We start from the raw sequence: 57,671 nt of genomic DNA on the forward strand, positions 1-57,671 counted from the left end.
CACACGTGTTAGCAGAGACTACGATAAGGAGTACTCCGACCGGCTGTTCGGCCTGCGCAAGCGCGCGGCCACGGGCAACCACGAGTTCGACCGCCTCTGTGCCGACCTCGGGATCGAGCATCGCCTCGCACCACCGATGCGGCCGCAAACCAACGGCATGGTGGAGCGCTTCAACGGGCGGATCGAGGACGTCCTGCAGAGTCATCGCTTCCGATCAGGCGAGGACCTTGAGCAGACGATCCTGCGCTATGTCCGCCTCTACAACGGCCAGCTCCCGCAATCCGTCCTGAAGGGCAGAACGCCTATCGACGCCCTCAAGGACTGGCATCGCCAAAAGCCAAGGCTCTTCAAAAAGCGGCCATACAATCAAGCGGGATCTGACAGCTATGTCTGGACCCGCGAAGGCTGGTTGTATCTGGCCGTAATCCTCGATCTGCATTCACGGCGTGTGATCGGCTGGGCCGTGAGCAACCGGATGAAACGCGACTTGGCGATCCGGGCGTTGAACATGGCCATAGCTTTTCGGGCGCCGCCCAAAGGCTGCATCCATCATACGGATCGCGGGTCGCAATATTGTTCACACGACTATCAGAAGCTTTTGCGCCAGCATGGCTTCAAGGTGTCGATGAGCGGCAAGGGCAATTGCTATGACAACGCCGCTGTCGAAACCTTCTTCAAGACGATCAAGGCCGAGCTGATCTGGCGAAGGTCATGGGAAACGCGGCGGCAAGCTGAAGTGGCGATCTTTGAATACATCAATGGCTTCTACAATCCGCGTCGCCGCCACTCAGCACTGGGCTGGAAAAGCCCCGTCGCATTCGAAAGAAAAGTGGCTTAAACGAGCACTTGGGGCGGCACGAAATCGCGACAGGTCCAATAGCGCGTCTCGCATTCGTCCGTTGAAACTCTCGACGAACCCATTCTGCATGGGCTTGCCTGGCGCGATGAATGCCGCTCGATGCCCCGTGTGGCGGCAAAGGTTAAGATCGCGTTGCCGGTCAGTTCGGGGCCATTGCCGGACACGATCATGCCCGGGGTGCCGCGTCGCGCGATCGGACGGCCCAGGTCCCGGGCAACACGCTGTCGGGAGATCGACGTGTCCGGCATCGCCGCGAGACATTCCCGGGTCGCTTCGTCGACGACGTTCAGGATGCGAAACCGGCGGCCGCAGCCCAGCCGATCGTGGACGAAATCGAGCGACCAGCGGGCGTTGGGTCGCGCCTCGACCGGGATCGGGGCACGTGTGCCGATGGCCTTGCGCCTGGCACGGCGTTTGCGCACGGCCAGCCCTTCCTCTCGGTAGGGCCGGTAGATGCGGTCGATCCCGGACACCTCTTTCTCCCGGCGCAGCAGCACGAACAGGCGCCTATACCCGAACCGGCGACGTTCATTCGCCAGATCGCGCAGCCGCCGACGCAGCTCCGCCTCCGGTGGCCGGCACGACCGATACCGGACCGTCTTGCGGTCCCCCCGACGATCCGGCGGGCCCGCCGCTCCGACAGACCCGACCGGGTCCGCACATGCGCGACGGCTTCACGCTCGACGGTGGGCCTTACCATTTTTTTGCCAGCGACTCCTTCATCGCCGCCGCATCGAGCATCTGCTCCGCCAGCAGCTTCTTCAGCTTGGTCTTCCCGTCCGCAAGCGCTTTCAGCCGTCTGGCATCCCACCGAACTTGGCCTTCCAGGCGTAGAAGGAGCCTTCCGACATCCCGTGCTTGCGGCACAGGCCGGCGCAGTTCGCGCCCGCCTCATGTTCGGTCGGAATCCCGATCTGTTCTTCTGAGTATCTCGATCGTTTCCTCATGAAGGAAAAATCCCGTGGCAGGTCAGCGGACGTGGGCGCCGGACTGTTCTGGGGTCGACACCGACAGGCTGGCAGGCCCGGCGTTGCGAGATCTTGTGATCCGGCAGCGCCCCCAACTGCCTCTCGCCGCCTGGCCGTTCGCCATCGTCGCCCGGACCGATGGCGCAATGGCGCATCGTCAGCTCTTTCCCGGAGGGTCGTTCGGAGCAACGTTGTCCAGCGTGGCATCGGCCAGCAGGCGCCTGAGCTCGGCGTCCTCATCCGCCGGCGCCTCTCTCCGGTCAGCCCGTGGCTATCACTGGATCCTCATGTGTGTGCCGACCATCCAGAACGTCGCGCACAACGTCCTCCCACCGGGACAGGACAGCGTTCTGGCAAAAGAGTTCGGCCCGGTTCACCCCTTCTTGTGCCAGACGAAGGCGCAGCACCTCATCGCCCCAAAGGCGTTCCAGGGTGGCGGCCATCGCGCGCGCATCGTCCACCGGGACCATCAGCCCCGATCGGCCTTGTTCTATAAGGTCTTCGGGGCCCCAGTCGCAGCGTGTCGTGGCGATCGCGAATCCATGCGCCAGCGCTTCCGACAAGACGTTGGGAAAGCCTTCATACCGCGAAGACAGCGCGAAGATTCCACCCTCCCCGACCCAATCATGGGGATTGACGGATCGACCGGGCATCGCCACCGCCCCTGAGAGTTCCAAAGTGTCGCGCAGGGCCTCTAGCTCACCCCGCTTCTCACCTTCTCCATAGATTGTCAGCGATAGGTCAGGGACATTCTGGCGGGCGAGCGCGACGGCACGGATGAGCGTGTCAAAGCCCTTCTGGTCGCATAAGCGTCCCACGGCGATCAGGCGTTGCGGCACAGAAATCGGCGGATGCCGGACGATCGGGGGGCAAGGGTTCGGGATGACTCGCGCGCGGCGACGTGCGTATTCGGGAAGCGCGTTCATAGAACCGCTGGTGAGCATCACCACGGCATTCGCCATCGCAAGGGTCGGAGCCATTGCAAGGCGCCAGAGCCAGTGCATGGGCTGCGTCTTGAAATTGTTCCGCTCGGACGCGATCCGGGGAATCGACATTCCGAAACACGCCGCCGTGGTCTGGATATTGATCTTGGTCAGGAAGGATACAATCAGGTCCGGCCGGACGTCCTGGAACGTCTTCCGAAGCCATGACACTCGACGCATGGTCCGTTTGGCCGCGTCGGGGCCCTCTTCCGCCTCCATGCTCCTGACGACCGTTCGCTCCGGCATCGTGTAATAGCCGTTCGCGGGAGACCCGTGGATCGCGAGCACGACGACCTCATGCCCGCGACTGCCGAAATGCCCCGCCAACATGGCGACGATCTTTTCAGTTCCGCCAGAACCCAAGCCGGACTGGACCAAAACGATCCGGCTCATGCCGTGGCTTTCTCCAACACTTCGCAAACGAGTTCAGCGTTCTGCCTGATCTCAGCGGCATCGAGTGTGGGATCGACCCGGAAGGCAAGGCTGGTCCTTCCCAGTTCCTCTGCGACGGGAAGTGGGACCGCGGGACCCAAGCCGCGACTGCGAAAGACATCTTCCCGGTAGATCTCCGGGCAGCTTCCGCTGAAGATGTCGCCGCCCTCGGAAACAACCGCCGACAGGATCCGATCCCTTGTCCAGCCGGGACGCAGCCGATCCGGCCGCACGAAAGCGTAGAACCGATACCAGGCGTGGGTCTCTCCATCGCCCGGAAGGGGCACACGCACCGCCGGACAATCGGAAAGCGCATCGGCAAGAATCGCTGCGTTGCGGGCGCGCACGTCGTACCAATGCGGCATCCGCTCTATCTGGACGCGGCCGATCGCGGCGGCCATGGCCGACATACGCAGGTTGGTGCCCGCATTGCTGTGCAGCCAGCGGAATCCCGGCGGATGATCGTCGCTGCGGACCCGATGGTAGTCCTTGCCGTGGTCCTTGCGCGACCACGCCTCCTGCCAGAGCCCGGCGTCTTCCGTGGTGAGCATTCCGCCCTCACCGCCGGTCGTCATGATCTTGTCCTGGCAGAAAGAAAACGACCCGAAATCGCCGAATGTGCCAACGTGCCGACCGTCGATCCGGGCGCCATGCGCCTGGGCGCAGTCCTCGATAACCCACAGCCCATGGCGTTCCGACATCGCCATAATCGCGGGCATGTCGCAGGGCCAACCGGCCAGGTGAACCGGAAGGATGCCGACGGTGCGGTCGGTTATGAGTGGCGCGATTGTCTGGGGCGAGATGTTCTGCGTGTCGCGGTCCACATCGGCGAAGACGGGAACTCCGCCGGCCAGGATCACCGCGCTTGCCGAGATGACGAAGCTTYGCGGCGTCACGATCACCTCGTCGCCCGGTCGCAGGCCCAGGACATCCAGCGCCAGCGTCAAACTCACGCTCCCGTTGGCCAATGCGATCGCATGGGCGCTGCCCGTATAGGAGGCGAAGGAGGTCTCGAACGCACCCACATCGGGACCGGTCCAGGCGTTGACACGGCCGCTTTCCAGCACACGCCTGACGGCTTCGATCTGGTCATTGTCGTAGTGAGGCCAGATCGGAGCGGACGGATCGCGGCGCCTACTCGGCGTGTCGCCGAAGGTTCTGGATTCGATCACCGTGCCCATGCGCGCTCTTCCTTCATCTCGCGGCGGGCAGGCAGAAGACGGCTCAGCATGCTGCCATCTGATTGCTCCGCCTGCGCATCGGCATCGGTGTCCAGCATTTTATCCGCGCTTTCCGTCGGATCGAACGGGACGTAGCCGGGAACGATCTCGGCCAATTGCGAGACGACCAAGTGTCGTTGTCCGCGCCGGGCCGCACGCTCCAGCGTGGCAATCGCACAGCGCAGAGTGTCCAGGGCGACGCCCTCGGGGATTGCCGCATTTACACCGGGAATACCGGATGGGTGCCGTTCTTCAGCGACATCGAAGAGTTCTTCGAAGAGCTTTTCGCCCGGGCGGATGCCGGTGGTCTTGATCTCGATATCGATATCCGGTTTCAGGCCGGCAAGCGTGATCATGCGGTGAGCGATGTCCATGATCCGCATGGGCGCCCCCATGTCGAGAACCATGATCCTGCCCTGACCGATCCCCTTCTCGATCCCCGTAGCGGACGCGAGAAGTGTCAACTCGACCGCCTCGCGGATGGTCATGAAGAACCGGGTCATGCGCGGATCGGTGACCGTAAGCGGACCGCCCTTGGCGATCTGGCTTTGAAAGAGCGGAATCAGCGATCCCGAAGAGCCAAGCACGTTGCCGAAGCGCACGGTCATGAAGCGCGTGCCGCCGCGACGGTCGAGCGCCTGTGCGTAGAACTCCGCGACGCGCTTGGTCGCGCCCATGACAGAGCACGTGTTCACCGCCTTGTCGGTGGAGATCTGGATCATTGCGACGGCACCGGTCTCACTGGCGATGTCGGCGACATTGCGGGTGCCGATGACGTTAGTCAGAACGCCCTCGCACGGATTGGCCTCTACAATGGGGACGTGCTTCAGCGCCGCCGCGTTGAATACGACTTCTGGCTGATGGCGGTAGAAGATTTCGCGCAGGCGGTCGGCGTCGCGGATGCAGCAGATGTAGGAGCGCAGATCGACATGGGCGAAACTCTGCTTCAGATCCATCTCGATCTGATAGTGGTTGTATTCGGAGTTCTCGATCAGGACGAGTTGCGATGGATCGAGAGCGGCGATTTGGCGAGCGAGTTCGGAACCGATGGAGCCCCCGGCACCGGTGATGAGCACGCGCCGGCCCGCCACCATGCGCTTGATCATGTCGTAGTCGACCCGGGCCTCGGGACGCTCCAAGAGGTCGGAGATGTTGAGATCGGTGAGGCCCAGCCGCTCTCCCTCTTCCAGGGACTGGAACGCGGTCAGGGGCGGCAGCTGGGAAACCGCCATGCCTTCGAAACGCGCCCAGGCGAGGAACGACGACAGATCCTTGGTGCCCAGGCGGGTCAGCGGTTCCGTCAGAACGATCCGGTCGATATGGATGTTGCGCGCCACCAGTTCGGCACGGACCGTTTCGGTGTCCTTGAACGATCCCAGAACCGGAATGGAATGGATGGACGACCCGCGGCTGCCCGAATCCTCAAGGATACCGACGGGATTGTACTTCGGCCGGCTCTCTCTCCGGAGGGACCTGAGGAACAGGTCGCAGGACGGACCCTGGCCGATGAGCAGGATCGACTCCCGATTGTCGTTCTCGATGGCCCTGCGTGGAAACGCGCGCGAGCCTCGTAGGTCTTCGCGCCGATAATAGACGCGCGGCGCGCCGAGAAGGGGCATCAGCGTCAAGAAGAAAACGGCGAATACGGCGAGGCGCGGCCCGCCGTCGGGCACGACCAGCGAGACGGCCGCGAGCGCGACGCTCAGGATGGCCGCCGCGAAGGTCAGCCCGATGAGATCGCCCAACGAGGCATGGCGCAGGTGTGCAGAGTACGTCCCGGCGAGCGGAAAGAGTACCGCGCACAGAACGCCGGCGCCCAGCATCCACGGCAGCAAAAGCGACCACGCGACACCTCCGGGTTCGACGAGCACCAGGGCGATGGCGACGGCAGCGGATGCGGCCAGACCGTCGTACACGGCGAGGATCGACGTCTTCGCTCCGCGCTTGGGCGGCACGCGCCTCGTCGGTTCTGATCTGGACGATCCTGAGATCGACGCGAGATTCGAAAGATCGCTCATATTTTTCCCCAGAAGTAGAAGTACTTCCCCAAGCAAGCAAGCCATGAAGAGCCTAAATTGCTCTCTACTGTCCTCAATGCTGCCACGATTTACGCCCGATGGAAGTGCTCAGTCGGATAGGTCTCGAATGAATCCGGTCGAGCTTGTCGGTGCGTATTCCTGCCATTCGGGGAGGGCAACTGTCCGTAGGACGTACGCGCCCCTACCCCACAACATCAAGCGGCCGATGTCCCCAATCGACATCGCCCGTCACGACGTATGGTTCCGTCAACCCTGCAAAAGAGGCTGATCGAAACCGTTCCTGACGGCCCATACCGCAGCCTGAGTCCGGTTAGAGACTCCCAGCTTGCGCATGATGGCCTTCACGTGGACCTTCGTGGTCGCCTCCGCGATGCCGATGGAGCGGGAGATCTCCTTGTTTGCGTATCCCTTCGCCAGACAGCGGATCACAACCAGCTCCTTTGCCGACAACGGCACGAGCTTGGAGTCTGTCGGGACGCCACCCAGATGTTCCGCAAGGACGGACGGCAGGGCGAACTCTCCCAGCGCGACCATCTGGATCGCGGCGCGCATCACCGACGACGACACCGTTTCAAGCTGATATCCGCGCACGCCCTTGTTGATCAGGGAGACGAGCTTGACCTGATCAAACTTCGATGCGACCACAATCACCTTAAGGCGGTCGTTGTCCAGGCTGAGATCCTCCGCCGCTTCGCTGAAGAGATCGCTTTCATGAATGAGAACGACCATTGACCGGTAAATGTTCGCGGCCTTGCGCGCCTCGGCCAAGGAGTCGAATTCAGTCACATCCTGGTTCTGGATGAGTTGCTTCATCCCGTTCTTGAAGAACACGCTGGTTCCGCAGATTCCGATTTTGTACATAGTCTTTCCCCATTTTAGCCCCGCAATAGAGTTGGACTGCCCTGCAAATTTCAGGACAGACTTAAATCCGTCGTTTCGACGTTGTATTATTTAGCTTCGATTGGCTCGAAATGTCTGTGCGAGCCGGATTATATCACCAATGGTACGTGTCAATGCTGCATTAAGGCGCTAACCTGTGCTCCATGTCCAGAGAATTTTTCGGGAATGGTAAGCGAACGTAGTTAAGATACATCCACTGCGGGAAATCTGAGTCGTCGCGACATAGTTTGGTTGTCCTTCGGTTTAATGATGCGTCCACCGACATAGAGGCGGAGGCGCAAATTTCACCTAATGGATTATCGGTAGCCAGTAAAAACAACTCTAACGGGTGATTCCGATGCGCGCTAATTCGGCTTCGCTCACGCGAAAGTGTTCGGTCATACGGATGCGCAAATCGTCACTGAGAGTGGGATAGTCTGGACGCTTCGCGATCACGGAGCGCGCCGCCTCAAAGGTTCTGCTGCCCCGCAGCGGAGCGACGAGAGGTTTCAGCGGCCCGAGAAACTTGCGCAGGCCCGGCGGGACGACGGCAGAGCGTTTGTCTTTCACCCGTCCCTGCGATTTCGCGGCCACGGCGCGTGGCTCCAGGCCAAGGTGATCCCTGACACCATCCACGACGCCCTGCGGGTCTTTCGCGACGTCTTCATACTGCGCCACGTGGATCGCATCCCGATTGTAGTGTTCGAGCAGCCGGTTGAGATGCGGGGCATAGCGCGACGTGGACAAGAAGCGGCCGCTACCAGCCACGCGTGGGTCGAGGTATCGTTCGATGTCGGAACCGACCTCGCCGCGTCTGAGCAACATACAATAGTCGGAATACGCTCGCTGGACCGGGTCGCGCAGCATGACGACCAGCCTGGCGTGCGGCAGCGCGGCATGAAGCCGGGCCGCGGCTTCCGGGGTGTCCAAGTAGCTGTTTGACTTTTCGCCGACCAGCCGCGTCGTGGGTGTCGGGGCGAACTGGGAAAGGTACCAGGCGTCTCCACGTTCGTACTCGCGCGAGAAGTAGTGGAGCTCCGGGTCCGGCATATGGATGGCGGGATCCGCCTGAAGCTGGACCTGCAACCATGTGGTGGCCGATTTTGCCGCGCCGACGATGACGAAATCTATGTCTGGAAGTTGCACCTGTCTCATCCTTCGATCGCCTCCAGAAGCACCGTGTCGCCGGGGCGGATTCTGGTTTCAAGACCCACGCGCCTTGCGGCCCCGCCCTCCGCGGGGATGATGCTGGCGACGAATTCGGCGGAATCGGCCCGCGGCATGCCGCCGGTGGCGGCAAGATCGGCCTTCAAACCGATGAGGCCAAGCTCCAGGTCTCTCTTGCGGTCGCGCAGGGACGACAGCTCTTCGAGGATCCGGATGTCCCTGCTCTGGCGCAGCTGATCCCGGTCGCGCTGCGCCTCGCTCAGGTCCTTTTCAACGGTCAGAAGCTGAGTGCTCATGTCGACCTTGCGCAACTGCAAACTCGACAGGCGCGATTGCGCGTCGTCCATGTCGGTCGCGCGGATCAGACCGCGTTCCAGCATGGTTTCCCGCCGCTCGACCTCGGCTTCGGCGCGGCCCAGGTCCTCGTCGAGCACCGCCAGCTGCTGCAGCAGACCATCCTTGACCCCCCGCAAGACCCCGATCAAGGCGTCGATCGATTCGGATTGCGATGCGATGGCGTCCCTTTGGGTGGCGAGAAGGCGCCGTTCGCCGGCGACCAGCACCGCCGTCTCCGGGGTGTCGGCCAGAGACGGCGGAACGACCAGCGGCTCCGCGCCATCCAGCTCCGCTTCCAGGCGCGCTATGCTCAAGGCGGTGCGCTGGATCCCCTCTTCCAGCTGCGCCAGGCGACCTAGCGCGGTGGTTATCTGTTCGACCGGCAGGCGCAGCTCTCCGCCGGCGAGGGTCACGGCCTGGCGGACGGTCAGGCCTTCGGTGAACGCATAGGCCCCCGGGGCCATCACGTCGCCGCTGACGAAGACGGGCGCGCGGCTCAGGATCCGGACGGTGACGCTGGGCTGGGTCGGAAGGCCGGTGATCTGCGCCAGTTCGCGCACGATGTCTTCGGAAATGTCCGATAGCGGGCGTGCGGCCGCTTCGACGATGCCGGCCATCGGGACCAGGATCGTGCCATCGGACTGGACGACCGCCTCACCGCTCACGCCGGTCCACTCCTCGAACCGCGTTTCGACCAGGTTCCAGGCTCCGACCCGGATTTCCAGCACGTCGCCGGCGCCGATCCCGGAAGCCGTCTCCGGGTCGCCGGGCTGCGCCTGGGGCTGTTGCGTCATGTCGGCCGGCGGCTCGACTTCCTGCGCCTGGGCAGGCAGGAACAGCGTCGCCGCAACGCAGCAGGCGACCGCCGTTCGGCGGACGCCGGCAGGGCGACCTTTCCGGGTCGATAAACTCATGCACCTAGTCCTTTCGAGCCTTCGAATGACCCCATTGAGGTTTGGCCGCGACGCGGTCTTCCGCGCTACAGTCTGCGCTGAAGATTGCAGAACGAGCGGACATTGCGAATGACCCAAAAGGAGAGGATTTCGAGACGAAGGACTATGCTGCAGCCCTTCGAAGGGATTCTGGGCAATGTCGGGATCGTTCTTTCGTCGAATGCGGTGATCGCGGGGCTGGGTTTTCTGACGCTCGCCTTCGTGTCGCAGGCGCTGGGTCCCGCCGGGCTCGGGACGCTGGTCCTGGCGGAGGCCTATGCCCGCGCCTTCGACACGCTGCTTCGTCTTGAACCCACGCAGGCGCTGATCCGCGAAGGCACCCGTCATCGCGCGGCGGCGGATCGCAGCCCGTTCCTGCGGCTGATCAAGTTCGGGCTGGCGCTCGACGTCATCGGCTCGGTCGGGGCCGCGGTGCTCGCCATGGTGAGCCTGGCCTACATCGGCGGCTGGTTCGGCTTCGGCGACGACGAGATCGGCTATGCGTTGATATTCTGCGCGGCCATGCTGGTCCCCGCGCCCACGACGATGATCGGCCTTTTCCGGCTGTTCTCACGTTTCAAGGCCTACTCAAGGACGCTGGTGCTCTCGGCGGCGCTGCGGGCGCTGGCCTCCGGGATCCTGTTCCTGGCCGGCGCGGGCCTTGAAGCCTTCGTCATCATGACCGCAGTGATGGTGGCGGTTGAGCGCCTGCTGCCCAGCGTCTTGGCCTGGGCGATCCTGCGCGGCCACATCGGCCCCGGCTTGGCGCGGACCCCGCTGCGCGGCATCAACGCCGAGAACCCGGGCCTGTGGCGCTTCATCGTCATGGTGAACATGAACGCCCAGGCGCGAAGCTCCATCCGGCGCTACGATGTCATCGCGCTGGGCACGCTCATCGGCCCTGCGGAACTGGGTCTCTATATCATTGCGCGGCGCATCTCGATGGTGCTCTTCCGAATCGGCGCCCCGCTGCAGCTCGTGGCCTATCCCCGTATCTGCGAACTGGTGAACGACGGTAAGATACAGCGTATGGTCAGGATGGTGCTTGCCGTCTGCGGCATGTTCCTGGCGGCCTCGGCGCTTGCGGTGATCGCCTATCTGGCGGTCGGCCCCTATCTGCTGGTTACGGTATTCGGTGCCGAATATTCCGGCGCCACATCCCTGGTGCTCTACCAGCTCATCGGCGCCTGCCTTCTGCTCAGCAGCACGATCCTGAACGGGGCTCTCCAGGCACTGCGCAAGGAAGGACAACTGCTCGCGGTCTCGATCGTGGCGTCGCTCAGTTTCTTTCTGCCCTTGCCCTTCATCGTGCCCGCGACCGGCGTTGTCGGGGCGAGCCTTCTGCACATGCTTGTGGGACTGGTCTGGTGCGCCGGGGCGGGGCTGATCTTTTACCGTTCCCTGACCATCCCCTCCTTCCGGCCCGGGGACGTCTGAGCGGTCGCCCGTACCGGGGCGCCGTTGCCGGGGTTTGCGGAGCAACCCGCACATCCGCCGGTGTCCAAAGGCAAGGCCGTCGGACAGGCCGAGACGCAGGAACTTGCGACAGGGCCTTCGAGACTCTCGCGGTGCAGCCACTTATCGCCAAATCCGGCGTGCAAGGTTGCGCCGGACGACGCGCAGGATCCCGGTCGTCCATTGTCCGGCGCGATCCCGGCGAAGGCAGGCAATTGCCAGTTGGCCGCGAACATGACCCATTCGGCTAGGGAACGGCCCCCAGTGGCTAGTTGCGGCGCAACCCTTCGCTGATATGTCTCAACATGGTTCTTTAGGGGGAATTTGCGTGCCGCGTTGGCTCGAACTCGTTCTGGTCGGCATCATGCTGGTGGTTGCGCTCCCCGTCGGCGCCCTGCTGGCGGGTCTTGTCGCGCGCGACCTCGGCCGCCCGGTGGTCTTCCGCCAGCGGCGGGCCGGGCAGGATATGACGGTCATCACCCTGGCCAAGTTCCGCACGATGCGCGATGCCGACGGCGCGGATGGAAATCCCTTGCCGGATGCTCAGCGCGTCACCGGTCTTGGTCGGGCCCTGCGCCGCACGCGCCTCGACGAGATACCGCAGCTTTTCGCCATTGTCAGGCGCGACCTTGCCCTGGTCGGACCGCGGCCTCTGCTGCCCGAAACGGTCGCCGGTTTCGGCGCCGATGGCGCGCGCCGCTCCGCCGTGCGGCCCGGTCTGACCGGCTGGGCGCAGGTCAGCGGCAACACCCGGCTTGGTGAGGCGGAGAAACTCAGCCTCGATCTGTGGTACGTGGCGCATCGGTCGCTCTGGCTCGACATCCGCATCCTCTGGATGACGGCGCTGACCATCGTTAGCGGTGAAACCCGGTCCGAACAGCGCATCGCCCATGCCCGGGAGTGGCACGCCGGACGTCGTCGTCAAGAGACGGCACCGTGAGCGCCGCCGCCGTCGGGTCCGCATCGTGAAGGGCTGCCCCGCGGCCCGAGAGCACCACACCGCCGCGCAAAACCATGTCATGGCATCCGATCGGGACAGGTATCGCAGCCGCATGAGCGTCCGATCTATCCATCTGGACAGAAGGACGTCTGCGCGCCGCGTGATAGCCACGAAGGCAACGGTCTTGCGACGGCCGTCCGACAAAACGTGGCTGAAATCCGATCGAACCGATGACCTCATATGACCGGGACATGTCCCCCACGCGGGACAGCATGAACCGTCCCGCTCCGGGCGGCGGGGGCTTCGTGCTGTCTCTGGACCTGGAGTTGATGTGGGGCCATGCGGGCGACCCGCGCGCCCATGAGAAGATGGCGGTCGTACTGGCGGGTCGGATGGCCGTGCCGCCGCTGCTCGACCTGTTGGCCAAGCATGAGGCACACGCGACCTGGGCAGCCGTGGGACTGCTGTTCCACGAGACCCGGGAGAGTCTGTTCGATGCGCTTCCGGTCTTTCGACCCAGCTACGGCGACCCCAGCCTGGCCAGCTACACCAACCTCTGCGATGTGGGTCCGGACGAGGCGAGCGATCCGTTTCACTTCGGCATGGCCCTTCTGGAACTGATCCGCCAGACGCCGGGACAGGAAATCGCAAGCCATACGTTCTCGCAGTATTACTGCCTTGAGGCGCCGTTCGATCACATCGCCTTCGACGCGGACCTCGCGGCGGCGGTGAAATCGGCAGCGGCGCTGGGGCTTGCCATGCGGACGCTGGTTTTTCCCCGCAACCAGATCTGCCGGGAGGCCGTGGAGATCTGCGTGCGCCACGGTTTCGATATCGTGCGCGGTCAGGGCGGCGGCTGGTACGACCGCCCCGCGTCGCGCGGCGGCGATATGGCGGTCAAGCGCGCGGCCCGGCTGGCGCGCAGCTTCTTCGCCTTCGACGGGACCGGACCGGAACGGATCGGCCGCTACGGACCCGCCACCAACGTGCCCGCCAGCCGGATGCTGCTGCCGGTGGGCCAGGCCGTGGGGCCGATGATCATGCGCCAGGCGCGCACCATCGTCGCGGACATGCGCCGCGCCGCCGAGAAGGGTGAGATCTACCACCTGTGGTTCCACCCCAACGCCTTCGGAACGGAGACGGAGGCCAACCTGGCGATCCTCGACATTCTGCTGGCGGAAGCCGGTCGTCTGGGCGCGGAGTACGGCTGGCCATCACTCAACATGGCGGAGGCGGCGGATCTTCACACCCCGGCCCTTCCGCCTGTCACCGATATCGAGGAATTCGCCTGATGGAGCAGACATTGACCTCCGCCATTCGCCCCGCCGCTCCGGCGGCCTCCGTTCGATCCCGTCCGCGCGTCGTGGTCATCGGCTCGCTCACGTCGTCTCTGGTGAATTTCCGCTACGATTTGCTGCGTGCGCTTTCGGAGAAGGCGGAGGTGCTGGCGCTGGCGCCCGAACACGACCCCGCGACGCAAGCCGCGCTGGAAGAGATCGGAGTACGGTTCCGCCGGATCCCCATGGCCCGGACCGGACTCAACCCGGTGCAGGACATCGTCACCCTGGCGGCGATCTGGAAGGAGTTGCGCCGGTTCCGCCCGGATGCCGTCCTGCCCTACACGATGAAGCCGATCATCTACGGCTGCCTGGCGGCGCGCCTGGCGGGGGTCAAGGACCGCGTCGCGCTCTGCACCGGCCTGGGCTATGTCTTCATCGACAGCGACCAGGGCCCGCGCCGGCGCGCGATCCGCGCCATCAGTGCCGCCCTCTACCGGGTCGCTTTGAAGGGGGCCAAGGAGGTCGTCGTCTACAATGACGGCGACGGCCGGGAATTCCGCGACCACCGGCTGATGGATCCTGAGACGCCCCTGGGCATGGTGCCGGGATCGGGGATCAACCTGGACCGGTTTCCGGTTTCCGATCCGCCCCCCGGCCCGCCGGTCTTTCTGATGGTGGCGCGGCTGATGCGCGACAAGGGCGTGCGCGACTACGTAGAGGCCGCGCGCCTTCTGCGTCGCACCCATCCCGACATCCGGTGCCAGCTGCTGGGGCCGCGCGACGCCAATCCCAGTTCCGTCTCCGAAGAAGAGCTTGCCGCCTGGCAGGAAGAGGGCGTGATCGAATATCTCGGCGAAACCCGGGATGTGCGGCCCTTTCTGCGCGCGGCGTCGGTCTTCGTGCTGCCGTCCTATCGTGAAGGCATTTCCCGGTCGGTGCTGGAGGCCATGTCCACCGGCCGCGCCATCGTCACCACCGATGCACCTGGTTGTGCAGAACCGGTGACCGAAGGCGTGACCGGCCATGTCGTTCCGATCCGCGACCCGGAGGCGTTGTCGCGGGCGATGGCACGGTTCGTCGAGACCCCGTCTCTGGTGCAGAGCATGGGCCGCGCGTCCCGCCGGGAGGCCGAAAAACGGTTCGACGTCAAGGTGGTCAACGCGCTATTGCTGTCGAAGCTTGGCCTGACCTGACCGTCAGCGTACGCCGATCTCTGCCAGGGCGGCGGCCAGCGCGGGCGGCAGACCGTCCCCTGCCGCGCCCCGGGCCAGATCGCGTGGGGCGTCCCCGGCGGCCAGGTAGCGCCAGCCTTGAAACGGACGCTTGGGCGTCGCCTCCGTGCGGATCACCTCTGCGTCGAGGAAGATGGCGCAGCGGCGGATCGCGTCCTCTCCGATGACCTCTTCGAAGGCGGTGATCCTCTGCCGCGCCAGAATGACCCCCTGGATCACCCAGTAGATCGAGCCGCCCTCCAGCAATTCGCCGGCGCGCTTCGGCCACATGCGCGTCAGGTGGTAATAGCGTCCGTCCTTTCGCTGCTTCGACCGGTGGCGCTGCCAGTCGATCAGCTGTTCGACCGATTCGCTGCCGACGGAGAGCTTGAGAAGATGGACGTTCGCGGTCATTCTCTTTCCTGCATCTATCCACAAGCAGTGGCGGCTTGCGGTCTGCCTAACACGATATAGACCGCATGTCGTTGACCTTCCATGCGCGGGCCAGTACACGATCCGGCCCTGAGGAGCGTTGCCATGAGCCGTTTCGCCACACCGATCGCCGAGCAGATCTGGGACATGAAATACCGCCTGAAAGAGGCGGACGGCACCCCTGTGGACGAGACGGTCGAAGATACGTGGCGGCGCATCGCGCGGGCAACCGCCTCTGTCGAAAGCGATCCGGCGCATTGGGAACAGCGGTTCTACGCGGCGCTTGAGGATTTCAAGTTCCTTCCCGCAGGACGGATCACCGCGGGTGCGGGGACCGGCCGCTCGGTCACGCTATTCAACTGTTTCGTCATGGGCACGATCCCGGATTCGCTGTCGGGCATCTTCGAGCACCTGCGCGAGGCGGCGCTGACCATGCAGCAGGGCGGCGGCATCGGCTATGATTTCTCGACCATCCGGCCGAAGGGGGCCGGTGTCTCCGGCGTCGCGGCGGATGCGTCGGGGCCGCTCAGTTTCATGGACGTCTGGGACGCGATGTGCCGCACGATCATGTCGGCGGGCGCCCGGCGCGGCGCGATGATGGGAACCATGCGCTGCGACCACCCCGATATCGAGGACTTCGTCGCCGCGAAATCGGACGCGGCGCGGTTGCGCAACTTCAACATGAGCGTCCTCGTCACCGATCCGTTCATGGCCGCCGTGATGGCCGACAGCCATTGGGACCTTGTCTTCGACGGCCGTGTCTATCGCACGGTGGAGGCCAGAGACCTCTGGAACCGCATCATGCGCGCCACCTACGACTACGCCGAGCCGGGCGTGATCTTCATCGACCGCATCAACCGGGTGAACAACCTGTCCTATTGCGAACAGATCTCTGCCACCAACCCCTGCGGCGAGCAGCCTCTGCCCCCCTACGGCGCCTGCCTTCTGGGGTCGGTCAACCTGCCGCGTCTGGTGCGGAATGCCTTCGCGCCCGTTGCCGACCTGGACCTGGAAGCCCTGGAGGACCTCGTCGCCGTTGCCGTGCGCCTCATGGACAACGTCGTGGATACCTCGCGATTCCCCCTGGAGGCCCAGGCGCATGAGGCGCGGGCCAAGCGCCGGATCGGTCTGGGCGTCACCGGACTGGCTGACGCTTTGGCCATGGTCGGGCTGCGCTATGGTTCCGACGCGGCGGCCGAACGCACCCAGGACTGGCTGAAGCGCATCGCCCGGGCGGCCTATCTCGCCTCGGCGGACCTGGCGGCCGAAAAGGGGCCGTTCCCGCTCTTCGACCGGGACGCCTTTCTGGCCTCCGACACCATGGAAGGCATGGATGAGGACGTGCGCGCGGCGGTTTTCGACAAGGGGATCCGCAACGCGCTCCTGACCTCCATCGCGCCGACGGGGACGATCAGCCTGTACGCGGGCAACGTGTCCTCGGGGATAGAGCCCGTGTTCGCCCACAGCTACACCCGCAAGGTTCTGCAAAAGGACGGATCCCGGACCGAAGAGGAGATCGTCGATTTCGCCGTCCAGGCCTGGCGCGACAGGCATGGCGACGTCGATCTTCCGGATCATTTCGTCACCGCCCAGACGCTTGCGCCGCTGGACCACGTCAAGATGCAGGCCGCCGCGCAGGTCTGGGTGGACAGTTCCATCTCCAAGACGATCAACTGCCCTGAGGACATCACGTTCGAGGCGTTCAAGGACGTCTATCTGGAAGCCTACGAAAGCGGGTGCAAGGGCTGCACGACCTACCGGCCGAACGCCGTCACGGGATCGGTGCTGTCGGTGTCGGAAACGGTCGACAGGCCCACAGCCGACCTGCGCGACGCCGAAGCCCAGGGTGAGGTGGTCTATATGTCCGAGCCGCTGGACCGCCCGCATTCCCTGGAGGGGCGCACGTACAAGCTGAAGTGGCCGGCGTCCGAGCACGCGATCTATATCACGATCAACGATCTGCTGCTGGCCGGACACCGGCGGCCGTTCGAGATCTTTGTGAACTCCAAGAACATGGAGCATTTCGCCTGGACCGTTGCGCTGACGCGGATGATCTCTGCGGTGTTCCGCCGTGGGGGGGATGTCAGTTTCGTTGTCGAAGAACTCAAGGCGGTCTTCGACCCCCGCGGCGGCGCCTGGATGGAGGGCCGCTACATCCCGTCGATCCTGGCCGCCATCGGCGGTGTGATCGAACGCCACCTCATCGACACCGGCTTCATCGCCGGCGAAGGTCTCGGGCTGAAGTCCGACCCCAGCGCCGAGGTCGCGGTCATCGGCCAGACCGCCAAGGCCTGTCCGAATTGCGGCAGCTACGAGTTGCGCATGGTCGAAGGGTGCATGACCTGTCTCGCCTGCGGCCACTCGAAATGCGGTTGAGAACCGGGAAGGCGCGTTGATGTAAGGACCACCAATTATTGACCATTTTGGGAGTCACTTGTCCATTCTGACAACCAAAATCTGGCCATTGGGCGCCTTCGGCGGGAAATCGGCCGCCTGAGGCGTATCAGCGGAACAGATGCCCTTGGATTGCCACGAAGGCCTTCCTGATGTCCGCGACGGACCCGAGCACCGCCTTCGCATCGTTCGTGCCGCCATAGCGGATGCGCAGGAAGTCCCGGATCTTGCCCAGAGACAGTTCTTCGACGCCGTGGTCTGCGTAGGCCTGTAGGACGTAGTCAAGGAATTGTCGCATCTCAACTTCGTAGCCGCCGAGACCCGCCAATCGAGCGGCGTCGGCTCGCTGGGTTGGCTTTGTTGCGCAAAGACCGTAAATCCCGGACTTCCCCTTTCCCCGGACGCACTTATCCCGCAGGCTCTGTGATGGGTATGCCGAGCGCGGTGTAGCCGTTCAGCACGGCGGCGCGGACCTGAAGTTCGGCGACCTGGCGATCGAAGTCGCGCGCCAGGAGGCTCTGCCCCAGTAGCTTCACGCAATGCATCTTCGTCTCGGCGCGGCTCCGGCGGTGGTATCCGCTCCATTTTCGCCAGATGGCGCGGCCGAGGTATCTCGATGCGCGCAGAGCCTCGTTCCGGGCAATGGCGGCTGGGGTTGATGGCTTCCACGGCTTGGCATTCTTGCGCGGCGGTATGACGGCATGGGCGCCGCGGTCGGCGACGGCGTCATGGCACTTGCGCGTATCGTAGGCTCCGTCAGCGRTGATCGATCCGATCTCCACGCCGGCGGGGATCTGGTTGAGCAACTCGGGCAGCATGGGCGCGTCCCCGACGTTGCTTCCGGTGATCTCGATGGCTCGGATCTCCAGCGTGCGTTCATCGACGCCGATGTGGATCTTGCGCCATAGACGGCGTTTCGCGCCGCCATGCTTGCGGGCGTTCCACTCGCCTTCACCCTCTGCCTTGATGCCGGTGCTGTCGATCAACAGGTTCAGCGGCCCATCTGAGCCGCGGTAGGGAATAGTCACGGACAAGGTCTTCTGGCGCCGGCTCAGTGTGCTGAAGTCGGGCACCGCCCAGTCGAGGCCGACCAGGCGCAGGAGGCTTTCAATGAACCCGGTCGTCTGTCGGAGCGCCATGCCGAAAAGGACTTTCATCGTCAGGCATGTCTGGATCGCGGCGTCGCTATATAACGGCTGCCGGCCTCGCTTGCCGGTCGGCGGCGGCACCCAGACCATGTCCGGATCGAACCAGATCGTCAGGGAACCACGCTGCTTCAGCGCTTCGTTGTAGGCCGGCCAGTTCTTTGTCTTGTAGCTCGGCGGGATCGGTCTGCTCATGCAGGACAGCTACCACGCTGGATTCACGAGATGAATCCCTCACCCAGTCTTTGCGCAACAAGGTCGAGCAGCGGGTAAAATCGGTTGGCGACTGGCAAATATGGTCCGCATCTTCCTGAGCCAGTTTTCCGTCGAACGTCTCTTACGATCGGATTGATCGGGACGATGCGATTGACGCTAAACCAAAGCCGCGCCCGAAAGATGGCCCCGACGCCAACCGGCCCTGGACGGTCGAGGAACGCGCTGAGGCCCTGGATCGGGCCGCGCCTCACGTGCGAACGCGGATCGGGTCAGGGCGCTCAGGGGCGCGGGGCGGCGGCGCGGCGCAGGCGGTCGTTGATGGCGCGGCCCAACCCCTTATCGGGGATCGGGGCGACGGCGATGCGCGGCGCGTCGGCGGCGTCCAGCGTCTGGAGCCGGGCGAAGAGCGCGGCGGCGGCTTCCGCAAGGTCCCCGGTGGCCGAGAGGGTCGGGCCGGCGGGACCGGGACCGAAGCCCAGATAGACCTCATCCGGCTCGGGCGCGGTGGCGTTCAGGCGCAGCCGGCCGCGCGGCGCGTAGTGCGAGGCCTGCTGACCGGGAGCGTTCGGCGCGCTGCCGGCCGGCGGCGGCAGGAGCGCCGTGGCCAGGTGCGCCTCCAGCGTCTCGGCGGGCAGTCCGCCGGGCCGCAACAGATGCGTGCCCCTGGGCGTCGGCATGAGGATGGTGGACTCGACCCCGACCGTTGCCGGACCGCCGTCGAGCACGGCGTCGATCCGGCCCCCGAGGGAGCGCAGCACGTGATCCGCCGTGGTCGGGCTGACCTGGCCCGATGGGTTCGCCGAGGGGGCCGCGACGGGGCGGCCGGTGCGGAACAGCAGGTCGCGCGCCAGCGGGGCGGCGGGCACGCGCACGGCAAGGGTGGGCAGGCCGGTGGCGGCCAGGTCTGCCACCCTGCTGCCGGCGCGGCGGGGCAGCACCAGGGTCAGCGGACCGGGCCAGAAGGCGCGGGCGAGCGACAGGGCGGCGGCGTCCATGGTCACATGGGCGAGGGCCGTGTCGAGGTCCGGAACGTGGACGATGAGCGGGTTGAACCGCGGCCGGTCCTTGGCCGCGAAGATCCGGGCGATCGCCCGGGCATCGGTGGCGTCGGCGCCGAGCCCGTAGACCGTTTCCGTGGGGAATGCGACAAGGCCGCCCGCCCGCAGGATGTCGGCGGCGCGGTCGAGGTCGTCGGGAGTGAGACGCGCGGTCATGCGCCGGGGATAGGCGACGCGCCGGGCGGGGTCCAGATGCGGCGCTCGGCGGCGGCGGGCGGGAGGAAGGCGGCCGGACGAGAGTGGTCCGTTCCGGCTGGACGAAGGGACCGGCGCCCGTCCGAGCCTCCAAAGGGGCGCGCGGAGCGCCGTCCGGCCTTGCGATGGGTGGCGCGGGTCCGGCGTGCCGCGCGGTCTAACGCCGCGTTTCGCTTGCCGCGCACGCCGGGGCGCGCCATCCTTCCAGTCAAGCCCGGCGCGTGCCATCCGCGGCGCCGCGCATCCGTCCAGGAGGATCCCCATGCCCTATCGCGCGCCGCTTAAGGAGTTCCGGTTCCTGTTCGATCACGTGGTCGGGCTGGAACGGGTCACGTCCACCGACCGCTTTGCCGACGCCACGCCGGATCTGGTCGAGCAGATCCTGACCGAAGCCGGCAGGATGTGCGAGGAAATCCTGGCCCCCCTGCAGCGCGCCGGCGACGCCGAGCCGGCGCGGCTGGAGAACGGGGTGGTGCGGACCTCCGAAGGGTTCGACAAGGGCTATGAGGCGATCGCGTCGGGCGGCTGGGTGGGCATGTCGGCCGATCCCGCGCACGGCGGCATGGGCCTGCCCATGGCGGTGACGACGGCGGTCAACGAGATGATGTCCTCTGCCTGCCTGTCGTTGCAACTCTGCCCGATGCTGAGCCAGGGCCAGATCGAGGCCCTGGAGGCCCACGCCTCCGAAGCGCTGAAGGATCTCTACCTGCCGAAGCTGACCAGCGGCGAATGGTCCGGTACCATGAACCTGACCGAACCGCAGGCGGGATCGGACGTGGGCGCGCTCAAGACCCGGGCGGTTCCGGACGGCGACGGCACCTATGAGATCACCGGCCAGAAGATCTATATCACCTGGGGCGACGGGGATTTCCTGCCCAACGTGGTGCATCTGGTGCTGGCCCGTCTGCCCGACGCGGCGCCAGGAACCCGCGGGATCAGCCTGTTCCTGGTGCCGAAATACCTGCCGACGGAGGACGGCGCCCCCGGTGAGCCGAACAGCCTGCGCGTGGTCAGCCTAGAGCACAAGATGGGGATCCACGGCTCTCCCACCGCGGTGATGGAGTACGACGGTGCCCGGGGCTGGCTGGTGGGTGAAGAGAACAAGGGCATGGCGGCGATGTTCACGATGATGAACAACGCGCGGCTGGGCGTCGGCGTGCAAGGCATCGGCGTGGCCGAGGCCGCCTATCAGCATGCGCTGGCCTATGCGCTCGACCGGGTGCAGGGCAAGGCGGGCGGCACGGGGACCATCGTGGAGCACGCGGACGTGCGCCGGATGCTGGCCGGGATGAAGGCAGAGGTCCACGCCGCGCGCGCCATCGCGCTGATGACCGCCGTGGCCACCGACATGGCCGATGCCACCGGCGACGCGGCGTGGGCCGCGCGGGCCGCGCTTCTGACGCCGATCGTCAAGGCCTTCGGGTCCGATACTGGTGTCGCGGTGGCGCAAGAGGGTGTGCAGGTCCATGGCGGCATGGGCTATGTGGAGGAGACTGGCGCCGCGCAATTCGCCCGCGACGCGCGGATCTGCACCATTTACGAGGGCACCAACGGCATCCAGTCCATGGATCTGGTGGCGCGCAAGATGACGGATGGCGGTGAGGCCGCGTTCCGCCTGATCGACGAGATCCAGCAAGGGGCCGAGGCCGCGCGGCCCCGCGAAGAGGCGTTGGCCCAGGCGGTGTGGGACGCCGCCGAAGCGCTGCGCGAGGGGACCGAATGGCTGGTGTCGCGCGATGAGATGCAGGACCGGTTCGCCGGTGCGGTGCCGTATCTGCGCGCCTTCGCGCGGGTGCTGGGCGGGTCGGCGCATCTGACCTCGGCGCTGGCCGGGGGCGCCGGGCGGCGGGCGCTGGCGGCGGTCTATATCGAACGGCTGCTGCCCGAACATGCCGCGTTGCTTGCGCAGCTCAGGGCGGGGGCGGGCGGGCTCTTCGCGCTGTCGCTGGACGATCTGGCCGCGGCGTAGGCCTTGCCGCTCCGCCGCCCCGCCGATAGGCAGGGCGGCGATGGGGGGCCGCATGGACCGGGGCAAGATCAGCTACGCATGGGACGCAGCGCCGGAGGTGGGCGTTCCGCGGCAGGTGGCCGAAGGCGTCGAGTGGCTGCGCCTGCCGCTGCCCATGAAGCTCGACCACGTGAACTGCTGGATCCTGGATGAGGGCGACGACACCGTCACCCTGGTCGATACCGGATTCGACAGCGCCCGGACGCGGAGCCTCTGGGCCGGGGCGCTGGGCGGGCGGCGTGTGGCGCGGGTGGTGGTTACCCATCACCACCCCGACCATATCGGCCTGGCCGGCTGGTTCCAGGCCGAGCAGGGCGCCGAACTCATGACCTCGCGCACCTCGTGGCTCATGGGGCGGATGCTGCAGCTGGACGAACAGGCGCGCCCGTCGCCGGAGACGGTGGCGTTCTGGCGCGCGGCGGGGATGGATCCGCAGATCCTGGCCGCCCGGCTGGAAGAGCGTCCCTTCAACTTCGCCGACGTGGTGGCGCCGCTGCCGCTGGGCTACACGCGGCTCGTCGACGAGCACATGGTCGAACTGGGCGGGCGCTGGTGGCATATTCACACCGGCGACGGCCACGCGCCGGAGCACGTGACCCTGTGGGAGGAGGGCGGCGACCTGATCCTGGGGGGCGACCAGCTTCTGGCCTCGATCTCGCCCAACTTGGGGGTCTATGCGACAGAGCCCGACGCCGACCCGGTGGCCGAATGGATGGCGTCCTGCGAGAAACTGCTGGGCTATGCCACACCCGACAAGCTGGTGCTGCCGGGCCATCACCTGCCCTATCGCGGTCTGCCCACGCGGATGGTGCAGTTGATCGAGAATCACCAGGGCGCGCTGCTGCGCCTTGAGGACCACCTGCAGGAGCCCGCTCCCGCAAGTGCCTGCTTCCAGACGCTCTTCGGCCGCAGGATCGGGGCCGCGGAATACGGTCTGGCGCTGGTCGAGGCGGTGGCACACTGCCTGCACCTGACGCATCTGGGCCGCGTCCGGCGCGAGGTGAAGGACGGTGTGTGGCTGTTTTCCCGGATCGAGGGCGCGGGTCTTCCGCTGTCCGCGGGAGACGGTGACACCCGCCCGTAAATCGGCTATCAGGCCGGCGATCGACGCAACCGGAGCATTCCCGAATGGCCAAACACTCCCACGGTTCCATGGATATCGAGACCCAGGAAAAGACCTTCAACGGATTCATCACCTGGGTCACGCGCACGGTGATCGCGATCATCGTCGCGCTGATCCTCCTCGCCCTCATCAACGGCTGACCTGACCCATGGGGATAAGGCGGCTCGCCGCGGTCATCATGCTTTTTGCGGCGCTGGCGCTGGCGGGCTGCGCGAAACCCAACCCGCCCAATGCGGATGCGACAGAGGTCGCCCGCGCGGCCTATGCGGATCCGGGTCAGCCGATGATCACGCTCTTCACGGTGCGGGACGCGCGCTCTGACGGGGGGGCGCACACCGGGCTGATGATCAGCGGCGCGCAGCGCGTGCTCTGGGATCCGGCGGGGTCGTTCGTGATGCCGGGGATGCCGGAGGTGAACGACGTGCTGTTCGGGATCACCCCGCGGATCGAGAAGGTCTATATCGACTACCACGTGCGGCCCGAATATTACATGATCCGTCAGGATCTTCCCGTGGACCGGGCAACGGCCGACGCGCTGATCGCCCTGGTCCGCGAGGACGGACGCGCGCCGGCCGCGACCTGCGCGCGGACCACGAGCCGGATCCTGCGCACGGCGGGATTCGACGTGGGTCGGACCTGGTTCCCGGTGGCGCTGATGAATGATTTCGGCGCGATTCCGGGCGTGACGACCCAACGGATCGATGTCAGCAATGTCGACACGGATCACAACGTGATCTTCGGCACGGGCGGCGTGCCGCTGCCGCCGGGCGCCTGAGGGCGGCCCGCACGCGATCCCGACGCGCGGGCGGCGGGTCCGGAGGCTGTATCGGGGTGCGGAGCGTGCACCGGCGCGTGGGGTGCGGGATCTGCGCGTGTGGGTGTATCGCGTCGCGCATCGCCTGCGCGGACCCGCGCCGCGATTGCCGCAGCGACGGGTGGCCCGGCGCGCAGGCGGGCCGGGGGCGGGGGGACCCCCGCGGGCGGGGGGACCCCCGCCGGGCCGGTCAGCCCATCAGTCCGAAGGGTTTGCGCCCGACAGCGTCGTAGGCGGTGAAGCCGGCCTTTTCCACATCCTCGGCGGTATAGACGTTGCGCAGATCGGCCATGCGGGGGCTGCGCATCACCGACGCGATCTGCGCCAGGTCGAGGGCGCGGAACTCGTTCCATTCGGTCAGGATGACCACCAGATCGGCGCCCGTGGCGGCCTCGTACGGGTCCGGCACCCAAGACACGCCGGGCAGAAGGGCGGCACCCTCCCGCTGGCCCTGGGGGTCGGAGACGCGCACTTCGGCGCCGCCGCCGACCAGGGCGGGGACGATGGTCAGGGCCGGCGCCTCGCGCATGTCGTCGGTATTGGGCTTGAACGTGACGCCCAGCACGGCGACGGTCTTGCCGTTGAAGCTGTCTCCGCAGAGGTCCCTGAGCTTGCCGATCATGCGGCGCTTGGCCTCTTCGTTGACCTCGATCACCGTCTCGGTGATGCGCATGGGGCTGGCGTATTCCTGGCCGATCCGGGCCAGGGCGCGGGTGTCCTTGGGAAAGCACGATCCGCCATAGCCCGGGCCGGCATGCAGGAACTTGTTGCCGATCCGCCCGTCCAGACCGATGCCACGGCTGACCTGCTTGATGTCGGCATCGACCTTCTCGCACAGCGCGGCGATCTCGTTGATGAAGGTGATCTTCGTCGCCAGAAAGGCATTGGCGGCGTATTTGATCATCTCCGCCGATTCGAGATCGGTGATGACGATGGGGAACTCCCGCAGGAAGAGCGGGCGGTAGATGTCCGACATGACGTCCGAGGCGCGGTCCGATTCGACGCCGACCACCACCCGGTCCGGGCGCATGAAATCGTCGATGGCGGCGCCTTCGCGCAGGAATTCGGGGTTCGAGGCGACCTCGAACTCCAGGTCGGGATTGGCGGCGCGCACGACCTGCGCGACCTTGCGGTTGGTGCCGACCGGGACAGTGGATTTGGTGACGATGACGACGCCCGGTTCTGCCGCGCGGGCGACTTCCTCAGCCGCGGCCATGACATAGGTCAGGTCGGCATGGCCGTCGCCGCGGCGGGTCGGCGTGCCCACCGCGATGAACACCGCCTGGGTGCCCTTGAGGGCCGCGGTCAGATCGGTGGTGAAGCTGAGGCGCCCCGATTCGACGTTGCGCGCCATGAGCGCGTCGAGGCCAGGTTCATAGATCGGGACCTCTCCGTTCTCGAGCCGGGCGATCTTGCTGGCGTCCTTGTCCACGCAAACGACGTCGTGGCCGAAATCCGAGAAGCAGACGCCCGAGACGAGGCCTACGTAACCGGTGCCAATCATGGCGATCTTCATCGGGATATCCTTTTGCCGAAATCGGGTCGGGCGGATAAACGCCGGAGCGGGTCTGCAAGTCAATCAACCGTCTGGGTAGAATTGACCACCCTGAGCAGGTTCCACCACCCGGAGGGGGCGTTGCGCGCGCGGCGGGAGCGGCGCGCGCAGGCAAAGGGGAACGGCAAGGTCGTGTCCCGGATGGTCGCGGCGCATTCATTTCCGGAGGCCCGCCCCATGTCCGACACCTCGCCGATCCTGTCCCTGCCGCTGATGGCACCCGCCCAGGCGCAAAAGCACGTCACCCACAACGAGGCGCTGGTGCGGCTGGACGTGCTGGCCCAGATCGCGGTGGCGAGCCGGGGGGCGACGGTCCCCCCGTCGGCGCCGGCGGAGGGCGAGGTGCACATCCCCGGCCCGGGCGCCACGGGCGACTGGTCGGGGCAGGACGGCAAGCTGGCCGCCTTTCTGGGCGGCGGCTGGGTCGCGGTAGAGCCGCGCGACGGCTGGATCGCGGTCGAGGCGGCGACCGGGGCGATCCTGGTGCGGCGCGGCGGCGCCTGGGTGGCATCGGCCTCTGGCGGCGTGCCGGACACGGTATCCGCCCTGGGGATCGGCGCCGCGGCGGATCCTGCCAACCCGCTGACCGCGTCCGGTCCGGCGACCCTGCTGACCCACGCGGGCGGCGACCACCGGGTCAAGGTGAACAAGTCCGGGGCCACAGACACGGCGTCGCTGCTGTTCCAGTCCGGCTTTTCGGGGCGGGCGGAGATGGGCCTGGCGGGAGAGGACGCGTTCTCCGTCAAGGTGTCGGCGGATGGCGCGGCCTGGGTGACGGCGCTGCGTCTGGACCCGGCGACGGGGCATCTGGACGGCGCGGCGGTGCAGGCCGCACCCCGCGACGTGACCCCCGGCCGGCTGATGCGGGCTGACTACGGCTACGGTCCGGGCAATCTTTTGGGCACGGTGACGATGGAGGCGGGTGCGCCCGCAGGCGCGGTGATCGAGAGCGGCAGCGCCGGGACCGGGCGGTACGTCCGCTTCGCGGACGGCACGCAGATCTGCACCGGCACCTATGCGGCGACCGGCGTGGCGCTGACGACCGCCTCTGCGGGCGGGTACCGTGGCAAGATGCCGGCGGTGGCCTTCGCGCGTCCGTTCGCCGCCGCGCCGGTGGTGTCGGCCCTGCCGGAGACGGGCAACAACTCCATCCTGCGCGGGGCGACGCCCACCGCCGCCGACTTCACCGCCGAGTTCTGGTCGGCGATCAGCGCCACGGTCAGCGTTACGGGACGCTTCACCGCCGTCGGGCGCTGGGTGTGATCAGCCCAGCAGCCACAGCATGAGGTAGAGCGCGCCGCCCCCGCCGAGAATCGCCGGCAGCACCTGCCGCGTGACGATGCCCAGGGCCAGCGCCACCAGTGCGGCGATGGCCCGGGCCGGATCGAACGCCCCGCCGGTGGCGGCGGGCGACAGCACGGCGGGCGCAACGAGGCCGGGGAACACCCCCACGGCCGTGTACCGCAAAAGCCGCCGGGCCCCGGCGGGCAGGGGCCGGTCGGCCAGAAGCCCCAGGAAACAGAACCTGAGCGCGAAGGTCCCGAGACCGAGCACCACGATCACCAGCCAGATCACGGGATCGGGAACGCTCATCTCTGGCGGTCCTGCCAAAGTTCGGTGGCCGCCCCCGCGCCCATGGCCAGGACCGCGGCCACCATCAGGCCCAGCCCGGTCGGCATCCAGGCGAAGGCCAGCGTCATCACCGCCGAGACCAGCGCCGCGACCACATGGGGCAGTGTCCGCAACGCCGGACCCAGCAGCGCCAGAAAGGTGATCGGAACCGCGAAATCCAGCGCCAGCCCCTCCGGGATCGCGGTGCCCAGCACCGCGCCGAACCAGGTGGACAGGTACCACAGCGGCACGACCGGGGACGCGACGCCGAAGTAGAACGCGACCCTGGCCGCGACGGGTTCGCCGGGCCGCGATTCGTAGCGCAGGATCGAGGCGGCGTAGCACTGGTCCACCAGCATGTAGGCGACGAGCGCGCGCTTCCACACCGGCGCGGCCCCCAGATACGGCGCAAGGCTGGCCGAATACATCGCCATCCTGAGGTTCACGGTAAGCGACGCGGCCAGCACCAGCAGGACCGGCGCGTTGTCGGTCATCAGCTGGACGGCGGTGAACTGCGACGCCCCCGCGATCACCAGCACTGTCATCGCCATGACCTGGGCAAGGTCCATCCCGGCTTCCGTCCCGACGACGCCGAAGAGCATTCCAAAGGGCACGATCACCGCGACGAAGGGCAAGCCCTGCAAGAAGCCGGCTGCGAAAGGCGATTTGCGGGTGGAGGCCGGCATGTCCGCGTCCTAGGATGTGCGCGGCCATGTCCTGCCCCAGCCCGACCGGAGCTGCAAATGCAATCTCGTAATGACGCCTATCTCATCGCTCCCGACCCGGGGGCGCCGCGGCTCACCCGTCATGTGACCGGCACCGACCAGGAGGGCCGCGTGCAGCAGATCCGCGTGGTCGAGGAACGGCCGCTGACGATCTACCTCAACGGCCAGGAGATCGTCACCGCCATGACGATCGGCGACTACCCCGACTACCTGGCGCTGGGGTTCCTGAAGAACCAGGGGATGCTGCGCGACGGCGAGCGCGTGACCGGCGTCGAGTACGACGAGGATCTGGAGGTGGTCGTGGTGCGCACCGACACACCCACCAGCCACGAGGAGAAGCTGAAGAAGAAGACCCGGACCAGCGGCTGCGCCGTGGGAACGGTCTTCGGCGACATGATGGAAGGGCTGGAGGGGCTGACCCTGCCGGCCCCCGAGGTGCGGGTGAGCTGGCTCTATACGCTGGCGAAGCGGATCAACACCACGCCCAGCCTCTACCTTGAGGCCGGCGCGATCCATGGCACGGTACTGTGCCGGCAGGACCGCCCGCTGGTCTACATGGAGGACGTGGGCCGCCACAACGCCGTGGACAAGATCGCCGGCTGGATGCTGTCCGAAGGGGCCGATCCGGGCGACAAGATCCTCTATACCACCGGGCGGCTGACCTCTGAGATGGTGATCAAATGCGCGCATATGGGCATCCCCGCCCTGGTCTCGCGCTCAGGTTTCACCGTCTGGGGGGTGGAGATCGCGCGGCAGGTCGGCCTGACGCTGGTCGGGCGGATGCGGGGCGAGCGATTCACCTGCCTGTCCGGCGAGGACAGGCTGGTGCGCGACGCGCAGCCCCGGGCGGTGGCCCCGGACGGCAGGAGGCGGTCCGCGGATGTCTGACGGCGGCGATCCGACACCGCCCGGCGGTCGCCCGTGACGGCGCCGGTGGGGGTCATCCTGGCCGGCGGTCGGGCCGCGCGTATGGGCGGCGGGGACAAGGGGCGGCTGATGCTGGGCGACCGGTCGATCCTGGCCCGCGCGATCGACCGGCTGTCGCCCCAGGTGGCGGATCTGGCGCTTTCGGCCAACGGCGATCCGGCGCGATTTGCGGATCTTGGCCTGCCGGTCCTGCCCGACAGCGTGGCGGGCTGGCCGGGACCGCTGGCCGGCGTGCTCGCGGGGCTCGACTGGGCCGCCGGACAGGGGGCCGGCCATATCGTCACCGCCGCGGCGGACACACCGTTCTTTCCCGCCGACCTGGTGCCGCAATTGATGCTTGCGGCAGAGGCGCAGGGCAGGCCCATCGCCCTGGCCGCCACGCCCGACCCCGACCGCGGTCTGATCCGCCATCCGACCTTCGGCCTCTGGCCCGTGGATCTGCGCGAGGATCTGCGCCGCGCCCTGGCGGATGGCGTGCGCAAGGTCGTCGCCTGGACCGACCGGCACGGCACGGCGCTGGCGGCCTTTCCCGTCGATCGGGGCGATCCGTTCTTCAACGTCAACACGCCCGCGGATCTGGCGGCGGCGCGGGGCCTGTCGTGAGGCTCTATGGCGTCACCGGCTGGAAGAACGCCGGCAAGACCGGGCTGATGGTGCGGCTGGTGGCCGAGTTCCGGGCGCGGGGGCTGACGGTCTCGACGCTCAAGCATGCCCATCACAGCTTCGACGTGGACCATGAGGGCAAGGACAGCCGCCGCCACCGCGAGGCGGGCGCGCATCAGGTTCTGCTGTCCTCCGCCCGCCGCTGGGCGCTGATGACCGAGCTCGACGACGCGCCCGAGCCGGCACTGGAGGCGCTGCTGGCCCGGATGGCCCCCGTGGATCTGGTGCTGGTCGAAGGCTGGAAACGCGACCGCCACCCCAAGGTCGAGGCCTGGCGGGCCGAGACCGGCCGCCCGCTCATCGCGCCACGGGATCCGACGATCCGCGCCGTCGCCGCGAAGGGAGAGACCGGGCTGACCGACCGGCCCGTGCTCGACCTGGACGACACCCGCGGCGTGGCCGATTTCATCGCCGCGGAGGTCGGGCTGTGAGCGCAGATTTTCGGAACGAAAATCAGCCCTTCGACACCATCGTGATGGTCGACTGGTCCGGCGTTCCCGATCGCGGCCCCGTCCCGAAACCCAACGCCATCTGGGCCGCCGCCCTGCGCGGCGACAGGGTCGAGGCGCCGCGCTACCTGCGCTCCATCGCGGTGGCCGAGGCGTGGCTGATCGACCTGGTCCACGCGGAAACACTCGCCGGTCGCCGGGCGATGATCGGCCTCGACGTCCCGTTCGGCTATCCTGCGGAGGCGGGCCGGACGCTGACCGGGTCGGGCGACCCCCGCGCGCTATGGGCGCTGCTGGCCGAGGGGTTGGCGGCGCTCGGCCCCGGCGAAACCCGCTTCGATCTGGCGGCACGGCTGAACGCGCGTTTCGCGGGGGACGGCCCGTTCTGGTTCAACGGCCATCCGGAACGCGAGATCGCCGGCCTGTCGCGCACCAAGCCGCCCCTTCCCCCCGGGCTCTCCGACCGCAGGCTCGTGGAGCGCCTTGCCAAGGGCAGTTTCAGCTGCTGGCAAATGGGGGGCAACGGCGCGGTCGGCAGCCAGGCGGTGACGGGCATGGCCACGCTGCATCGGCTCTCGCAGACCTTTCCGGATGAGCTGAGCGTCTGGCCCTTTGATCCGCCACGCGCCGTGCAACTGGTCGAAATCTGGCCCTCCTTGTTCGCCGACCGCGCCGCGCGTCTGCTCGAAGAGCGCGACGATCTACCCCGCCACGGGCGCGACCGCGCCCCGATCAAGGACGCAGCACAGGTGCTGGCCATGGTCGAACTGATGAAAGAGGCGCAGGAGGACGGCCGGTTGCGCCGCTGGCTGGATGCCCCGCCGGAGGAGGCGCGCCGGTCCGAAGGCTGGATATTGGGGGTGGAGCGCGCCACGCCGCTTGCCCCTCCCCCGCTCTCAGACGACTGTTTCGCCCTGCCGCCGGGCGTGGCATGGACGCCGGTGGACGTGGCGCTGGGGCTGTTGCGGGAGCGGCTGGGACCGGTGACCGGGACGGAGGTCGTGCCCCTGGACAGAAGCGACGGGCGGATCCTGGCCTCCGACGTGGCGGCACCCAGGGCCAATCCGCCGGGCGCCAACGCTGCGGTGGACGGCTACGGTTTCGCCCATGCCGCCACCGGGGTAGGGCCGCAGACGCTGCCCCTGCTGGCCGGCCGGGCCGCGGCGGGTGTGCCGTTCGGCGGCGCGGTGCCGCCGGGCGCGGCGCTTCGCATCCTGACCGGCGCGCTTCTGCCCGCCGGCGTCGACACGGTGGTGCTGGAGGAGGACACCCGCTCGGACGACGGCTGGGTGGCGTTCAACGGGCCGGTGCGAGCCGGGGCGAACACACGCCGCGCCGGAGAGGATATCGGCGCGGGCGCGCTGGCCCTGCCGGATGGCCATGTGATGCGCCCGCCGGACCTGGCTCTGCTGGCGGCCACCGGGGTGGACCGGGTTGCGGTCCGCCGGCGGCTGCGGGTCGGGGTGTTGTCCACGGGCGATGAGATCGTGGCCCCCGGATCGGACCCGGACCCGTCGCGGACCTATGACGCCAACCGGCCCATGCTGCTGGCCCTGGCGCGGCGCTGGGGCCACGAGGCGGTGGACCTGGGTCACGTCCCCGACGACCGGCAGCGGCTGCGCGCCGCACTCGACGGGGCGCAAGCGGAAGTGATCCTGACCTCCGGCGGCGCCTCGGCGGGAGAGGAGGACCACGTCTCGGCGCTGATGCGGGACGAGGGCACGCTGGCCTCCTGGCGGATCGCGCTGAAGCCGGGGCGCCCGCTGGCGCTGGGGATGCGGCGGGGCGTGCCGGTCTTCGGCCTGCCGGGCAATCCGGTGGCCAGCCTGGTGTGCGCGCTGGTCTTCGCCCGTCCCGCGCTGTCGCTGATGGCCGGGGGGCCGTGGCCGGAGCCGCTGGCGATGACCGTTCCCGCCGCTTTCGAGAAGCGCAAGAAGCCGGGCCGGCGGGAGTATCTGCGCGCGCGTCTGGGTCCGGACGGGGCAGAGGCGTTCCGGTCCGAAGGCTCCGGCCGGATCAGCGGCCTCAGCTGGGCCGGCGGGCTGGTGGAACTGGCCGACGGCGCCGCGCATGTACGGCCGGGCGATCCGGTGCGGTTCCTGCCCTATGCCGGGTTCGGTCTGGGCTGACCGCGCGCGGCACCCTAGCCCAGGGAGGCCTCTATCGCCGCGCCCAGGGCCAGCGCGCCGTCGCGCAGGGCGTTCACCGCCTCCACGTATGCGGCCAGGGCCGGCTCCAGTCCCGGCGCGCCTTGCGCGATGTCCGGCGCGAAAAGGTAGAGCCCGGCCAGGAGCGCGCAGAGCACCAGGACCAGCAGGAAGCCGGTGCCGAATCCGCCGGATCGTTGGCTTGGGGGCGGCTCGGGGACCGGATCGGGGCTCAGGATCACGCCGCCCGATCCGCCGGCGGTGTCCGGCGGCCTCGGGCGCACTCTGTCCTTGTCCGTCTTCGTCGGGATCGCCCCCAGGGCCGCCACGGCGTCGGGTCCGTCCTCCAGCACGGTTCGCGGCGACGCGGTTGCGGACGATGGCGCGGCGGTGGCGGCAGTCGCGGCGGTGTCGCCGGGCGCGGTCGGTTCCGTGGCGGGCGGCGTGGTCGCGTCGCCCGGCCGGTCGGTGCCGTTCGCCGGCCGGGCGGCGGCGCCCTGCGGGGTCTCGGCGGCGTCCGATGCCGGATCGTCCCGCGGGGCGGGCGCGTCGGCGGATGTGTCGCGGGCAAGGCGGGAGCGGCGCAGCGCGGCTTCCCGCTCGGCTTCCTCGCGCAGGATCCGACGGGTGGCGTCGCCCAGTTCCGGCCGGATCGGGCTGTCGTCGGCGGGCGTCCCTTCCGGCCGTTCCGGGTGCACGGGGTCCGCGGCGCCCCGCGGCTCCGGCGCGTCGCGGGCCGCCGCGGGGCCGGGCCCGGCGCCGGGCGACGGCACTGTCAGTGGCGCCGTCCGCCCGTCGGGGTACTGGACCCAGACATGCCCGCAGGCAGAGCATTGGACGTCGCGCCCCTCGTCCGCGATGAGATCCGGACCGATCTCGTACTGGGCCGCGCAGTCTGGGCAGGTGAGACGCATGGAGGTTCCGTCCTTTCGGCCGGCGCGTGCCGGCGGGCCTTTCCACCGGACTCCTACCGGATGGCACCGGCGAATCAATCCCCACATCGGGGCCATGCGATTGCGGATGCCCGCCGGCTGCGTCAAAACGGTCGCGCGCAAAGTGGGACGAGGGACCGTGACCGAATCGGACGATGCCAGATGCAGGACGGGCCGGTTCGCGCGGGCGGGCGGCGGCGTTTGCGAACCGCGCGCCATGAGGCCGATGCGCCGAGCGGCCCGCGCGACACCCCGCGCCCGAAGGAGCGTCCGATGATCAAGTATGCCCGATCCTTCGCCTTCAACGTCTATATGTATGCGGCCATGGCGGTGATGGGGCTATACTGGGCGCCGATCGCCGCGATGACGCCGGACGGGGCGCATCGCGGCGTCCGCGCTTACTGCCGCCACGTGCGCCGGAGCGCGGCCTGGATGGTGGGGCTGCGCTCCGACGTGCGGGGCGCGGTGCCCGATGGCGACGTGATGGTGGCGGCCAAGCATCAGTCGTTCTTCGACATCATCATGCTCTGTTCGGTTCTGCCGGCACCGAAGTTCATCATGAAGAAAGAGTTGAAATACGCCCCGGTCCTCGGCTGGTTCGCATCCCGGATGGGTTGCGTGCCGGTGGACCGGGGCAAGCGCGGCCAGGCCATCGCGCGGATGCTCGCCGATGTGGAGCGGGGGCGGGCGCGGCCAGGGCAGCTCATCATCTATCCCCAGGGCACGCGGGTCGCGCCCGGGGTGGAGCTGCCCTACAAGACAGGCTCCGCGCTGCTCTATGCCCAGCTTCAGCAGGTTTGCGTGCCGGTGGCGGTCAATGTCGGCGTGTTCTGGCCGCGGCTGGGTGTGCTGCGCAAACCCGGCCTGGCCGTGGTGGAGTTCCTGGAGCCGATCCCGCCCGGACTGGGCAAGGATGCCTTCGTGTCCGAACTGCGCCAGGCCGTGGAGGGACGGTCCAACGCCCTGATGGCAGAGGCCGGCTGGCCGGTGCCGGGGCAGGTGCCGTCGTGATCGTCGATCCTGCCGGGCTCGCCCTCCGGCGCGCCCGGCCCGATGACTCTTTCCGGACCATGCCGACGATCTGCTCATCGGCCTGCTCCGGCTTCTCGGTGGTCCGGACGTTCGCAAGCGGCTGAAAGGGATCGCGTTCGCTCTTCGCCGGACTGTCGAGACGCGGCGCGCCGGCCCACCGCTCGTCCGTGCGGTCCCATGGGTCGCGCGCCATTTCAAAGGTTCCGGTTCGTACGAACGGGCCTGTCGCCCATGTGTGCGAACGCGATCGTCAGGTTTTTCCCGTGCGGTCAAGAAACCGACAGGCACCTGCGCTTTGGGCTGAAAATATTGCCCGACGGATCAGACAGCTCCGCGCGGACCACAGCTTGCAAGGGCAGATCCGTCAGTGATCGCGGATGCACGGGTTCGGTTGCCGGTATGGAGCGTGCTCATAGATCGGACAAGTCTTTCGTGAACGCGTTTGAGATGATCGTAACGCCACGATCGCACTCTGGCCGGACGACACGGCCGCCCTGCCGCGCCGGACGGCAGCGTTGGCGGATTGGGCGATTGCGTCCCGCCCTGCGCGAAGAGTGAGAAACGTGCGTCCGCGATCCGACGGACCCCGGCCAATGACCGACGCGGTTTCCCGACCGGAAAAGACGCTTGCCGGTCAGAAGCAAGCCGTGTGCTCAGAGCACACGGCCCGCCACCGCATCCAGGCGGGCGACTAGATCCCGGTCGCGCTTTTCGGGCTGGGTCATGATCGCGTGGTCCAGCGCCCGGTCGCAGCCGTGGGGGCACGCATCGCGGGGCGCGGCCAGAGCGGCCGACACGCCTCGCACCAGCGCGCGCGCCTTGTCCACGTTGCCCCGCAGCGTGGCGATGATCTCGGTGATGTCGACAGAGCCATGCTCGGGGTGCCAGCTGTCGTAATCCGTGATCATGGCGACGGTCGCGTAGCAGAGCTCGGCCTCGCGGGCGAGCTTGGCCTCCGGCATGTTGGTCATGCCGATCACGTCCGCGCCCCAGGCCCCTCGGTACATCCTCGACTCCGCGACCGAAGAGAACTGCGGCCCCTCCATGGCCAGATATGTGCCGCCGTCATGGAGCCGGATGCCCGCCTCCTTGCCCGCAGCCAGCAGCGCCTGGCGAAGCCGCTCGCAAACCGGGTGGGCGACAGAGACATGGGCCACGCAGCCTGTCCCGAAAAAGCTCTTCTCCCGCGCGAAGGTGCGGTCGATGAACTGGTCCACCATCACGAAGTCGCCCGGCGCCATCTCTTCGCGGAACGACCCGCAGGCGGAGATGGAGACCACGTCCGTCACCCCGATCCGCTTCAGCGCGTCGATATTGGCGCGGTAGGGCACGGTGGTGGGCGAATGGATGTGTCCGCGGCCGTGGCGGGGCAGGAACGCCATGTCCGTGTCGCCCAGCCGGCCGGTCAGGATCTTGTCTGACGGATCGCCCCAGGGCGTCTCTATGGTCTGCCATCTGGCGCCCTCCAGCCCGTCGATGTCGTAGATTCCCGATCCGCCGATGATCGCCAGTCTGCCCATGGGACCCCCCTGTTGCCAGATCCTATGGTAGCGGGCGGCGGCGCTTAGGGAAGTGTCCCGCCCCCATGTGGTCTGCGTTCACCGCATGGCTGCCATGCGCGGCTTGCCTGTGGTGTTCCGGGCCGATGCGTGCCATGCCGCGCGAAACATCCGTACAGTGCTGCAAAATGCGCCCGGCGCGTCGGCCCGACGCAGCGGTCGCGTTGCCGTGTGCGGAACCGGACGGCGGAAGACGAGGAGAGACCGATGGCAAGAGCGTTGATGAGTGTGCTGGGCGACGCGATCGCGGTCCGGAGCGTCCCCGGCGGTGCCGCAGATCCGCGTCAGATCAGGACCGAGCTTCTCTCCGGCCTCACCGTCGCGCTGGCTCTGGTTCCGGAGGCCGTGGCTTTTGCCTTCGTCGCCGGCGTGCAGCCGCTTGTGGGGCTCTATGCCGCCTTCATCGTCGGGCTGATCACCGCGCTCTTCGGCGGACGGCCGGGAATGATTTCCGGCGCCACGGGGGCCCTGGCGGTGGTGATGGTCAGCCTGGTGGCCGATCACGGCGTGGAGTACCTGTTCGCCACGGTGGTGCTGATGGGGCTGATCCAGATCGTGTTCGGGGCCATGCGGTGGGGAAAGTTCATCCGGCTGGTGCCGCATTCGGTGATGCTGGGCTTCGTCAACGGTCTGGCCATCGTCATCTTCCTGGCCCAGCTGAGCCAGTTCCAGGTGCCCGGCAGCCAGGAGGCCAACGGCCACGGCGTCGGTGGCGGGCAGTGGCTGCCCGCGGGCGAACTGACGTTGATGCTGGGGCTGGTCGGGCTGACGATGGCGGTGATCTGGGGGCTTCCCAAGGTTTCCCGCGCCGTGCCGGCGCCGCTGGCCGGGATCGGGATCACGGCGCTTTTGGTGATCGCGGTGGGGCTCGACACGCCCGTGGTGGGCGATCTGGCCTCTATCGAGGGCGGTCTGCCGTCGTTTCACGTGCCGCTCGTGCCGCTGACATGGGAAACCTTCCAGATCATTCTGCCCTATGCCGTGATCCTTGCCGCCATCGGCCTGATCGAGAGCCTGCTGACCCTGAACCTGGTGGGTGAGATCACCGGCCAGAAGGGCGGCGCCAGCAAGGAGTGCATCGCGCAGGGGGCGGCCAACACGGTCACCGGCTTCTTCGGCGGCATGGGCGGCTGCGCTATGATCGGCCAGTCGATGATCAACGTGAAGTCCGGCGGGCGCACGCGCGTCTCTGGCATCGCGGCGGCGCTGTTCCTGCTGGCCTTCATCCTGGTCGCGGCCCCGGTGATCGAATTGGTGCCGCTGGCTGCCCTCGTGGGTGTGATGTTCATGGTCGTCATCGGCACATTCGCCTGGAATTCGCTCAAGATCCTGTTTCGCGTGCCCATGGTGGACGCGGTGGTGATCGTCCTGGTGACGGCGGTGACCGTGGCCTACGACCTGGCGACGGCCGTGGTGGTCGGGGTCATCGTCTCGGCCCTGGCCTACGCCTGGCAGAACGCCCGGCGCATCTACGCGACCACGACCGAAACCCCGGAGGGCGCCAAGGTCTACGGCGTGCAGGGGCCGCTCTTCTTCGGTTCGGCAGAGGGATTCGTGGAATTGTTTCATCCCGACACCGACCCCGACAAGGTCATCGTCGACTTCCAGGGCAGCCGCGTGGCCGACCAATCCGCGCTGACCGCCATAGAGACCGTCGCCGCCAAATACGAAGCCGCCGGCAAGACGATCGAGCTGCGGCACCTCTCACGTGACTGCCATCGCCTGCTGGCCCGTGCGGGGCAGCTCATGACCGACAGCGCCGACGATCCCGAATACGGGATCGCGGTGGATTATGGCGTGCGGACGGGGATGCTCTCCGGAGGTCACTAGGTTTCGCTCGAGGCTTTCGGCCGGTGGCTGCGGTCCGGGACTGCCGTTCCGATCTACGCGCCGCGCCATCGCAATGCAGCGACCGGGCGCTCGCGATGGCTCTCCCGCGTCCGATGCCCCGGCATGGCAGATTGGCTATGGTCTGGACGTGAGCGCGGCGTGACGATCGCCGGTGCCTCCGTCGTTTCGCCCCGTGCACCCAGGACCGGGGATAGCCGCGGGCTACTCGCCCGGCCGGGACATGGTGAAAAGCTCGGTGACGGCGGCGAAGTCGCGGTATCCGAGCCGCGACACCGGGTTGAAAGACAGCACGTCGAAGCGCCCGTCCACCAGGCAGGAATCGTCGATATGGATGCCGGTCACCGTTCCGATGACCATCAGGTTCGACTCTCCGGCCAATTCGACGATCTGCGTCATCCGGCATTCCAGGCTGGCGGGCGCCGCGGCGACGCGTGAACAGGCCACGGTCTCGCATCCTGCGCGCTCCAGGCCCGTGTGCTTAAACTCGTCGACCTCTCGCGGCCAGGGGCCGGAACTTTCGTTCATTTGCTCCTTCAGAGCCAGGCTCACGATGTTGCAGCAGAACACGCCCGTTTGCCGGATGTTGGCGACGCTGTCCTTGGTGCCGTCGCGGTCCGGCTTGGTGCTGGTCGACGAAAAGATCACCTGCGGCGGGGTGTAGGCCACCGCGTTGAAGAACGAGTAGGGGGCGAGGTTCTCGCGCCCATCCGCGCCACGGGTCGAGATCCAGCCGATGGGCCGCGGCGCCACGATGGCGCTGAACGGGTTGTACGGCAGGCCGTGGCCGTCTTCGGGGCGGTAGAACATGGAGGCTCCTTCGGTTTGCCCGAGACCTAGCGCCATGCTAGGCGGCGCGCCAGCCGAACGGGGGATGACGGGGCGATGCTGAGCGTGGAAGGCCCTGACGATGGGTGGGAGGTCGAGGCGCTCTTCGACCTGAGCTTCGGGCCGGGGCGAGAGCTGTTGTCGTCCTACCGGTTGCGAAGCGGGGTGGCGCCTGTCGCCGCGCTCTGCCTGGTGTCCCGCGCAGAGGGCGGCGCGGTTGATGGCGCGATCCGCCACTGGCCGGTGCGGATCGGCGGGCGGGCGGCGCTGCTTTTGGGGCCGGTGGCGATCCACCCGACCCGGCAGGGGGAGGGACTGGGCGCGCTGCTGATCCAGGAGAGCCTGTCGCGCGCCACGGACCTGGGACACGAACGCGTGCTTCTGGTCGGCGACGCGCCCTATTACGGACGCTTCGGTTTCGTCCGGCGCGGAGGGGTCGAGATGCCGCCGCCCACGAACCCGGAGCGCGTACTGGGCGCGGAACTGGTACCGGGTGCGTGGGTCGGCATTTCCGGGCAGGTGGAGCGCGCGGTGTAAGGCTTGGCACGGGCGCCGTGGCACCCCATCTTGGCGACATGAACAAGGATCCGATTCCCTATCAGGAGCTCCCGGCCGACACCGCCGCCGAGCTCGACCGGCTGGCCAGGCGGTTTCGCCAGGCCGATGGCGTGGGCATGCAGGTGCTGTCCCTGGTCGGCGGTCAGGCCGAGGATATCCTGGGTCGCCTGCCGCTCGCCGTTCGGGAAGGTCTGGACCGCGCGACGAAGAAGGCGCTGGAGGTCGCGTTCGACGCGGCTTTCGCCAGCCGCGGGCGGGTGCGCGACCGGCCCGATTGGCTGAATACCGCCACAACCACTGCGATGGGGGCCATCGGCGGATCGGGCGGCCTGCCCACCGCGCTGGCCGAACTGCCGGTGACCACAATGGTCCTGCTCCGCGCGATCCAGGGGATCGCCGCCGAAACCGGTTTCGACGTCCAGGATCCGGTGACGCGGGCACAATGCCTGCAGGTTTTCGCGGCCGCAGGGCCGCTGGCGCGGGACGACGGCACGGATCTGGCGTTCCTGTCGGCGCGGGTCACCCTGTCGGGTCCGGCGATCCACGGGATCATCGCAAAGGTCGCGCCGAGGCTCGCGACGGTGCTGGGCCAGAAACTGGCCGCTCAGGCGGTACCTGTCATCGGCGCGGCGGCAGGCGCCGCCACCAACTACGCGTTCACCAGTTACTATCAGGAAATGGCGCGCGTCTATTTCGGTCTTCGGGCGCTGGCCCGGGACAGCGGCAGCGATGTCGAAACCCTGGTACGGGAGTTCCGCGTCCGCGTGTCGCCACCAAAAATGGTGGTCTGAGCCGGCGCGGACGTCGTGCGCCTGTCGCCAGGAGCCTGATCCGCAGATGCGGCTCGGCCGGCGGGGCAGATAGCGGCGGCGGCCCCCCGGTTCCGCGACGCATTCCGCCCCTGATGTGCGGGTGCCGGTGCCCACCGGCAGCGGTCACCCCACCCCACTCCACCCTTCCGGACCGGTTGCGCGGAACCCCATCGGCGGCTCCCCGCCGCGCGACCTCGCGCCCCTCTCCCATGCCGCGCCTCCGGCCTCCCCCAACCGGAGACGCGCCATTCCCCGACGCCGGTCGTGCGGCGCCCCCGCGCCGGTTCCCCAACCGGCGCCCCCCCTGTTCACTGCCGGCCCCTCAACCGGCAGCGCCCTTGTCCGCGGCCCCGACGCGGGACCGACCTCACCCCTGAGGTCCGGATCCCCTGTACCATTCCGGTCCCGGGCCCCCGTCACCCCTGGCGACGGCCCGATCACGGTCAAGCGGCCAGAGGCCGGATCGTCCGGAGTTCCCGCCGAAGCAGCGCCTGGACCTCGTCCCGGCTGAGCGGGTCCGCTTCCGGGGTCTCGCCGGGGCAGGGCCCGCGCCTGGCGAAACGCGTGGAGAGGAGTTTGACGATTTTCATCGGGCGGTCCTTCGGTTCTGCTGCGATGCCCCCCGGCACCGCGTCTGATCCCACTATGCCGGAAACACCTTTCCAGACGCTCAAGAGGAAACGGAGCCTTGATCCTAATGCCGTTAACCCTGACAACCATCTGATCGGACAAAGGAAATAGAGTTCCGGCAATACGCTCGATTCGACAGGATCCAATTCGCGTCACATTGCACGCGTGCCGTTCACCGCGGGGAAACGACATCTCGCCCCGATCTTAACCCTCTGGTGGGAAAACGCCCGCCAGCGCCGGCGCTGCGGTGTCGGCGGCCAGCGCCTCTGCCAGCCATGATTCGACCGGGGCGCGGACGCTCTGCCGACCTTCCTGCCGGGCGCGGTCGATGACCTGCCGGGCCGCGCCAAGGTCGATCCGGCGCAGCAGGTGCTTGACCGGTCCGATGGAGGCAGGGCGCATGGACAACGCACGAAGGCCGATGGCGGCCATGCACAGGGCCTCGACCGGACGTCCCGCATCCTCTCCGCAGAAGCTCACCGGTGTGCCGGTCTCTGCGCAACGGTCCACGATCATCGCCAGCAGGTTCAGGAAACTGACGTTGAGGGTATCGTAGCGCCGCCGCACGCGCTCATTCTCGCGGTCGGCCGCGAAGAAGAACTGTTTCAAATCGTTGCCGCCGATCGAGACGAAATCGGCCTCTTCGAAGAAGGACCGCGGCGCGAATGCCATCGACGGCGTCTCGACCATGGCGCCGATGCGGACCTGGGACGGCAGATCGTGGCCCAGGCGCCGCTCCCGCTCAATCTCGTCGTCCACCATGGCCCGGGCATCGCGGAACTCGTCGAGCTGGGCGATGAACGGGAACATGACCGCCAGGGGACGGTTCTGCGTCGCGCGGATCAGCGCCTGGAGCTGCATGCGCATCACCCCGCGCTTGTCGAGCCCGACGCGGATCGCGCGCCAACCGAGCGCGGGGTTCGGCTCTTCGGGGCGCTTCATGTAGGGCAGCACCTTGTCCGATCCGATGTCGAGCGTGCGGAACACCACCGGCTTGCCGTGCGCCGCGTCCATGACGCGGGCATAGAGCCGCGCAAGGTCGCCGCGGCGCGGCACGGACCGGTTGGCCAGGAATTGCAGTTCGGTGCGGAAAAGGCCCACACCCTCCGCACCGGAGCCGTCGAGCGACGGCAGGTCCGCCATCAGTCCTGCGTTCATGGTCAACTGGATCGTCGTGCCGCAGAGCGTGCTGGCGGGCTTGTCGCGCAGGTCGGCGTAGCGCTCCTGGGCCTTGGCCTGCATCGCGATCTTGTCCCGAAAGGCAGCGACGATGTTGTCCTCTGGGCGAAGATGAACGTTGCCCTGCTCCCCGTCGACCATCACATGATCGCCGTTGAGTGCCTCTGCGGTGATGTTTTCGGCATGGATCACCAGCGGGATCGCCAGGGCACGCGCGACGACGGCGGCGTGGCTGCCGACGGCCCCTTGCTCCAGCACGATGCCCTTCAGGGACCGGCCGTAGTCCAAAAGCTCACCGGGTCCGATGTTGCGCGCCACCAGGATCGGGTCCGGTGGCATATCCGCCCCGGTTTCCCGCCCCTGTCCGGTCAGGATCCGCAGCAGCCGCCGCGACAGGTCGTCCAAATCGTGCATCCGTTCCCTGAAATACGCGTCGGGCGCGGATTGCAGGCGCGTGCGGGCGGTGGACTGCTCCTTTTCCACGGCGGCTTCCGCGGAAAGCCCGCGGTCGATATCCTCGCGCATGCGTTTCAGCCAGCCGCGGGAGTGGGCGAACATGCGATAGGTCTCAAGGACCTCGCGCTGGTCCTTGTCGGTGATCCGGGCCACGTCGAGCATGTCGTCGACACTGACCCGGAGGGTCGCGATCGCCTCCGTCAGGCGTACCTTTTCGGCTTCGGTATCCTCGGCCACCGGATTGGTGACGACCACGCGCGGCTCATGCAGCCAGACACGGCCCTCGGCCGTTCCTTCCTGCGCGACGGTGCCGCGAAACAGAACCGGGTGCTGGTGGCGGGCGGAAAGTGCAGCGCCTTCCCCGACGAAAGCGCCGAGCTCGGTCATCTCGGCCAGGACCATGGCAACGACCTCCAGGGCGTAGACCTCGTCGTCGGTGAAGCCGCGCGCCTCGCGGGACTGAACGACCAGGACCCCCAGCCGTTCCCCCAGACGCTGGATCGGAACGCCCAGAAAGCTGGAATACTTCTCTTCGCCCGTCTCGGGCATGTAGCGAAAACCGCGGGTCGCCGGTGCGTTGGCCGCGTTGATGTTCCGCCCCAGACGCGCCACGCGGCCGACCAGGCCCTCACCCAGGCGCATCCGCGTCTGATGGACGGCGGCGGGATTCAGGCCCTCTGTGGCGCAGAGTTCCAGCGTCTCCGCATCGCGGAAAAGGTAGATCGAGCATACCTCGGTCTGCATGGAGTCGGCGATGATCGAGGTGATGTGATCGAGCCTCTCCTGCCCCTCGCTCTTGTCGGCGAGCGCGTCGCGCAGGCGCTGCAGAAGCTTGCGGCTTTCGCTGTCGGTGCGCTGCGGCATATGCGGACGGTCCGATCCATGGTGTCGCGGGTCGTTATAGTGGAGTTGGCGGCGGGTTGAAAGAATGCGCCATCCCTCAGCGTCGCGCGTCCGAAGCACGGTACGGGTTCGCGCGGTCGCGGGCGCGTCCGGTCCCGGGCTGGGTGCGGCCCGGTCTCAGAGCCCGGTGGGCTGCCCGATCCTGTCCAGGCCGAACGCGTCGTGGAGCGCCTGGACGGCCAGTTCCATGTACTTGCGGTCGATCAGGACGGAGATCTTGATCTCGGAGGTGGTGATGACCTTTATGTTGACGTTCTCGTCACGGAGGGACTGGAACATGCGCGCGGCGACGCCGGCATGGCTGCGCATCCCGATCCCCACGACGGACACCTTCGATACCTCCTGATCCGCGATCAGCTCCGCATAGTCGTAGGCGCCGGCGGCACGGGCCTCTTCCAGCGCGCGGCGGGCACGGCCGACCTGATCCACCGGACAGGAAAAGGTCATGTCGGTCTTGCCCCCCTCGCTGATGTTCTGGACGATCATGTCCACGTTCACCGCCGCTTCCGACAACGGACCGAAGATCGCCGCGGCGATGCCGGGCCGATCCTCCACCCCCAGAAGGGTCATCTTGGCCTCGTCCCGGGAATAGGCGACCCCGCTCACGACATTGCTTTCCAAAATCTCGTCCTCCGCGCAGACCAGCGTGCCCGCGGTCTCGTCATACTCCTCGAAAGAGGAGAGCACCCTCAGTTTCACCCTGTAGCGCATCGCCAGCTCGACAGAGCGGGTCTGCAGTACCTTGGCCCCGAGACTCGCCAGTTCCAGCATTTCCTCGAAGGCGATGCGGTCGAGCTTGCGGGCCTTGGACGTGATCCGGGGGTCGGTCGTATAGACCCCGTCGACATCGGTATAGATGTCGCAGCGCACCGCGTCATGGGCGGCAGCGAAGGCGACGGCCGTGGTGTCGGACCCGCCCCGTCCCAGCGTCGTGATACGTCCCTCCGGGCTGATCCCCTGAAAGCCCGCGACCACGGCAACCCTCATGCCGTCGGCGAACCGGGCGTCCATGTTGGCTGTCGGGATCTCCTCGATCCGGGCCGAGCCGTGGGTGCCATTGGTCCTGAGCGGCACCTGCCAGCCCTGCCAAGAGCGGGCGGGTATGTTCATGTCCTGGAGCGTCAACGCCATCAGCCCGGCGGTCACGTTCTCGCCGGAACTGACCACCGCATCGTATTCCCGGGCATCGTAGAAGGGTGAGGTTTCATCGACCCAGCCGATCAGCTCATTGGTCTTGCCGGCCATGGCGGAGACGACGACGATGACATCGTGCCCGTTCGCGACCTCGCGGGCGACGCGTTTGGCGGCCCGCTTGATGCGGTCGGGCGATGCGACCGAAGTGCCGCCGAATTTCATCACCAGACGCGACATGCGCAAAGCCCCTCTGCCGTCCGGTCGCCTCTTAGGCAGGCGTGCGTCGGGAGGCAAGGGCAGGGCGGTCCCGCCACCGGTCCGCATCGCCCGGGACCGCCGCGCCCGGCATCGGCATCTCCCGCTGATGCCGCAGCGCCCTGTGGCCTGCCATGCGGAGGTCGGGCCGGCATGCCCCGTGGAACTCCCTGCGTCCGGTTCCGCGCGCGCCTCTCCGCCCCGGCGGGTGTTCGAGAGGCGTGCGCCGGTGCCGTCGATGATGGCGCTACCCCGGTGCCTGCATGTCGAGGGCGCCGATGGGTCGACCGGGTCCGCTGGGCAACACGCGTCGCACGCGGTCCCTCGGAACCGTCCGGGAAAGACCTGTCGCCATGCCGCCGTTGCCGCCCGCCACGGCTTCTCCTGTGCGACGGTATGCGATTCCGCAGCGCCGCCTCTCGAACGACGTGCCCCGCGCCCTAGCATCTTCCGTCAAGGAGGGCCGCGCGATGGGAACCGATGACGATGGCGCTGTCACGCGCATCTATCATTTGATCGAGCGTGGAATATCCGCCCTGCTTCTGCTGGGTATGGTCGGCGTGGTGCTGCTGGCGACCTATTCGTTCTTCCGGACGCTCGTGACGGTGACCTTCGCCGAAAACGCGGCCCTCGACTACGTGGAATTCCAGACGCTGTTCGACCGGGTGCTCGCGGCCGTGATCGCCTTGGAGCTGGCCCATTCGATCCGTCAGATGGTGGCCGGCGACCATGGGATCGGACAGCTTCGGACGGTTATCGTGATCGGCATGCTGGCCGTGGTGCGCAAGCTGATCGTGCTGGAGGTGGATCAGGCGACCGGACCGTTCCTGCTGGGTATCGCCGCGACCGTGACGGCGCTGGCCGCTGCCCTCGTTGCGATCCGGTGGGTCGAACGGGACCGGCAGTGACCGCTCCGCGCCCCGTCGTCTCAGACCAATGTGGTACTGGCTGACGCTGCGTCAGACGCGCACCCTTCCCGTCGAACAATCGAGAGGAGATCACCATGCTGGACACCACCCTGGCCGACCGGACCCAGGAATTCCTCGACGATTTTGGGGACGCCCTGGCAAAGCGTGACATCGCCCGCACAACCGACATGTTCCTGGACGAAAGCTACTGGCGCGACCTGGTGGCCTTTACCTGGAACATCAAGACAATGGAGGGTCCAGAGGGCGTGCGCGACATGCTCGAACATCAGCTGGATCACACCGACCCGTCCGGCTTTCGCCTCTCTGACGGCGAATTGCCCACGGAGGAGGGCGGGGTGGTCACGGCCTGGTTCCGTTTCGACACCGCCCAGGGCCGCGGCAACGGTCTGTTGCGCCTGAAGGACGGCAAGATCTGGACCCTCCTGACCGCCCTGTTCGAACTGAAGGGCCATGAGGAGCCGAAGGGCACCGGCAGGCCCATGGGCGCCGAACACGGTGCGGAAAAGAACCGCGCCAGCTGGAAGGAGCGGCGCGACGACGAACTGGCCACTCTGGGCTACGAAACCCAGCCCCACACCGTCATCGTCGGCGGCGGTCAGGGCGGAATCGCGCTGGGCGCGCGGCTGCGGCAGCTTGGCGTGCCCACGATCATCGTCGAGAAGAACGAACGTCCCGGAGACAGCTGGCGCAACCGCTACAAATCGCTCTGCCTGCACGATCCGGTCTGGTACGACCATCTGCCCTACATCAAGTTCCCCGAAACCTGGCCCGTCTTCGCGCCCAAGGATAAGCTCGGCGATTGGCTGGAGATGTACACCCGCGTCATGGAGCTGAACTACTGGACGAAATCCGAAGTCCGCTCGGCCTCCTACGACGCCGAAAAGGCCCGCTGGACGGTAGAGGTGGTCCGCGACGGTGAAACGGTCACCCTGACGCCCAGGCACCTGGTGCTGGCGACAGGAATGTCGGGCAAGATGAACAAGCCGGAGTTTCCGGGTGCCGAGACGTTCAAGGGAGAGATCCAGCATTCCTCGGAGCATCCCGGACCCGATGCCTACGAAGGCAAAAAGGTGGTCGTGATCGGATCCAACAACTCCGCCCACGACATCTGCGCGGCGCTCTGGGAGGGCGGGGCCGATGTGACCATGGTCCAGCGGTCCTCGACCCATATCGTGCGATCCGACACGCTGATGGAGATCGGTCTGGGCGCGCTCTACTCCGAAGAGGCGCTTGCCGCCGGCACGACCACCGAAAAGGCCGACATGATCTTCGCCTCCTTGCCCTACCGGATCATGCACGAATTCCAGATCCCGCTCTATGAGCAGATGAAGGAGCGCGACGCCGAGTTCTACAAGGGGCTTGAAGAGGCGGGGTTCGAGCTCGACTGGGGTCCGGACGGGTCCGGCCTGTTCATGAAGTACCTCCGGCGGGGATCCGGCTACTACATCGACGTCGGTGCCAGCCAGTTGATCATCGACGGCAAAATCAAGCTCAAGAAGGGGCAGATGGACACCTATACCGAGACCGGCGTGCGGCTGAAGGACGGCACCGAACTGCCCGCCGACCTGGTGGTTCTGGCGACGGGATACGGATCCATGAATGGCTGGGCCGCGGACCTGATCAGCCAGGAGGTCGCCGACAAGGTCGGCAAGGTGTGGGGTCTGGGCTCCGACACGCCCAAGGACCCCGGCCCGTGGGAAGGCGAACAGCGCAACATGTGGAAACCGACCCAGCAGCCGGCGCTCTGGTTCCACGGCGGAAACCTGCACCAGTCGCGGCATTATTCGCTGTATCTGGCCCTGCAACTCAAGGCGCGACTGGAGGGGATGGAGACGCCGGTCTACGGGCTCCAGGAGGTTCATCACACTGGGTAGGCAAGGCGCGGAGATCGGTCCGGCGATCCGGTTTCGGCAGCGAACCCGCGCGGCGCCGGAGCCGCCCCTGCGGCACCACGTCCGCAGGCGATGCCGGCTGACCCGGCCTGATCTGGGCGCCGGCTCATCAAGGGCGGCGCGGATTTTCGCCCTAGGTGCCGCGGTTTACGATTCGGAAACATCTGGGTTGCTAGATGAGGCCACGACAGGAACGCACCTGTCTCGGGCCGCCGGTCCGGGGTCCTCGAATGGGATCTCTACGCCTCCCACGGCTCACCGCACAAAGCGTCAGCCCCGGTCACGGGGGCACGACGCGGGGTGAGCGCCTCACTCCTGATCCCAGAGGAGATCCGATGTTGAAATCGAAGACTGCGAACTGCACCCCCGCCGATCCCGTGCCGGAACTGGCGTACGCCGTCACCGCCACCTGGAACGGCGGGTACAACGGATCGCTCAAGATCACCAATTCCACATCCACAACGATGAAGCCCTGGTCCATCATCGTCGAGGCGGAGGGGCTCGATATCCGGAACAGCTGGGGGATGACCGCGACCGATCTGGGCGACGGCACCATCCTGCTTGAGGGATCGGGCTACGGCGAGAAACTCTCGCCGGGGCGAAGCGTCACGGTGGGCTTTACCGGCAAGGGGCAGCCGCCCGCCGATCTGGTCATCGTGTCCGAAACCGCGCCGGAGACCGGCTGGGCCGAAAGTCCCTTCGACGGCGGGGATTACGAAACCGCGCTCGACCTCTCGATGGACTTCTACTACGCCCAGTACTCCGGCGATCTGCCGGACGACCACCCGATCGCCTGGCGCGGCGACAGCGCGCTCGACGACGGCGCCGATGTCGGTCGGGACCTGTCCGGCGGCTTCTACGATGCGGGCGACCACGTGAAGTTCGGCCTGCCGCAGGCCTATACCGCGACGGTGCTGGCCTGGGGCGCGCTCGACTACAAGAAGGGCTATGTCGCGGCCGGAAGCTACAACGACGTGGCTGCGCACGTGGAATGGGTCTCCGACTACCTGCTGCGCGCCTATGACGACAAGGGCACGGCGGACCTGTCGGACGACGTGTTTTACGGGCAGGTCGGCAACGGAAGGATCGACCATGCCTGGTGGGGCCCGGCGGAGCAGATGACCATGGAGCGGCCGGCCTATGCGATCACCGCCGAAAATCCCGGAACGGAAGTGACCGCCCAGACCGCCGCCGGGCTGGCGTCCAGCGCCATGGTCCTGCTGGAGAAGGGCGATGCCGCCGGTGCCGCGACCATGATCGACGCCGCCGAGTCGCTCTTCGCCTTTTCGGAGGCGTATCGCGGCACCTATACGGATGCGATCCCCGACGCAGAGGCGTTCTACGGATCCCATAGCGGCTATATGGATGAGCTTGCATGGGCGGCGACATGGCTCTTCGAGGCGACCGGCAAGGCGAGCTATCTCCAGAAGGCCAAGGAATACTACACGCCCAGCGGCCAGTACTGGGCGATGAGCTGGGACGACCAGTCGATGGGAACGGCGGTGCGGCTGGCCGAATTCACGGGCGAGCAGCGCTACTTCGACGATCTCGATATACATTTCAGCCAATGGATCTACGCTGTCGACCGAACGCCGGGGACGGATACCAACGGCGGACTGGGGTGGATCGACGAGTGGGGCTCTAACCGCTATGCCGCGAACACGGCGTTCCTGGCGCTGCAATACGGCGACGTCCTGAAGGCGCGCGGTGAGGGGGACCGGGCGGCGGATCTGAACGATTTCGCGCGCGACCAGATCGACTACATGCTGGGGGACAATCCCGATAGCTTCAGCTACGTGGTCGGCTTCGGGGAGTCGTCCCCGGCCAGCCCGCATCATCGGGGAGCCTCCGGCACGCTGCATGTGGGCACCACCGGCCCCAACCTCAACCGTCTGGACGGTGCGCTGGTCGGGGGGCCGGGACGGGACGGGTCCTACCGAGACGATCGGACCGATTATGCGGGCAACGAGGTGGCGATCGACTACAACGCCGGTTTCTCCGGCGCGCTGGCGGGGATCCTTTCGGAGGATCAGTTCCTGTTCACCTGACGAAAGGAGGCGGGCGAGCCAGGCCCGCGGCCTCGACCGGGGTTCGCCCGCTGCAAACCGCGCAGGGCCGCGCCGGCGGTGTGCCGCTGCCGCGCAGACCAACCCGGACCCGCGGCGAAAACCGCGGGTCCGGATCTTTCCGGCTCAGTTGCCCATGGTCGCCTGGCGCTGGGCGTCGATCTCGGCGGTGACCGTTTCCACCGTTGCGGTCAGCGCGTCGTAGGCTTCCTTGCCGCCCTGGACGTTTTCGTTGAACCACTCATAGACCGGCTGGGCGGCCTCGGCGAATTGATCCATCTCCTCCGGCGTTGGGACGTAAATGTCGCCTCCCGCCGCGCGGAAATCCTCATAGGCCTGGATCGACTTGCGCTTGGGGGAGGCGAAGGTGGCCTGCTGCAACTGATAGAATCCGTCCACCACGACCCGTTTCTGGTCGTCGTCCAGCCCGTTGAACGCTTCGGCGTTCATGAACCACAGCGCCCCCATGTAGGCATGGCCGTCCAGCGTGAGGTACTTCAGCCCGGCATCGGGAAACTTCATCCCCATGATGTCGGTGATCCCGTTCTTGGATCCTTCCACCACACCGGTCTGGAACGAGGTGAAGAGTTCCGGCCACGGGATCGGCGTCGGCGATGCCCCCAGGGCGCGCACCAGCTCCTGCGGCAGGTCGGCCACGACGGTGCGGATCTTCAGCCCCTCCAGATCGGTAGGTTTCTCGACCCGGCGCTGGGTGTTGGCGAAGTTGCGCCACCCGCCGGTATTGCCGATGGTCATCAGCTTGATGGCGCCGCCGGATGCGTCGTCCACCATCTGCTGCATCGTGGTCACGAACTCCGTGCCGTTGGCAAGGGCGGCCTCCGCAACGCGGTCGTCTGTCATCACGTAAGGAAGGTCCAGAACCTGCACGAAGGGAAAGATCCCCGACGTGCCGCCAGAGGTGGACACGAAGATGTCGATGTTTCCGTCGGCCACGCCCTGCAGGCATTCGGCCCCGTTCGAGCAGAGCTGGGTGCCGATGAAGAGTTCCACGGCGATGGTCCCGTTGGACGCCTGCTCGACGTAGTTCTTGAACACGACCAGACCGTCGTAGTCCTCATCGTTCTCGTTGGAATTCGCGGTGGCGCGGAGCGTCACGTCCTGAGCCAAGGCGGTTGTGGCCATGAGCGCGAGTGCCAGGCCCGCCTGCGTCAGCGTTTTCAGCATGTCTATCCTCCCTGTGATGTGTCCGTTGGGGACCGCGGACAGGAGCATGACAGGCGCGCGAAAGGCCGTCCAGTGGCGGCGCGGCGTCACGCGAACCCGGTGATGCGCGGCACGAACATGGAGATGGCCGGGATGTAGGTGATAAGGCCGATCACCACGATTTCCACGGCCAGAAACGGCAGGATCGCGCGCGAGATCGCCTCGACCCGTTCGCCCGAAACCGACGAGGCCACGAACAGCACCAGCCCCATGGGCGGCGTTGCCAGGCCGACGGTCAGGTTCACGCTCATGATGATGGCGAAGTGGATCGGGTCCACGCCCAGGGAGGTAAAGATCGGCCCCAGGATCGGTCCCAGGATGATGATGGCGGGACCGGCGTCCAGGAACATGCCGACCGCGAAGAGCAGCAGGTTGATCAGGAACAGCAGCATCAGCGGGTTGTCGGACAGGGCCAGGATGAATTCGGCCATGATCTCCGGCGCGTGCGACAGCGACACGACCGTCTTGAAGGCCATGGCCGCCCCGACCAGCAGCAGCACCACCGCAGACGTGGTGGCCGAGCGCGACAGCACGTCCGGAATGTCCGACAGCTTCAGCGTCCGCATGACGAAGATGCCGATGAAGAGCGCGTAGGCGACGGCGACGGCGGCGGCCTCCGTCGGGGTGAAGACGCCGGCCAGGATGCCGCCCATGATGATGACCGGCGTCATCAGCGGAAAGAACGCCTTCAACGACGCCTGGCCGCGCGCCTTCCAGGACTGCTTCTCCGTGGCGACCGGGAAATCGTACCGGTCGGCCATGAGCTTGGTGACGACCATGAGGCCCAGCCCCACCAGGATGCCCGGCACGATACCGGCCAGAAACAGCGCCGCGACCGATTCCCCCATGACGTAGGCGTAGATGATCATGATTCCGGAGGGCGGGATGATCGGGCCGATGACGCTGGACGCTGCGGTGATCGCGGCGGCGAAGCGGCGGGAATAGCCCTGCCGCTCCATGGCCGGGATCAGCATGGACCCCAGCGCAGAGGTATCGGCCACGGCAGAGCCCGACAGCCCGGCAAAGAGCATCGACGACAGGATGTTCACATGCGCCAGCCCGCCGCGGAAATGACCCATCAGCGCCTGGCTGAACTCCACCAGCCGCGCGGTGATGCCGCCGCGGTTCATCAACTCTCCGGCCAGCATGAAGAACGGGATCGCCATCAGCGGAAAGCTGTCCATGCCGTTGTAGAGGTTACGGTAGAGCAGCGTGATCTCGCGTTCCTGGCCGTTCAGGAACAACAGGATCCCCGGCGCGGCCAGGAGGCCGAAGAATACCGGCAGCCCGGCCATGAGGAACACCAGAAAGACGGGGAGGAACCAGATCAGCATGCGCTCACTCCGCCATGATCTCTTCGGTGGGCATTCCCAGGGGCTTGAGATCGCGCACCCCCAGAAGCGTCAGGATCGTGCGCAGGATCAGCTCTGCATTGACGATGGCCAGAAGCGCGAAGCCGACGAGCAGAGAGGCCATCATCCAGGAACGCGGTACGCGGAACCAGCCGTCGGGCAGGGGAAGGTAGAGCGACGCCGTGGCGAACTGCCCGCCGAAGCCGGTGACCTCGGACCAGCCGATCCCCAGACCGATCCAGAGCACGACACCCGAAATCGCCAGAAGCACCAGCGACAGCACCGATGCGGCGATACGCGGAAGGGCGTTCTCCAGCATGTCGATGGCGACGAAGCCGCCGCGTCGATAGGCGTCCGGCGCCATCAGCCCGGTCATCCACAGCATGCAGAACCGCGCCGCCTCATCCGGCCAGGGCAGCGCGTTGTTGAGCACGTAGCGGAAAAAAACCTGCAGCAGGATCACCGCGACCATGACCGCGATCGCCACGATCGAGATCCAGCGCCCGACCGGCAGCACGATGTCGTTGAAGGTCTGGACGGGCCAGAGAAGCGCCTTGAGCGCCATGTTCAGATCCTCCTCCCCTTGCTTCACGACCTAAGCAGGTCGAAGAGCGCTTTCCTAGAGCGCGCTGTCCGGGCCGGTCGGGTGCGGACCCTGCCCAACTCCATGCCCGGCGCGACATGGGCCGTGGCGCGATCCCCCTGGGGCGGGACGTCAGCGTTCCGCGAAGACGCCGTACTGGCCGCCCGAGAAGATCAGCGGGTCGCCCGTCCGGTGCTGGGCATCCAGCACCCGCCCCAGAACGATGGCATGGTCGCCCGCGTCATGGACGGCGTGGGTCGTGCAGTGGAACCGCGCCAGGCAGTCGGAGATCAGCGGCGTACCGTCATCGGCCTCTGTCCAGTCGAGATCGTCGAACAGATCGCCCTCAGATACGAAGCCGGACGAAATCTCGGCCTGTCCGGCGCCCATCACGTGGATCGCGAAGGTCTTGCAGGTCGTGAAGGGCGCGAACCGGCGCGAGGCGCGGGCCGGCAGCCACATCACCAGCGGCGGGTCCAGCGACACCGACGCGAAGGAATTCGCCGTGATGCCCAGGGGCCCGGATTCGGCGCGGGTGGTGACGACCGTCACGCCGGTGGCGAACCGGCCGAAGGCATCGCGCAGCTCGCGGTCCGTGAAGGGCGTCATCCGGCTCATGGAACCTCATGGCCCTGCGCGTGGGTGTAGAGTTCGAACCAGGTCTGGCGGTCCATGGGAACGCGGGCCGCGTCGGCGATGGCGGCTATGCGCGGCGGGGCATTGGTTCCCATCACCGGCACGATGCCGGCGGGGTGGGCCAGAAGCCAGGCCACCGCCACCGCGGCACGGTCGCATCCCGCGTCTGACGCGATCCGGTCGAGCGCCTGTCCCAGAGGGCCGTCGTCGGTCATCAGCGCCCCGCCGCCCAGCGGAGACCACGCCATCGGGGTCACACCGCGCTCCTGCAGAAACGCCAGATCGCCGTTGGTGAAGGCGCCGAGGCAGCCCAGGCTGATCTCGATCTGGTTGGTCGCCAGCGGCGTCGTCATCGCCGATTGCAGCAGCGCCCAGTCGTGCGGCTTGAAGTTCGACACCCCCACCGCCCCGACCTTGCCATCGGCCACGAGCCCGTCCAGCGTGCGCCCGGTCTCATGCGCATCCATGAACGGATCCGGCCGGTGAATCAGCAGCAGGTCGATCCGGTCGATGCCCATCAGCCGCAGGGACGCCTCCACGGAAGCCAGGATATGGTCCCGGGACGTATCGTAGTGCTTGACCCGGGCGCCGGAATGACGACCGGCGGGTGCCACGATATCGCATTTGGTGACGATCTCTATCCGGTGCCTCAGATCCGGCGTCAGGGCCGCGCCCAGCACCTCCTCGGCCATGTAGCCGCCGTAGATGTCGGCCTGGTCCATGGTGGTGATGCCCTGGTCCAGGCAGCTTTCGATCTTGGCGCGGACATGGTCGGGAGAGGTGTCGTCGGCTTCCGCCAGGCGCCACATGCCGTAGGCGATGCGGCTGATCTCGACTTCGGGGGACAGGCGGACGCGGTCGATCACGTGCGGACTCCGGTTCCAAGGGGGGTTGCGGGAGTGCCCTGGGGCACCCGTCCGTAGACATGGGGCAGCGAGCAGGTTGTCAACTCCGGCAGGACACGGGTGCCGAAATGGCGGCACTCGTCCAGATGCGGATAGCCGGAGAAGATGAAGGCGCGGATGCCCATGCGGCGGTAGTCCTCTATCTCCGACAGGACCTGATCGGTAGAGCCCACCAGCGCCGCGCCGCAGCCAGAGCGCGCCCGGCCGATCCCGGTCCACAGATGCGGCTCCACATAGCCGAACCGATCCGCCAGGTCCCGGGCGCGCGCCTGGTGCGACACCCCCAGCGAGGTCGAATCATGCGCCCGGTCCCGGATCAAGGCGCCGTATTCGTCGTCGAGAGCGGCGACCAGATGCTCGGCATACTCCCGCGCTTCGGCTTCGGTGTCGCGGACGATCATGTGAACCCGCAAGCCGTAGTCCAACGTTCTGTCATATTTTTCAGCAACCTGGTGAACGGCCTTCATTCGGTCCGCGATCTGCTCCTTGGGCTCCGGCCACATCAGATAGACGTCGCAATGCTGGCCGCAGAGGTCGAGCGCCGGGGGCGAGTACCCCCCGAAATACAAAAGCGGCCCTCCGGTCTGGTAGGGCGTCGCGGGCGCCGTGGAAATACCTTTGAAATCGTACACTTGACCGGTGTAGTTGATTTCTTCCCCGGTCCAGGCCTGCTTCAGGATCTCGACCACCTCGCGGCTGCGCTGGTACCGGAACGCGCTTTCCGCCGTCTCTCCGGGAAAGTCCGACGAGATCACGTTCAGCGTCAATCGACCTTCCAGCATGTGGTCGAGCGTGGCGATGGTCCGGGCCAGCATGATCGGCTGCATCTCCCCGCAACGGACGGCGGCCAGGAAGTTCATCCGTTCCGTCAGGGGGGCCATGCCGGCCACGAAACTCAGAGTGTCCTGTCCCACCTGGTACGAGGACGGACAGAGGATGTTGCGAAACCCCTGCGCCTCGGCCTCTTTGGCGATGGCCGAACAATGGGCGAAAGAGGCGCGCAGATCGCCCTCCGGCACCCCCAGCTGGCGATAGTCGTCCGAGCAGAGGGCCGCGAACCAAGAGACCTCGACGGCGTCGAGATCGGCAGAGGTGACAGGGACGATCGTCATGGCGGCGGCTCCTTTTCTTCGCTTGCGTAGCAGGTGCCGAACGGTGCATCAATACTGTATCACTTGACCGGGGAACGACGGCATGGCCCTGCCGGTGCATCGGCAGATCAGCGATCACGTGATCCGGGAGATCGCGTCGGGTGCGTTGCCGGAAGGTGCGCGCCTGCCGCCGGAGCGTGAGATGGCGGCGGCTCACCGGGTGTCGGTGGGCACGCTGCGCCGGGCGCTTGCCTCGCTGGAAAAGCAGGGGCTCCTGGACCGGCGCCATGGCTCCGGCAACTACGTGCGCGGCGTGCGCGCGGTCGGCGGGCTCTACGGGTTCTTCCGGCTCGAACGACCCGCGGGCGGCGGTCTTCCGGGGGCGGACCTGCTTTCGGTCGTGCGGGCCGACGCGCCCGGCGCGGCGCCGTTCGCGCAAGGTCACCGCATCCGCCGGCTGCGCACGCTCGACGGCGTTGCCGTGGCGGCCGAGGAGATCTGGCTCGACGCCGCCCGCGCGCCCGACGTCGCGGCCGAGTGTCTGGCGCCCGCGCTCTACGGCGTCTATCTGACCGAATTCGGCCTGCGGATCACGGAGGTCGAGGACCGCTGCGGAACGGCGCCGCTGCCGGACTGGGGGGCGGATGCCCTGTCGCTGGCGGTTGCATCCACGGTGGTCCAGGTCGAGCGGCGGTCCCGCGCGCAGGATGGCGCGGAGGTCGAATATTCGCTGACCTGGTTCGATTCTGAAAAGGCGCGCTACGTCGCGCGCCTCACATGAGGCTGAGAATGTCCGAAAACGTCAATTACGGGATCATCGGTTGCGGCATGATGGGGCAGGAGCACATCCGCAACATCGCCCTGATGGACGGCGCCGCGGTGGTCGCGACTCTCGAACCGGACCCGGCCATGGCGGCCGCAACGGCCCTGCTGGTGCCGGACGCCACCGCGCATGGGTCCGTGGCGTCCATGCTGGACGACCCGCGGCTCGATGCGCTGGTGATCGCGTCGCCGAACTTTCTGCATGTGCCGCAGATCATGGAGATCGCCGAGCGGCGGGCCCTGCCGCTTCTGGTGGAAAAGCCGCTCTATACCGGCACCGATCAGGCGGCGGTCCTGTCCACGATCCGGTATCCCGCGCCGATCTGGGTGGCGATGGAGTACCGCTACATGCCCCCCATCGCGTCGCTGATCGCCCGCGCCCGCGATGTGACCGGTCCGCCCGCCATGCTGACCATCCGCGAGCACCGGTTCCCGTTCCTGCCGAAGGTCAATAACTGGAACCGGTTCAACGCCTTCTCGGGCGGCACCTTCGTAGAGAAATGCTGCCATTTCTTCGATCTCATGCGCCTGATCCTGGACGCGGAACCGGTGCGCGTGATGGCCAGCGCCGGGCAGGTCGTGAACCACCTGGAGGAACGCTATGGCGGGCGGGCGCCCGATATCCTCGATTCCGGCTACGTCATGGTCGAGTTCGACGGCGGCCAGCGCGCGATGCTGGAACTCTGCATGTTCGCCGAGGGCGCGCGCTATCAGGAGGAATTGAGCCTGGTCGGCCCCAGGGGCAAGATCGAGGCGCGGGTGCCCGGTCCCACCCGGTTCTGGCCCGACGCCCTGGGCGCGCCTCCGGTGGCCGAGCTCGAACTCAGCCCGCGTGCGCCCAAGGCGCCGCAGGTTCTGGAAATTCCCGTCGATCCCGCGCTTCTGGAAGCGGGCGATCACAACGGCGCCACGTTCTATCAGCACAGCCGCTTCCGCGAGGTCGTGCTGGGCCGCGCGGAGGTCGAGGTGACGCTGTCGGACGGGATGCGCGCGGTCGAGATGGGGCTGGCGGCCCAAACCTCCGCGGCCACCGGCCTGCCCGTCGATCTTGCGCGGTGACGTGATCGCTTTGTTCTTCAACTCCCCGGCGCGATCCACTAAGTAGAGTACGCTGAAGCCGGGGAAGGGAGATACCCATGCTCAACAATATCGGCCTGCCTGGCCTGCTGCTCATCGCCGTCGTCGTGCTGGTGCTGTTCGGGCGCGGCAAGATCTCATCGCTGATGGGCGAAGTCGGCAAGGGCATCACCGCATTCAAGAGGGGAGTCGGCGAAGGCTCCAGGGACGACGATACAGAGGCGAGACGGATCGAGGACGCCGAGGTGGCCACCCCCGCCGTGCATACCTCCGACGCCGCCACGACCGCCGAGCGCGAGCCCGTCGAGAGCCGCAACAGCTGACGCGCCGCGCGCGCCGGAGGGTCCCATGTTCGACATCGGGATGACCGAGCTTCTGGTCATCGGCATCGTCGCGCTGATCGTGGTGGGGCCGAAGGACCTGCCCGGCATGTTCCGCACGCTGGGCCGGTTCACCGGCAAGATGAAGGGCATGGCGCGCGAGTTCCAGCGTGCCATGGAGGACGCGGCCGACGATGCCGGCGTCAAGGACATCGGCAAGGATCTGAAAAGCTACGCGAACCCGAAGAAGTTCGGTCTCGACAAGCTCAACGAGGCGGCCGACAGCTTCGAGCGCTGGGACCCCATGTCGGAGCCGGCCAAGCGCGGATCGGCCACCAAGGCCCTGAGCGAAGAGCGGAAGGCCAAGGCCGACAAGATCCGCGACGACGCCGCCGAACGGGCGAAGGCGCGCCGCGAAGGCGGCGGCTCCAAGACCGCCCCGACCAGGACGGACGCGGCCACGGCAGCCCCGGGCGGGACCGCCG

50 protein-coding genes and 1 pseudogene (1 of these 51 running past the window's edge) are annotated in these 57,671 nt (G+C 67.2%); 26 read left to right on the top strand and 25 right to left on the bottom strand.

Annotated features, from left to right (window positions below; genetic code table 11):
- On the top strand, nt 1-838 hold an 838-nt coding region (locus KW83_RS21575; protein WP_235191437.1), incomplete at its 5' end, for an IS3 family transposase.
- Here KW83_RS21575 and KW83_RS20715 read toward each other — a convergent pair.
- The 7 genes and pseudogenes from KW83_RS20715 to KW83_RS15195 form a co-directional block, all read right to left on the bottom strand.
- Nucleotides 839-1,806, bottom strand: a pseudogene (locus KW83_RS20715) (IS3 family transposase); the annotation flags it as partial.
- Between the two features lie 281 nt (nt 1,807-2,087).
- Entirely contained in the window at nt 2,088-3,203 is a 1,116-nt protein-coding gene (locus tag KW83_RS15170; RefSeq protein WP_081904640.1) for a glycosyltransferase family 4 protein, read from the bottom strand.
- Entirely contained in the window at nt 3,200-4,423 is a 1,224-nt protein-coding gene (locus tag KW83_RS15175; RefSeq protein WP_081904641.1) for a DegT/DnrJ/EryC1/StrS family aminotransferase, read from the bottom strand. Before KW83_RS15175 ends, KW83_RS15170 begins: the two co-directional genes overlap by 4 nt.
- A complete protein-coding gene (locus KW83_RS15180; RefSeq protein ID WP_161785513.1) occupies nt 4,411-6,480 on the bottom strand; it encodes a polysaccharide biosynthesis protein in 2,070 nt (689 codons plus the stop codon). The genes KW83_RS15175 and KW83_RS15180 overlap by 13 nt, the downstream gene beginning before the upstream one ends.
- 267 nt (nt 6,481-6,747) lie before the next feature.
- Nucleotides 6,748-7,362: a LuxR C-terminal-related transcriptional regulator gene (locus KW83_RS19330; RefSeq protein ID WP_051928558.1), complete on the bottom strand. Its 615-nt coding sequence runs from the start codon at nt 7,360-7,362 to the stop codon at nt 6,748-6,750.
- Between the two features lie 360 nt (nt 7,363-7,722).
- Nucleotides 7,723-8,526 (bottom strand): sulfotransferase family protein, encoded by an 804-nt coding sequence (locus KW83_RS15190; RefSeq protein ID WP_036180641.1) that lies wholly within the window; start codon nt 8,524-8,526, stop codon nt 7,723-7,725.
- 5 nt (nt 8,527-8,531) lie between these two features.
- Nucleotides 8,532-9,797, bottom strand: coding sequence for a polysaccharide biosynthesis/export family protein (locus KW83_RS15195; RefSeq protein ID WP_036180644.1), 1,266 nt, complete (start codon nt 9,795-9,797; stop codon nt 8,532-8,534).
- A gap of 144 nt (nt 9,798-9,941) precedes the next feature.
- Between KW83_RS15195 and KW83_RS15200 the strand changes: the two genes are divergently transcribed.
- From KW83_RS15200 to KW83_RS15215, 4 genes are all read left to right on the top strand, one after another.
- Nucleotides 9,942-11,252 (top strand): lipopolysaccharide biosynthesis protein, encoded by a 1,311-nt coding sequence (locus KW83_RS15200; RefSeq protein WP_036180646.1) that lies wholly within the window; start codon nt 9,942-9,944, stop codon nt 11,250-11,252.
- Nucleotides 11,253-11,598: 346 nt separating this feature from the next.
- Nucleotides 11,599-12,210, top strand: coding sequence for a sugar transferase (locus tag KW83_RS15205; protein WP_235191438.1), 612 nt, complete (start codon nt 11,599-11,601; stop codon nt 12,208-12,210).
- A gap of 251 nt (nt 12,211-12,461) precedes the next feature.
- Entirely contained in the window at nt 12,462-13,502 is a 1,041-nt protein-coding gene (locus tag KW83_RS15210; RefSeq protein WP_161785514.1) for a polysaccharide deacetylase family protein, read from the top strand.
- Entirely contained in the window at nt 13,502-14,683 is a 1,182-nt protein-coding gene (locus KW83_RS15215; protein ID WP_051928560.1) for a glycosyltransferase family 4 protein, read from the top strand. Before KW83_RS15210 ends, KW83_RS15215 begins: the two co-directional genes overlap by 1 nt.
- 3 nt (nt 14,684-14,686) lie before the next feature.
- Here the strand turns inward: KW83_RS15215 and KW83_RS15220 are convergent, their stop codons facing one another.
- On the bottom strand, nt 14,687-15,115 hold the full coding sequence (locus KW83_RS15220; RefSeq protein WP_036180650.1) for a DUF1489 family protein: 429 nt from the start codon (nt 15,113-15,115) through the stop codon (nt 14,687-14,689).
- 123 nt (nt 15,116-15,238) lie between these two features.
- On the opposite strand from KW83_RS15220, the gene KW83_RS15225 reads away from it, so the two are divergent.
- Nucleotides 15,239-17,509 (top strand): adenosylcobalamin-dependent ribonucleoside-diphosphate reductase, encoded by a 2,271-nt coding sequence (locus KW83_RS15225; protein WP_036180653.1) that lies wholly within the window; start codon nt 15,239-15,241, stop codon nt 17,507-17,509.
- 127 nt (nt 17,510-17,636) lie between these two features.
- Here KW83_RS15225 and KW83_RS21760 read toward each other — a convergent pair whose 3' ends face one another.
- The 3 genes from KW83_RS21760 to KW83_RS15240 all read right to left on the bottom strand — a co-directional run bounded on the left by KW83_RS21760 (nt 17,637) and on the right by KW83_RS15240 (nt 20,102).
- Nucleotides 17,637-17,945: a type I restriction-modification enzyme R subunit C-terminal domain-containing protein gene (locus KW83_RS21760; protein ID WP_327203976.1), complete on the bottom strand. Its 309-nt coding sequence runs from the start codon at nt 17,943-17,945 to the stop codon at nt 17,637-17,639.
- Nucleotides 17,935-18,867 carry an IS5 family transposase gene (locus KW83_RS15235; RefSeq protein ID WP_036180658.1) on the bottom strand — a complete coding sequence of 311 codons (933 nt, stop codon included), beginning with the start codon at nt 18,865-18,867 and terminating at the stop codon, nt 17,935-17,937. The genes KW83_RS21760 and KW83_RS15235 overlap by 11 nt, the downstream gene beginning before the upstream one ends.
- Nucleotides 18,868-19,166: 299 nt before the next feature.
- Nucleotides 19,167-20,102, bottom strand: a complete 936-nt coding sequence (locus KW83_RS15240) for an L-threonylcarbamoyladenylate synthase (RefSeq protein ID WP_036180660.1) — start codon at nt 20,100-20,102, stop codon at nt 19,167-19,169.
- A gap of 301 nt (nt 20,103-20,403) precedes the next feature.
- Between KW83_RS15240 and KW83_RS15245 the strand changes: the two genes are divergently transcribed.
- The 4 genes from KW83_RS15245 to KW83_RS15260 are packed head-to-tail and all read left to right on the top strand — an operon-like array spanning nt 20,404 to nt 24,047.
- On the top strand, nt 20,404-22,110 hold the full coding sequence (locus tag KW83_RS15245; protein ID WP_036180663.1) for an acyl-CoA dehydrogenase: 1,707 nt from the start codon (nt 20,404-20,406) through the stop codon (nt 22,108-22,110).
- A 40-nt stretch (nt 22,111-22,150) separates the two neighbouring features.
- Nucleotides 22,151-23,233, top strand: a complete 1,083-nt coding sequence (locus KW83_RS15250) for an MBL fold metallo-hydrolase (RefSeq protein ID WP_051928561.1) — start codon at nt 22,151-22,153, stop codon at nt 23,231-23,233.
- A gap of 44 nt (nt 23,234-23,277) precedes the next feature.
- Entirely contained in the window at nt 23,278-23,412 is a 135-nt protein-coding gene (locus KW83_RS15255; RefSeq protein WP_036180666.1) for an aa3-type cytochrome c oxidase subunit IV, read from the top strand.
- An 8-nt stretch (nt 23,413-23,420) separates the two neighbouring features.
- Nucleotides 23,421-24,047: a hypothetical protein gene (locus KW83_RS15260; RefSeq protein WP_051928562.1), complete on the top strand. Its 627-nt coding sequence runs from the start codon at nt 23,421-23,423 to the stop codon at nt 24,045-24,047.
- Between the two features lie 229 nt (nt 24,048-24,276).
- On the opposite strand, the gene KW83_RS15265 is transcribed toward KW83_RS15260, so the two are convergent.
- Complete coding sequence (locus KW83_RS15265; RefSeq protein WP_036180668.1) at nt 24,277-25,602, bottom strand: UDP-glucose dehydrogenase family protein; 1,326 nt, start codon at nt 25,600-25,602, stop codon at nt 24,277-24,279.
- Between the two features lie 216 nt (nt 25,603-25,818).
- On the opposite strand from KW83_RS15265, the gene KW83_RS15270 reads away from it, so the two are divergent.
- On the top strand, nt 25,819-26,904 hold the full coding sequence (locus KW83_RS15270) for a DUF2793 domain-containing protein (RefSeq protein WP_036180797.1): 1,086 nt from the start codon (nt 25,819-25,821) through the stop codon (nt 26,902-26,904).
- Here the strand turns inward: KW83_RS15270 and KW83_RS15275 are convergent, their stop codons facing one another.
- Together KW83_RS15275 and KW83_RS15280 are read right to left on the bottom strand one after the other, a co-directional pair.
- A complete protein-coding gene (locus KW83_RS15275; RefSeq protein WP_036180670.1) occupies nt 26,905-27,234 on the bottom strand; it encodes an AzlD domain-containing protein in 330 nt (109 codons plus the stop codon).
- Complete coding sequence (locus KW83_RS15280) at nt 27,231-27,938, bottom strand: AzlC family ABC transporter permease (protein WP_036180673.1); 708 nt, start codon at nt 27,936-27,938, stop codon at nt 27,231-27,233. Before KW83_RS15280 ends, KW83_RS15275 begins: the two co-directional genes overlap by 4 nt.
- Before the next feature lie 57 nt (nt 27,939-27,995).
- Here KW83_RS15280 and KW83_RS15285 point away from each other — a divergent pair, with 57 nt between their 5' ends.
- Genes KW83_RS15285 through KW83_RS15300 form a run of 4 tightly spaced genes read left to right on the top strand, consistent with a single transcriptional unit; the run spans nt 27,996 to nt 32,145 of the window.
- Complete coding sequence (locus KW83_RS15285; RefSeq protein ID WP_036180676.1) at nt 27,996-28,865, top strand: formate dehydrogenase accessory sulfurtransferase FdhD; 870 nt, start codon at nt 27,996-27,998, stop codon at nt 28,863-28,865.
- 33 nt (nt 28,866-28,898) lie between these two features.
- Nucleotides 28,899-29,507, top strand: a complete 609-nt coding sequence (gene mobA, locus KW83_RS15290; RefSeq protein WP_036180679.1) for a molybdenum cofactor guanylyltransferase MobA — start codon at nt 28,899-28,901, stop codon at nt 29,505-29,507.
- Nucleotides 29,504-29,998 carry a molybdopterin-guanine dinucleotide biosynthesis protein B gene (gene mobB, locus KW83_RS15295; protein ID WP_036180681.1) on the top strand — a complete coding sequence of 165 codons (495 nt, stop codon included), beginning with the start codon at nt 29,504-29,506 and terminating at the stop codon, nt 29,996-29,998. Before mobA ends, mobB begins: the two co-directional genes overlap by 4 nt.
- Nucleotides 29,995-32,145, top strand: a complete 2,151-nt coding sequence (locus KW83_RS15300) for a molybdopterin-binding protein (RefSeq protein ID WP_327203975.1) — start codon at nt 29,995-29,997, stop codon at nt 32,143-32,145. The genes mobB and KW83_RS15300 overlap by 4 nt, the downstream gene beginning before the upstream one ends.
- Before the next feature lie 14 nt (nt 32,146-32,159).
- Here the strand turns inward: KW83_RS15300 and KW83_RS15305 are convergent, their stop codons facing one another.
- Nucleotides 32,160-33,077, bottom strand: a complete 918-nt coding sequence (locus KW83_RS15305) for a zinc-ribbon domain-containing protein (RefSeq protein WP_036180683.1) — start codon at nt 33,075-33,077, stop codon at nt 32,160-32,162.
- Between the two features lie 291 nt (nt 33,078-33,368).
- Here KW83_RS15305 and KW83_RS15310 point away from each other — a divergent pair, with 291 nt between their 5' ends.
- On the top strand, nt 33,369-34,106 hold the full coding sequence (locus KW83_RS15310; RefSeq protein WP_036180686.1) for a lysophospholipid acyltransferase family protein: 738 nt from the start codon (nt 33,369-33,371) through the stop codon (nt 34,104-34,106).
- Between the two features lie 674 nt (nt 34,107-34,780).
- Here KW83_RS15310 and KW83_RS15315 read toward each other — a convergent pair.
- The gene (locus KW83_RS15315; RefSeq protein ID WP_036180689.1) at nt 34,781-35,647 is read right to left on the bottom strand and encodes an S-methyl-5'-thioadenosine phosphorylase; all 867 of its coding nucleotides are present in this window, start codon (nt 35,645-35,647) and stop codon (nt 34,781-34,783) included.
- A gap of 246 nt (nt 35,648-35,893) precedes the next feature.
- Between KW83_RS15315 and KW83_RS15320 the strand changes: the two genes are divergently transcribed.
- Nucleotides 35,894-37,516, top strand: a complete 1,623-nt coding sequence (locus tag KW83_RS15320) for a SulP family inorganic anion transporter (protein WP_036180691.1) — start codon at nt 35,894-35,896, stop codon at nt 37,514-37,516.
- 222 nt (nt 37,517-37,738) lie between these two features.
- Here KW83_RS15320 and KW83_RS15325 read toward each other — a convergent pair whose 3' ends face one another.
- Nucleotides 37,739-38,344, bottom strand: coding sequence for a flavin reductase family protein (locus KW83_RS15325; RefSeq protein ID WP_036180694.1), 606 nt, complete (start codon nt 38,342-38,344; stop codon nt 37,739-37,741).
- 75 nt (nt 38,345-38,419) lie between these two features.
- Here KW83_RS15325 and KW83_RS15330 point away from each other — a divergent pair, with 75 nt between their 5' ends.
- The gene (locus tag KW83_RS15330; RefSeq protein WP_036180696.1) at nt 38,420-38,899 is read left to right on the top strand and encodes a GNAT family N-acetyltransferase; all 480 of its coding nucleotides are present in this window, start codon (nt 38,420-38,422) and stop codon (nt 38,897-38,899) included.
- A gap of 38 nt (nt 38,900-38,937) precedes the next feature.
- The gene (locus KW83_RS15335; RefSeq protein ID WP_036180698.1) at nt 38,938-39,711 is read left to right on the top strand and encodes an EcsC family protein; all 774 of its coding nucleotides are present in this window, start codon (nt 38,938-38,940) and stop codon (nt 39,709-39,711) included.
- An 855-nt stretch (nt 39,712-40,566) separates the two neighbouring features.
- On the opposite strand, the gene ptsP is transcribed toward KW83_RS15335, so the two are convergent.
- Both ptsP and KW83_RS15345 read right to left on the bottom strand, forming a co-directional pair.
- Nucleotides 40,567-42,861 carry a phosphoenolpyruvate--protein phosphotransferase gene (gene ptsP / locus KW83_RS15340; protein WP_051928564.1) on the bottom strand — a complete coding sequence of 765 codons (2,295 nt, stop codon included), beginning with the start codon at nt 42,859-42,861 and terminating at the stop codon, nt 40,567-40,569.
- A gap of 156 nt (nt 42,862-43,017) precedes the next feature.
- Complete coding sequence (locus KW83_RS15345) at nt 43,018-44,271, bottom strand: aspartate kinase (RefSeq protein ID WP_036180700.1); 1,254 nt, start codon at nt 44,269-44,271, stop codon at nt 43,018-43,020.
- Between the two features lie 488 nt (nt 44,272-44,759).
- Here KW83_RS15345 and KW83_RS15350 point away from each other — a divergent pair, with 488 nt between their 5' ends.
- From KW83_RS15350 to KW83_RS15360, 3 genes are all read left to right on the top strand, one after another.
- On the top strand, nt 44,760-45,197 hold the full coding sequence (locus tag KW83_RS15350) for a phosphate-starvation-inducible PsiE family protein (protein ID WP_036180703.1): 438 nt from the start codon (nt 44,760-44,762) through the stop codon (nt 45,195-45,197).
- 95 nt (nt 45,198-45,292) lie between these two features.
- Complete coding sequence (locus KW83_RS15355) at nt 45,293-47,092, top strand: NAD(P)/FAD-dependent oxidoreductase (protein WP_036180705.1); 1,800 nt, start codon at nt 45,293-45,295, stop codon at nt 47,090-47,092.
- A 353-nt stretch (nt 47,093-47,445) separates the two neighbouring features.
- Nucleotides 47,446-49,158, top strand: coding sequence for a glycoside hydrolase family 9 protein (locus KW83_RS15360; RefSeq protein ID WP_051928565.1), 1,713 nt, complete (start codon nt 47,446-47,448; stop codon nt 49,156-49,158).
- A 144-nt stretch (nt 49,159-49,302) separates the two neighbouring features.
- On the opposite strand, the gene KW83_RS15365 is transcribed toward KW83_RS15360, so the two are convergent.
- The 6 genes from KW83_RS15365 to KW83_RS15390 form a co-directional block, all read right to left on the bottom strand.
- Nucleotides 49,303-50,361, bottom strand: coding sequence for a TRAP transporter substrate-binding protein (locus KW83_RS15365; RefSeq protein ID WP_036180708.1), 1,059 nt, complete (start codon nt 50,359-50,361; stop codon nt 49,303-49,305).
- Between the two features lie 86 nt (nt 50,362-50,447).
- The gene (locus tag KW83_RS15370) at nt 50,448-51,734 is read right to left on the bottom strand and encodes a TRAP transporter large permease (protein ID WP_036180710.1); all 1,287 of its coding nucleotides are present in this window, start codon (nt 51,732-51,734) and stop codon (nt 50,448-50,450) included.
- A gap of 4 nt (nt 51,735-51,738) precedes the next feature.
- Nucleotides 51,739-52,317, bottom strand: coding sequence for a TRAP transporter small permease (locus KW83_RS15375; RefSeq protein WP_036180713.1), 579 nt, complete (start codon nt 52,315-52,317; stop codon nt 51,739-51,741).
- A 150-nt stretch (nt 52,318-52,467) separates the two neighbouring features.
- Entirely contained in the window at nt 52,468-52,953 is a 486-nt protein-coding gene (locus KW83_RS15380) for a flavin reductase family protein (protein WP_036180715.1), read from the bottom strand.
- Nucleotides 52,950-53,834, bottom strand: coding sequence for an aldo/keto reductase (locus KW83_RS15385; protein WP_036180808.1), 885 nt, complete (start codon nt 53,832-53,834; stop codon nt 52,950-52,952). Before KW83_RS15385 ends, KW83_RS15380 begins: the two co-directional genes overlap by 4 nt.
- On the bottom strand, nt 53,834-54,988 hold the full coding sequence (locus tag KW83_RS15390; RefSeq protein ID WP_036180717.1) for an LLM class flavin-dependent oxidoreductase: 1,155 nt from the start codon (nt 54,986-54,988) through the stop codon (nt 53,834-53,836). Before KW83_RS15390 ends, KW83_RS15385 begins: the two co-directional genes overlap by 1 nt.
- Before the next feature lie 82 nt (nt 54,989-55,070).
- Between KW83_RS15390 and KW83_RS15395 the strand changes: the two genes are divergently transcribed.
- The 4 genes from KW83_RS15395 to tatB all read left to right on the top strand — a co-directional run.
- A complete protein-coding gene (locus KW83_RS15395) occupies nt 55,071-55,748 on the top strand; it encodes a GntR family transcriptional regulator (protein ID WP_036180719.1) in 678 nt (225 codons plus the stop codon).
- A gap of 8 nt (nt 55,749-55,756) precedes the next feature.
- The gene (locus tag KW83_RS15400) at nt 55,757-56,848 is read left to right on the top strand and encodes a Gfo/Idh/MocA family protein (protein ID WP_036180721.1); all 1,092 of its coding nucleotides are present in this window, start codon (nt 55,757-55,759) and stop codon (nt 56,846-56,848) included.
- A 77-nt stretch (nt 56,849-56,925) separates the two neighbouring features.
- Nucleotides 56,926-57,189, top strand: coding sequence for a twin-arginine translocase TatA/TatE family subunit (locus tag KW83_RS21580; RefSeq protein WP_036180723.1), 264 nt, complete (start codon nt 56,926-56,928; stop codon nt 57,187-57,189).
- Between the two features lie 25 nt (nt 57,190-57,214).
- On the top strand, nt 57,215-57,671 hold the 5' portion of the coding sequence (tatB, locus tag KW83_RS15410) for a Sec-independent protein translocase protein TatB (RefSeq protein ID WP_036180725.1). 47 nt of this gene lie beyond the right edge of the window; 457 of the gene's 504 nt are visible here — the first part of the coding sequence; its start codon is at nt 57,215-57,217; its stop codon lies beyond the right edge, outside the window.

This window comes from Palleronia rufa, from assembly GCF_000743715.1.
GTDB lineage: Bacteria > Pseudomonadota > Alphaproteobacteria > Rhodobacterales > Rhodobacteraceae > Palleronia > Palleronia rufa.

Bases quoted from the DNA above. Each gene is read 5' to 3' on its own strand.
- KW83_RS19330 (WP_051928558.1), bottom strand. From the start codon at position 7,362: ATGTACAAAATCGGAATCTGCGGAACCAGCGTGTTCTTCAAGAACGGG.
- KW83_RS15220 (WP_036180650.1), bottom strand. From the start codon at position 15,115: ATGACCGCGAACGTCCATCTTCTCAAGCTCTCCGTCGGCAGCGAATCG.
- KW83_RS15335 (WP_036180698.1), top strand. From the start codon at position 38,938: ATGAACAAGGATCCGATTCCCTATCAGGAGCTCCCGGCCGACACCGCC.
- KW83_RS15195 (WP_036180644.1), bottom strand. From the start codon at position 9,797: ATGAGTTTATCGACCCGGAAAGGTCGCCCTGCCGGCGTCCGCCGAACG.
- KW83_RS15305 (WP_036180683.1), bottom strand. From the start codon at position 33,077: ATGCGTCTCACCTGCCCAGACTGCGCGGCCCAGTACGAGATCGGTCCG.
- KW83_RS15280 (WP_036180673.1), bottom strand. From the start codon at position 27,938: ATGCCGGCCTCCACCCGCAAATCGCCTTTCGCAGCCGGCTTCTTGCAG.
- KW83_RS15395 (WP_036180719.1), top strand. From the start codon at position 55,071: ATGGCCCTGCCGGTGCATCGGCAGATCAGCGATCACGTGATCCGGGAG.
- KW83_RS15375 (WP_036180713.1), bottom strand. From the start codon at position 52,317: ATGGCGCTCAAGGCGCTTCTCTGGCCCGTCCAGACCTTCAACGACATC.
- KW83_RS15345 (WP_036180700.1), bottom strand. From the start codon at position 44,271: ATGTCGCGTCTGGTGATGAAATTCGGCGGCACTTCGGTCGCATCGCCC.
- KW83_RS15390 (WP_036180717.1), bottom strand. From the start codon at position 54,988: ATGACGATCGTCCCTGTCACCTCTGCCGATCTCGACGCCGTCGAGGTC.
- KW83_RS15370 (WP_036180710.1), bottom strand. From the start codon at position 51,734: ATGCTGATCTGGTTCCTCCCCGTCTTTCTGGTGTTCCTCATGGCCGGG.
- KW83_RS15270 (WP_036180797.1), top strand. From the start codon at position 25,819: ATGTCCGACACCTCGCCGATCCTGTCCCTGCCGCTGATGGCACCCGCC.
- KW83_RS15240 (WP_036180660.1), bottom strand. From the start codon at position 20,102: ATGACCGCGCGTCTCACTCCCGACGACCTCGACCGCGCCGCCGACATC.
- KW83_RS15265 (WP_036180668.1), bottom strand. From the start codon at position 25,602: ATGAAGATCGCCATGATTGGCACCGGTTACGTAGGCCTCGTCTCGGGC.
- KW83_RS15245 (WP_036180663.1), top strand. From the start codon at position 20,404: ATGCCCTATCGCGCGCCGCTTAAGGAGTTCCGGTTCCTGTTCGATCAC.
- KW83_RS15285 (WP_036180676.1), top strand. From the start codon at position 27,996: ATGCAATCTCGTAATGACGCCTATCTCATCGCTCCCGACCCGGGGGCG.
- KW83_RS15225 (WP_036180653.1), top strand. From the start codon at position 15,239: ATGAGCCGTTTCGCCACACCGATCGCCGAGCAGATCTGGGACATGAAA.
- ptsP (WP_051928564.1), bottom strand. From the start codon at position 42,861: ATGCCGCAGCGCACCGACAGCGAAAGCCGCAAGCTTCTGCAGCGCCTG.
- KW83_RS15365 (WP_036180708.1), bottom strand. From the start codon at position 50,361: ATGCTGAAAACGCTGACGCAGGCGGGCCTGGCACTCGCGCTCATGGCC.
- KW83_RS15380 (WP_036180715.1), bottom strand. From the start codon at position 52,953: ATGAGCCGGATGACGCCCTTCACGGACCGCGAGCTGCGCGATGCCTTC.
- KW83_RS15330 (WP_036180696.1), top strand. From the start codon at position 38,420: ATGCTGAGCGTGGAAGGCCCTGACGATGGGTGGGAGGTCGAGGCGCTC.
- KW83_RS15200 (WP_036180646.1), top strand. From the start codon at position 9,942: ATGCTGCAGCCCTTCGAAGGGATTCTGGGCAATGTCGGGATCGTTCTT.
- KW83_RS15275 (WP_036180670.1), bottom strand. From the start codon at position 27,234: ATGAGCGTTCCCGATCCCGTGATCTGGCTGGTGATCGTGGTGCTCGGT.
- KW83_RS15350 (WP_036180703.1), top strand. From the start codon at position 44,760: ATGGGAACCGATGACGATGGCGCTGTCACGCGCATCTATCATTTGATC.
- KW83_RS15260 (WP_051928562.1), top strand. From the start codon at position 23,421: ATGGGGATAAGGCGGCTCGCCGCGGTCATCATGCTTTTTGCGGCGCTG.
- KW83_RS21580 (WP_036180723.1), top strand. From the start codon at position 56,926: ATGCTCAACAATATCGGCCTGCCTGGCCTGCTGCTCATCGCCGTCGTC.
- KW83_RS15215 (WP_051928560.1), top strand. From the start codon at position 13,502: ATGGAGCAGACATTGACCTCCGCCATTCGCCCCGCCGCTCCGGCGGCC.
- KW83_RS15400 (WP_036180721.1), top strand. From the start codon at position 55,757: ATGTCCGAAAACGTCAATTACGGGATCATCGGTTGCGGCATGATGGGG.
- KW83_RS15255 (WP_036180666.1), top strand. From the start codon at position 23,278: ATGGCCAAACACTCCCACGGTTCCATGGATATCGAGACCCAGGAAAAG.
- KW83_RS15325 (WP_036180694.1), bottom strand. From the start codon at position 38,344: ATGTTCTACCGCCCCGAAGACGGCCACGGCCTGCCGTACAACCCGTTC.
- KW83_RS15310 (WP_036180686.1), top strand. From the start codon at position 33,369: ATGATCAAGTATGCCCGATCCTTCGCCTTCAACGTCTATATGTATGCG.
- KW83_RS15170 (WP_081904640.1), bottom strand. From the start codon at position 3,203: ATGAGCCGGATCGTTTTGGTCCAGTCCGGCTTGGGTTCTGGCGGAACT.
- KW83_RS15355 (WP_036180705.1), top strand. From the start codon at position 45,293: ATGCTGGACACCACCCTGGCCGACCGGACCCAGGAATTCCTCGACGAT.
- KW83_RS15315 (WP_036180689.1), bottom strand. From the start codon at position 35,647: ATGGGCAGACTGGCGATCATCGGCGGATCGGGAATCTACGACATCGAC.
- KW83_RS15360 (WP_051928565.1), top strand. From the start codon at position 47,446: ATGTTGAAATCGAAGACTGCGAACTGCACCCCCGCCGATCCCGTGCCG.
- KW83_RS15210 (WP_161785514.1), top strand. From the start codon at position 12,462: ATGTCCCCCACGCGGGACAGCATGAACCGTCCCGCTCCGGGCGGCGGG.
- KW83_RS15180 (WP_161785513.1), bottom strand. From the start codon at position 6,480: ATGAGCGATCTTTCGAATCTCGCGTCGATCTCAGGATCGTCCAGATCA.
- KW83_RS15320 (WP_036180691.1), top strand. From the start codon at position 35,894: ATGGCAAGAGCGTTGATGAGTGTGCTGGGCGACGCGATCGCGGTCCGG.
- KW83_RS15250 (WP_051928561.1), top strand. From the start codon at position 22,151: ATGGGGGGCCGCATGGACCGGGGCAAGATCAGCTACGCATGGGACGCA.